This window comes from Flaviaestuariibacter amylovorans, from assembly GCF_039541815.1.
GTDB classification, from domain to species: domain Bacteria; phylum Bacteroidota; class Bacteroidia; order Chitinophagales; family Chitinophagaceae; genus Flavisolibacter; species Flavisolibacter amylovorans.
This window is the reverse complement of the sequence record NZ_BAABGY010000007.1, coordinates 574331-631474: the sequence shown is the minus strand read 5'-3', so window position 1 is coordinate 631474 and position 57144 is coordinate 574331. Positions and strand designations below refer to the sequence as shown.

Annotated in this window: 48 protein-coding genes (1 of these 48 running past the window's edge); 12 read left to right on the top strand and 36 right to left on the bottom strand. The window is 60.0% G+C overall.

What is annotated here, in order from left to right; translation table 11 throughout:
• The first annotated feature begins 94 nt into the window (after positions 1-94).
• On the top strand, positions 95-1438 hold the full coding sequence (locus tag ABD937_RS11210) for an MATE family efflux transporter (RefSeq protein WP_345255801.1): 1344 nt from the start codon (positions 95-97) through the stop codon (positions 1436-1438).
• A 587-nt stretch (positions 1439-2025) separates the two neighbouring features.
• On the opposite strand, the gene ABD937_RS11205 is transcribed toward ABD937_RS11210, so the two are convergent.
• The 8 genes from ABD937_RS11205 to ABD937_RS11170 all read right to left on the bottom strand — a co-directional run bounded on the left by ABD937_RS11205 (position 2026) and on the right by ABD937_RS11170 (position 9146).
• On the bottom strand, positions 2026-2781 hold the full coding sequence (locus ABD937_RS11205) for a tetratricopeptide repeat protein (protein WP_345255800.1): 756 nt from the start codon (positions 2779-2781) through the stop codon (positions 2026-2028).
• On the bottom strand, positions 2778-3149 hold the full coding sequence (locus tag ABD937_RS11200) for a dihydroneopterin aldolase (RefSeq protein ID WP_345255799.1): 372 nt from the start codon (positions 3147-3149) through the stop codon (positions 2778-2780). Before ABD937_RS11200 ends, ABD937_RS11205 begins: the two co-directional genes overlap by 4 nt.
• Before the next feature lie 115 nt (positions 3150-3264).
• Positions 3265-3828: a riboflavin biosynthesis intermediates N-glycosidase gene (gene ybiA / locus ABD937_RS11195; protein WP_345255798.1), complete on the bottom strand. Its 564-nt coding sequence runs from the start codon at positions 3826-3828 to the stop codon at positions 3265-3267.
• A 59-nt stretch (positions 3829-3887) separates the two neighbouring features.
• On the bottom strand, positions 3888-4835 hold the full coding sequence (trxB, locus tag ABD937_RS11190) for a thioredoxin-disulfide reductase (RefSeq protein WP_345255797.1): 948 nt from the start codon (positions 4833-4835) through the stop codon (positions 3888-3890).
• A 160-nt stretch (positions 4836-4995) separates the two neighbouring features.
• Positions 4996-5883, bottom strand: coding sequence for a DUF4249 domain-containing protein (locus tag ABD937_RS11185; protein ID WP_345255796.1), 888 nt, complete (start codon positions 5881-5883; stop codon positions 4996-4998).
• 174 nt (positions 5884-6057) lie between these two features.
• Positions 6058-6915 (bottom strand): sigma-70 family RNA polymerase sigma factor, encoded by an 858-nt coding sequence (locus ABD937_RS11180; RefSeq protein WP_131445970.1) that lies wholly within the window; start codon positions 6913-6915, stop codon positions 6058-6060.
• A 256-nt stretch (positions 6916-7171) separates the two neighbouring features.
• Positions 7172-8473: a prolipoprotein diacylglyceryl transferase gene (locus ABD937_RS11175; RefSeq protein ID WP_345255795.1), complete on the bottom strand. Its 1302-nt coding sequence runs from the start codon at positions 8471-8473 to the stop codon at positions 7172-7174.
• 256 nt (positions 8474-8729) lie between these two features.
• Positions 8730-9146: a BrxA/BrxB family bacilliredoxin gene (locus tag ABD937_RS11170; RefSeq protein ID WP_345255794.1), complete on the bottom strand. Its 417-nt coding sequence runs from the start codon at positions 9144-9146 to the stop codon at positions 8730-8732.
• 184 nt (positions 9147-9330) lie between these two features.
• Here ABD937_RS11170 and ABD937_RS11165 point away from each other — a divergent pair, with 184 nt between their 5' ends.
• Positions 9331-9774, top strand: a complete 444-nt coding sequence (locus tag ABD937_RS11165) for an Hsp20/alpha crystallin family protein (RefSeq protein ID WP_345255793.1) — start codon at positions 9331-9333, stop codon at positions 9772-9774.
• Positions 9775-9916: 142 nt separating this feature from the next.
• Complete coding sequence (locus ABD937_RS11160) at positions 9917-11200, top strand: hypothetical protein (RefSeq protein ID WP_345255792.1); 1284 nt, start codon at positions 9917-9919, stop codon at positions 11198-11200.
• Positions 11201-11377: 177 nt separating this feature from the next.
• On the opposite strand, the gene ABD937_RS11155 is transcribed toward ABD937_RS11160, so the two are convergent.
• On the bottom strand, positions 11378-11857 hold the full coding sequence (locus tag ABD937_RS11155) for a nuclear transport factor 2 family protein (RefSeq protein WP_345255791.1): 480 nt from the start codon (positions 11855-11857) through the stop codon (positions 11378-11380).
• Positions 11858-11919: 62 nt separating this feature from the next.
• On the opposite strand from ABD937_RS11155, the gene ABD937_RS11150 reads away from it, so the two are divergent.
• Complete coding sequence (locus ABD937_RS11150; protein ID WP_345255790.1) at positions 11920-12387, top strand: hypothetical protein; 468 nt, start codon at positions 11920-11922, stop codon at positions 12385-12387.
• A 170-nt stretch (positions 12388-12557) separates the two neighbouring features.
• Here ABD937_RS11150 and ABD937_RS11145 read toward each other — a convergent pair whose 3' ends face one another.
• From ABD937_RS11145 to thrS, 19 genes are all read right to left on the bottom strand, one after another.
• A complete protein-coding gene (locus ABD937_RS11145) occupies positions 12558-13955 on the bottom strand; it encodes a type III PLP-dependent enzyme domain-containing protein (protein ID WP_345255789.1) in 1398 nt (465 codons plus the stop codon).
• Between the two features lie 153 nt (positions 13956-14108).
• Entirely contained in the window at positions 14109-16337 is a 2229-nt protein-coding gene (gene katG, locus ABD937_RS11140; protein WP_345255788.1) for a catalase/peroxidase HPI, read from the bottom strand.
• A gap of 191 nt (positions 16338-16528) precedes the next feature.
• Entirely contained in the window at positions 16529-16723 is a 195-nt protein-coding gene (locus ABD937_RS11135) for a hypothetical protein (protein WP_345255787.1), read from the bottom strand.
• 587 nt (positions 16724-17310) lie between these two features.
• Complete coding sequence (locus ABD937_RS11130) at positions 17311-17505, bottom strand: hypothetical protein (RefSeq protein ID WP_345255786.1); 195 nt, start codon at positions 17503-17505, stop codon at positions 17311-17313.
• 298 nt (positions 17506-17803) lie between these two features.
• A complete protein-coding gene (locus ABD937_RS11125; RefSeq protein WP_345255785.1) occupies positions 17804-19213 on the bottom strand; it encodes a hypothetical protein in 1410 nt (469 codons plus the stop codon).
• Positions 19214-19230: 17 nt separating this feature from the next.
• Complete coding sequence (locus ABD937_RS11120) at positions 19231-20439, bottom strand: hypothetical protein (RefSeq protein ID WP_345255784.1); 1209 nt, start codon at positions 20437-20439, stop codon at positions 19231-19233.
• Positions 20436-20636: a hypothetical protein gene (locus tag ABD937_RS11115; protein ID WP_345255783.1), complete on the bottom strand. Its 201-nt coding sequence runs from the start codon at positions 20634-20636 to the stop codon at positions 20436-20438. Before ABD937_RS11115 ends, ABD937_RS11120 begins: the two co-directional genes overlap by 4 nt.
• A gap of 157 nt (positions 20637-20793) precedes the next feature.
• Positions 20794-22458: a tetratricopeptide repeat protein gene (locus ABD937_RS11110; RefSeq protein ID WP_345255782.1), complete on the bottom strand. Its 1665-nt coding sequence runs from the start codon at positions 22456-22458 to the stop codon at positions 20794-20796.
• A gap of 81 nt (positions 22459-22539) precedes the next feature.
• Positions 22540-23952 carry a hypothetical protein gene (locus ABD937_RS11105; protein WP_345255781.1) on the bottom strand — a complete coding sequence of 471 codons (1413 nt, stop codon included), beginning with the start codon at positions 23950-23952 and terminating at the stop codon, positions 22540-22542.
• Positions 23953-23979: 27 nt separating this feature from the next.
• Positions 23980-25317, bottom strand: a complete 1338-nt coding sequence (locus ABD937_RS11100) for a hypothetical protein (protein WP_345255780.1) — start codon at positions 25315-25317, stop codon at positions 23980-23982.
• Positions 25318-25344: 27 nt separating this feature from the next.
• Positions 25345-26730: a hypothetical protein gene (locus ABD937_RS11095; RefSeq protein WP_345255779.1), complete on the bottom strand. Its 1386-nt coding sequence runs from the start codon at positions 26728-26730 to the stop codon at positions 25345-25347.
• Positions 26731-26754: 24 nt separating this feature from the next.
• Positions 26755-28026: a hypothetical protein gene (locus ABD937_RS11090; RefSeq protein WP_345255778.1), complete on the bottom strand. Its 1272-nt coding sequence runs from the start codon at positions 28024-28026 to the stop codon at positions 26755-26757.
• Between the two features lie 294 nt (positions 28027-28320).
• Entirely contained in the window at positions 28321-30045 is a 1725-nt protein-coding gene (locus ABD937_RS11085) for a tetratricopeptide repeat protein (RefSeq protein ID WP_345255777.1), read from the bottom strand.
• Positions 30046-30174: 129 nt separating this feature from the next.
• Positions 30175-30519: a 50S ribosomal protein L20 gene (gene rplT / locus ABD937_RS11080; protein ID WP_345255776.1), complete on the bottom strand. Its 345-nt coding sequence runs from the start codon at positions 30517-30519 to the stop codon at positions 30175-30177.
• 53 nt (positions 30520-30572) lie between these two features.
• On the bottom strand, positions 30573-30770 hold the full coding sequence (gene rpmI, locus ABD937_RS11075; protein WP_345255775.1) for a 50S ribosomal protein L35: 198 nt from the start codon (positions 30768-30770) through the stop codon (positions 30573-30575).
• Positions 30771-30942: 172 nt separating this feature from the next.
• A complete protein-coding gene (locus tag ABD937_RS11070; RefSeq protein WP_345255774.1) occupies positions 30943-31464 on the bottom strand; it encodes a VanZ family protein in 522 nt (173 codons plus the stop codon).
• On the bottom strand, positions 31461-31808 hold the full coding sequence (locus tag ABD937_RS11065) for an MmcQ/YjbR family DNA-binding protein (RefSeq protein ID WP_345255773.1): 348 nt from the start codon (positions 31806-31808) through the stop codon (positions 31461-31463). The genes ABD937_RS11070 and ABD937_RS11065 overlap by 4 nt, the downstream gene beginning before the upstream one ends.
• A 209-nt stretch (positions 31809-32017) precedes the next feature.
• Entirely contained in the window at positions 32018-32635 is a 618-nt protein-coding gene (gene infC, locus ABD937_RS11060) for a translation initiation factor IF-3 (protein WP_345255772.1), read from the bottom strand.
• An 85-nt stretch (positions 32636-32720) separates the two neighbouring features.
• Positions 32721-34676: a threonine--tRNA ligase gene (gene thrS / locus ABD937_RS11055; RefSeq protein WP_345255770.1), complete on the bottom strand. Its 1956-nt coding sequence runs from the start codon at positions 34674-34676 to the stop codon at positions 32721-32723.
• Between the two features lie 76 nt (positions 34677-34752).
• Between thrS and ABD937_RS11050 the strand changes: the two genes are divergently transcribed.
• Both ABD937_RS11050 and ABD937_RS11045 read left to right on the top strand, forming a co-directional pair.
• Positions 34753-35889 carry a hypothetical protein gene (locus tag ABD937_RS11050; protein ID WP_345255769.1) on the top strand — a complete coding sequence of 379 codons (1137 nt, stop codon included), beginning with the start codon at positions 34753-34755 and terminating at the stop codon, positions 35887-35889.
• A gap of 53 nt (positions 35890-35942) precedes the next feature.
• The gene (locus ABD937_RS11045) at positions 35943-36737 is read left to right on the top strand and encodes a hypothetical protein (RefSeq protein WP_345255768.1); all 795 of its coding nucleotides are present in this window, start codon (positions 35943-35945) and stop codon (positions 36735-36737) included.
• Between the two features lie 416 nt (positions 36738-37153).
• Here the strand turns inward: ABD937_RS11045 and ABD937_RS11040 are convergent, their stop codons facing one another.
• Together ABD937_RS11040 and ABD937_RS11035 are read right to left on the bottom strand one after the other, a co-directional pair.
• On the bottom strand, positions 37154-39502 hold the full coding sequence (locus tag ABD937_RS11040) for a TonB-dependent receptor (RefSeq protein ID WP_345255766.1): 2349 nt from the start codon (positions 39500-39502) through the stop codon (positions 37154-37156).
• 4 nt (positions 39503-39506) lie between these two features.
• On the bottom strand, positions 39507-40133 hold the full coding sequence (locus ABD937_RS11035) for a DUF3347 domain-containing protein (RefSeq protein ID WP_345255764.1): 627 nt from the start codon (positions 40131-40133) through the stop codon (positions 39507-39509).
• 232 nt (positions 40134-40365) lie between these two features.
• Here ABD937_RS11035 and ABD937_RS11030 point away from each other — a divergent pair, with 232 nt between their 5' ends.
• The 3 genes from ABD937_RS11030 to ABD937_RS11020 all read left to right on the top strand — a co-directional run bounded on the left by ABD937_RS11030 (position 40366) and on the right by ABD937_RS11020 (position 43309).
• Complete coding sequence (locus tag ABD937_RS11030) at positions 40366-42348, top strand: ABC-F family ATP-binding cassette domain-containing protein (RefSeq protein WP_345255762.1); 1983 nt, start codon at positions 40366-40368, stop codon at positions 42346-42348.
• 185 nt (positions 42349-42533) lie between these two features.
• Positions 42534-42881 carry a BON domain-containing protein gene (locus ABD937_RS11025; protein ID WP_345255761.1) on the top strand — a complete coding sequence of 116 codons (348 nt, stop codon included), beginning with the start codon at positions 42534-42536 and terminating at the stop codon, positions 42879-42881.
• Positions 42882-42889: 8 nt separating this feature from the next.
• Positions 42890-43309 (top strand): SH3 domain-containing protein, encoded by a 420-nt coding sequence (locus tag ABD937_RS11020; RefSeq protein WP_345255760.1) that lies wholly within the window; start codon positions 42890-42892, stop codon positions 43307-43309.
• A gap of 330 nt (positions 43310-43639) precedes the next feature.
• Here ABD937_RS11020 and ABD937_RS11015 read toward each other — a convergent pair whose 3' ends face one another.
• Both ABD937_RS11015 and hutI read right to left on the bottom strand, forming a co-directional pair.
• Positions 43640-44734 (bottom strand): formimidoylglutamase, encoded by a 1095-nt coding sequence (locus ABD937_RS11015; protein ID WP_345255759.1) that lies wholly within the window; start codon positions 44732-44734, stop codon positions 43640-43642.
• Between the two features lie 171 nt (positions 44735-44905).
• A complete protein-coding gene (hutI, locus tag ABD937_RS11010; RefSeq protein WP_345255758.1) occupies positions 44906-46147 on the bottom strand; it encodes an imidazolonepropionase in 1242 nt (413 codons plus the stop codon).
• Positions 46148-46521: 374 nt separating this feature from the next.
• On the opposite strand from hutI, the gene treS reads away from it, so the two are divergent.
• On the top strand, positions 46522-49836 hold the full coding sequence (gene treS / locus ABD937_RS11005; RefSeq protein ID WP_345255757.1) for a maltose alpha-D-glucosyltransferase: 3315 nt from the start codon (positions 46522-46524) through the stop codon (positions 49834-49836).
• 131 nt (positions 49837-49967) lie between these two features.
• On the opposite strand, the gene ABD937_RS11000 is transcribed toward treS, so the two are convergent.
• Together ABD937_RS11000 and ABD937_RS10995 are read right to left on the bottom strand one after the other, a co-directional pair.
• A complete protein-coding gene (locus ABD937_RS11000) occupies positions 49968-52199 on the bottom strand; it encodes a bifunctional alpha,alpha-trehalose-phosphate synthase (UDP-forming)/trehalose-phosphatase (protein ID WP_345255756.1) in 2232 nt (743 codons plus the stop codon).
• Between the two features lie 34 nt (positions 52200-52233).
• Positions 52234-52716 (bottom strand): DUF1648 domain-containing protein, encoded by a 483-nt coding sequence (locus tag ABD937_RS10995; protein ID WP_345255755.1) that lies wholly within the window; start codon positions 52714-52716, stop codon positions 52234-52236.
• Between the two features lie 99 nt (positions 52717-52815).
• Between ABD937_RS10995 and ABD937_RS10990 the strand changes: the two genes are divergently transcribed.
• The gene (locus ABD937_RS10990; protein WP_345255754.1) at positions 52816-53517 is read left to right on the top strand and encodes a hypothetical protein; all 702 of its coding nucleotides are present in this window, start codon (positions 52816-52818) and stop codon (positions 53515-53517) included.
• Positions 53518-53547: 30 nt separating this feature from the next.
• Here ABD937_RS10990 and hutU read toward each other — a convergent pair whose 3' ends face one another.
• Positions 53548-55230: a urocanate hydratase gene (gene hutU / locus ABD937_RS10985; RefSeq protein WP_345255753.1), complete on the bottom strand. Its 1683-nt coding sequence runs from the start codon at positions 55228-55230 to the stop codon at positions 53548-53550.
• A 113-nt stretch (positions 55231-55343) separates the two neighbouring features.
• Positions 55344-56912 (bottom strand): histidine ammonia-lyase, encoded by a 1569-nt coding sequence (hutH, locus tag ABD937_RS10980; protein ID WP_345255752.1) that lies wholly within the window; start codon positions 56910-56912, stop codon positions 55344-55346.
• A 60-nt stretch (positions 56913-56972) separates the two neighbouring features.
• Between hutH and ABD937_RS10975 the strand changes: the two genes are divergently transcribed.
• Positions 56973-57144 carry the 5' portion of a hypothetical protein gene (locus ABD937_RS10975; protein ID WP_345255751.1) on the top strand. 359 nt of this gene lie beyond the right edge of the window, so only the first 172 of its 531 coding nucleotides appear in the window; it begins with the start codon at positions 56973-56975; its stop codon lies off the right edge, out of view.

Genomic DNA, 57144 nt, shown 5'->3' with positions numbered 1-57144 from the left:
CCGGGTTCCTTGAAGGGATGGCTGCTGGCTTGTTTCCGGTTCCGGCGCGCTCCTCTCCTTTCGGGCAAGGCGGCCCCTATCTTTGCGCCCTCCTATGGCTTCCCTGCAAGTAGACGTTACCAATAAGCAAATCCTGATGATCGCCCTGCCGATCTCGCTCGCGTTGCTGGTGCCGAATTTCAATTTCATCATCAACAACGTGTTCCTCGGCCACCTCAGCGAGCAGGCGCTGGCCATCGCGTCCATCACGGGCGTGTATTACCTCATCTTCTCGAGCGTCGGCTACGGGCTCAACAACGGCCTGCAGGCGCTCATCGCCCGGCGAGCCGGCCAGAACCGCCCGGAGGAGATCGGCAAGATCTTCCACCAGGGCATCCTGGTGGCGATGGTCATCGCTGTCACCGGGATCCTCCTGACGTATACGGTGGCTCCGCTGGTGCTCCGCTCCTTCGTCCGGTCGCCGGAGACCTATGCACAGGCCGTCGAATTCCTGCACATCCGTATCTGGGGCCTCCCCTTCCTGTTCATCTACCAGATGCGCAACGCGCTGCTCGTGGGCACCAACCAGAGCCGCTTCCTGGTAGCCGGCACCCTCGTGGAGGCAGTAGCCAATATCTTCTTCGACTACGCGCTCATTTTCGGCAAACTGGGCTTCCCGGCGCTGGGCTTCAACGGGGCCGCCTATGCCTCCATCATCGCCGAGTTCCTCGGTATGTTCGCGATCTTCATCCTGATCCGCGTCAAGGGCATCGACAAGCAGTTCTCGCTATTCCGCCCCGTGGGCTGGGACCCGGAGAACATCCGCAACATCCTGCAGCTTTCGGGGCCGCTCGTGTTTCAGCATGCGATCTCCATCCTGGCCTGGCTGTTCTTCTACCTGCTCATAGAGCGCAACAGCGGGCAAACGGGGCTTGCGGTGTCGAACACGATGCGCAACATCTTCGGGTTTTTCGGGGTCTTTGTCTGGGCTTTTGCCGCCACGTCCAATACGATGGTGAGCAATATCATCGGGCAGGGCCGGCGCGACGAGGTGATCGGCGTCATCAAAAAGATCATGTTCCTGTCGGCAGGGATCTCGCTGTGCGTGTTCCTGTTCCTGAACCTCTTTCCGGCGGTGTACCTCTCGATCTACGGGCTGGATAAAAGTTTCGTTGACGCAGGCGTGCCGGTGATCCGCGTGGTGGCGGCGGCACTCCTGCTGATGTCCTGCGCCACGGTGTGGCTCAACGCGGTCACGGGTACGGGCAACAGCCGCGTCACCTTCCTCATCGAGCTGGCGGCCATCATCTTCTATTGCACCTATGTCTACCTCGTACTCGAGGTGTGGCACCTGTCGTTGGTGTGGGCCTGGGTATCGGAGTTCTTGTACTGGACAATCCTGCTGACGCTGTCGTACGGGTACTTCCGGACGGGGAAGTGGCGAAAGAAGGAACTATAAGGGGCCAAGTGTTTTTTTACCGCTAAGAAAAGAAGGGGCTAAGGTTTTCGCAAAGGAGGGTGTTTATTAGCCTATAGGTCTATTTGTCTATTGGTTATTTGTAAGGGTCGCCTCTGTGGCGCATTTATTCATGTAGTTTGTGTTATCTGACGTAAGCCAGGCTTGGTCATTCTCTTCTACCTCGATATTCCAAATCATTCCTTTTTTTCTTCCAACCACGCGAACCCATGTAGCGCCGTTAACCTGACGAAATCTGAAGTATTTAACCTCAAATGGTACTAAACAAGGCCGCGCGTCAGCGCAGCCTTTTTCTAAGAGGCTGTTTAAGTTCATGTGCTTTCTGAAAACGCAGAATGGTCGGCCGCAAGCGGCCTTAGCGCGCGACAACGCAACGGCGCGACGATGAAATGCAAGGAGGAATTTTCAGCACATTGCTGCTTCGCTGCGCCGTCACTCACCGCGTCGCCGCGCGGAAAGGGCAGCTTGCGGCCTTGCTAGTCCCTCAATTAACTTAAACAGCCTCTTAGCGAATACCTTAGGCACTTAGCTTCTTAGCGGTTAGAAACACTTCTTTCCCTTCTTCTGCCTTATTCCGACCACTCCTTTAAGAGCCTTGCCCCTTCGGATTTAATGCGGGCATCATCGAGGGTTTTGTTGGGAACGGCAGGCAAGGCGCGCAGCTGCTCGAAAGCCTTTTCGTCGTTGTCGTTGCGGTGATAGGCCTTGGCCAGCTCGAGGAAGTTGAGGGCGAAGGCCGGCTCATAGACCTTGGCCCGTTCGTAAGCGGCTATGCTCTCCTTAAGCGAAGCCGGGGGCAATCCGCCATAGGCCACTTTAAGCGCCGCTTTTTCAAAGATGCCCAGGTTGCTTACCTCGTAATGCCATTTGCCGAGCACATGCCAGGCCCTCCCGTGGCGCGGGTGCAGGGCCAGCGCCTTTTCGATAAGGGTGCGGATCTCTTTTACCGACCGCACACGCTCCTTGCCGGATTGCGCCAGGGCCAGCCGGCCCATCGACACAGCCAGCACGTAATACCCGTCGGCAGCGGTGGGCGCCACCTGGATGGCGCGCTGGGCGTAGGACTTGCCGTACACGTAAAACTCCTGCTGCTGTTGTTTCGTTGCCTGCCGCTTGCCGATGCGGCTGCACAACTCGCTCAGCTTCCACAAGGCGGTATGATTCGACGGGTTGATATTAAGGGCCTTCCGGAAGTTCTCGAAGGCGCCGTGCTCGTTGAGCTCCGCTTCCTGGCGCTCGGCCAGCTGCACGAACTCCGCGTCGGACTGGGCGGCGGCGCCGAGGCAGCAGAGTGCCAGTACAAAGTGGAGAAAAAGGGTTTTCATGGTTGGGGGGTGAATGCTTTCGAATAAGATACGCCTACAGAGCCGGTAAAGTGGGCTATGGCCGGAGTTAATTTCCGGATGCGGATGTGGACGTCCAGCAACTGCGGGAAATCCTGCTGTAGCGCTACTGCGATCTTCTGGCAAAGGACTTCCAGCAGCTCTTCCCGACCGGCGAATACCCCACGCAGGCGCTCATGTACCGCCACGTAGTTGATGGTGTCCGCAAGCCCGACCGGGCCTTCCGGTTCGTCGATCCGGAGCCGGAGCGACACCTCGAACTCGTTGCCGGTGAGGGCCTCTCCGGCATAAACGCCGTGCGGCGCAAAAAAACGCAGGCCATCGAGCTCGATCGTAAAGTGCCCGTTCATAATAGCAATATAGGAAACGATGCGGTGCCCCGCGGCTTCTTTAGCAGATTCTTGTGAAAGCAGGGATGACGGACGGGGGCGCGCGCCGGCACTACTCAGGAGCGGCTTTGGCGTTTCAGGAGCGCGTGTGCGCCCGGAGCCGGTCCCGCGCCTCCATGAGCGCGAAGCCCAGTAGGTTTTGCCCCCGCCATTTTGCCGGATCCGCCGCTTCTGAACTGCCTTGCGCATGCCCGATCCCCCAAATGGCGTCGGAAGGCGAGGCTTCCACAATGACCTTGTTTCCCGTCCCGAGCAGGTACGCCATCGCAGCCGGGTGCTGACCGAACTTATGGACGTTTCCCTGCACTACCAATTCAAAGCACTGCGCGTTCCAGGTATCGGGTTCGAAGCCACGTACTTTTCTGCCAAGTGCTTTGGCTTCCTTTGGCGAAGGGGCGGCAAGAATTTGCTCCAGCATTGCGGTATCGCCAAAGAGACGGGCCTTCCCGGCCATCATCCAATGTTCGGCTGTTGCGTACCTGTTCCCCTCCCACTCAAACGGGAGCGGGTACCATTGGCTGAGCAGGAATTTTCCGGCTGCTTCGTTCTTCGGGTTGGCATGTCCCCAAAAGAACAGGTAGTCGACCACCGAGCCAAGGGCAAGCAGCGACAACAACCACTTTTTGCTGTAGTGTGGCATACGATAACGGCTTTTTGCTTTTGAAGCTGCCTATGGCCCGGCGCGCGTGCGTGGGCAGATCAATGCAGGCCCTGCTCCGACAGGTAGCGCTCTGCGTCGAGGGCGGCCATACAGCCGGAACCAGCGGCCGTAACGGCCTGGCGGTAGATCTTGTCCTGTACGTCACCGGAAGCGAAGACCCCTTCCACGTTGGTTTTTGCCGTTCCCGGGATCGTCTTGATGTAACCTGATTCGTCCATATCGAGCTGTCCCTGGAAGATACCCGAATTAGGCTGGTGGCCGATGGCGACAAAGAATCCCTTGATCGCGATCTCGGTTTTTTCGTTGGTGGCGGTATTCTGGATGCGCACGGCCTCCACGGTCTTCTCGCCGAGGATCTCGTCGGTCACGGAGTTCCAGTAGATTTTGATGTTGGGCGTGGCCTTCACTCGGTCCTGCATGATCTTGGAAGCGCGCATCTCGTCGCGGCGCACGATCATGTGCACCGTGGAGCACAGCTTGGAGAGGTAGAGTGCTTCTTCGGCTGCCGTGTCGCCAGCGCCTACGATCGCCACTTCCTTTCCGCGGAAAAAGAAGCCGTCGCACACCGCACAGGCAGATACGCCGAAGCCGTTGAGGCGCTGCTCGCTTTCGATCCCCAGCCACTTGGCGGAGGCCCCGGTGGCAATGATGATCGCGTCGGCCAGCACTTCCTTCTCCTCGTCGATCGTCACCTTGAACGGGCGCTGCGACAGGTCTACCGCCGTGGCGAGGCCGTAGCGGAGGTCGGCGCCCATGCGGGTAGCCTGCTTCTCGAAGTGGATCATGAGCTCGGGGCCCTGTACGCCATCGGGGAAGCCGGGATAGTTCTCCACTTCGGTGGTGATGGTGAGCTGGCCGCCGGGCTGGATGCCCTGGTAGAGCACGGGCTTCAGGTTGGCGCGGGAGGCGTAAATGGCGGCCGTGTAGCCGGCGGGGCCGGATCCTATTATGAGGAGCTGGATCTTTTCGGGGCTGTTGTTTTCCATACTATTCACGTTGCGGGCACAAATGTAGCGTACGGAAGGGCTGGGCAGGGAAAAGAAATGAACACAAGGGGGAAAACCGGAAGGGTTTAGGGGTTTAGGAGGTTTAGAGGGTTTAGGTGGTTGGCTGGCGCACGCAACCTTCTAAACCCGCTAAACCTTGCTACTCGGGTACGATGAGCGTCCGGTACTGCGAGGCGTAGCCGCCAAAATAGCCGAGGGCGTCGGGCTTTACGTTGCTGAGTACCTTGATAGGCGATGAGAAGGGGTTACCGACGGTGGAGTACGTGTATTCCATCGTGCGCCAGAAGTCGAAGGTGGCCTTGTCGATGTTGGCAAGCTTGAGCGTGATGGTATCGCCGCGCCGGAACACGCGCTCTTCCCAGCCCACGCGCTGGTCGCCGCGCTCCACGCCGGGGCTTACCGGGATCTCATAGGTAGTGCCGTCGACCACCAGGTCGTCGAACACCGAGTTGCGGCCGGGGCGGAATTCCTCCTCGTTCTTGCGGGTCCAGTAGCGGCCGTAGTCGCCGTATCCACGTGGGTCGGTGGTGCGGATCATGAGCTGCACCTTGCCTTCGGAGGAGTCGCGCGGGTTGGGGCGCCACCACATGGAGTCGATCCGCTTCGTGATGTTGGGGATGGTGGTCGTTGCCGTATAAATACGGCCTTCCGTCTCGATGCGGAGATTATAACTGGTGTTGAGCGTGCCGGTAATGGCGGTGGCGAGGTTCGACGAGTCCGTGCTATAATACGACAGGTTGTAGGGGCCCACCGCGAAGGTGTATTCTTTCAGCCGGTGCGTACGCGTGCCGGTGCTGATGTCGATGGCGGCGCCGTGCACAAAGTTGTTCAGCACCTGGTCGAGCGAGAGAGTGGAAAAATAGTTGAGCGACCGGGTGAGGATCACGACCGGCGCCTCGCCGTTCTCGATGGTGGCTTCCACCACCAGCTTCGGCTCCACGTTGTCGAGCTCGATGTCGATATCGCGTTCGCAACCGGCCAGAGCGAAGGCGGCAAAAGGCAGGAGCATGAAGGCGCGGTGTCTCATAGGGGCAAAGCTAGGGAGGAAACGGATCGGAAGGTTTTGGAGGTTTTAGGGGTTTTATTGGTTTTATGGGTTTGAGGAAGAACACTTCAGGAGGAATTGGAAAAGGCCGTCCGAAAACGACCCTTACTAATAAACCAATAGACAAACAAAAAAGCCGCCCGGAGGCGGCTTTTGTTATCCTAAGTAAGCTTTCAGTGCATTGCTGTAGCGGGCCTTCTGGAGGCGCTTAATGGCGCGTTCCTTGATCTGGCGGATGCGCTCCTTGGTGAGGTCGTACTTCTGTCCGATCTGCTCGATGGTAACGCCATTCTCGCCGTCGAGGCCAAAGTAGGCGTTCACGATCTCGGCTTCCCGGGGCGACAGCGACTTCAGCACGCGGCGGATCTCGGCGCGGAGGGAGTCCTTCATCACGTCGTCGTCGGTATCGTCGGAGCCTTCCAGCAGGTCGCCCATGGCCACGTCCTCGGCCTCGTGCACGGGGGCGTCGAGGGAAGTATGGCGGGTATTGCTTTGGAAGATGTTGTTGATCTCGGTCTCGCTCATCTCCAGGATGTCGGCAAGCTCCTCGGTCGAAGGCTCGCGCTCATGCTCCTGCTCGAAGGCCATATACGCCTTGTTGGCCTTGTTGTAGGTACCGATCTTGTTCTGGGGCAGGCGTACGAGACGTCCCTGCTCGGCGAGGGCCTGCAGGATCGACTGGCGGATCCACCACACGGCATAAGAGATGAATTTGAAGCCCTTCGTTTCATCGAAGCGCTGGGCAGCCTTGATCAGGCCGAGGTTGCCCTCGTTGATGAGGTCGGAAAGGGAGAGGCCCTGGTGCTGGTATTGCTTGGCTACCGAAACCACGAAACGAAGGTTGGCCTGCACGAGCTTGTCGAGCGCGCGCTGGTCCCCCATCTTGATCCGCTGAGCGAGGGTGGTCTCCTCTTCGGGCGTGATCATCGGGATCTTGGAGATCTCCTGGAGGTATTTTTCAACGGCTTGCGAATCCCGGTTAGTAATCTGGGTAGCGATTTTAAGCTGCCTCATAGTGTTTTTTCCTTGCGTTTAGGGAGGTGAACGTAATACGTATAAGATGACCGTCTTATGGTACAGATTGCTGCGAAAGAGTCGTTAAAAGGAGCATTTTTCGGCACTGTCTGCAAAAATAAGGCGGAAACGGCAAAGCGCATAACATTTTTCCGTATATTATGGCGCTGCAAAAACTGTACTACGCTCTAAATAAGCGCCGTAAGCTTCTGTTAAGCTCAGGTAGCGGCAGTTTTCCACTACGGCCGGTATTTGTTCACAATTTTGCGGGGCTGGCACTATTTTTTTTCGATAAATAAATCCAAAGGCCAGTCCCGGTGAGGATCAATCCTACCGCGATCACCTCGGCCTGCGTGGGCCGCAACCCCAGAAAATCCATACGGTTGTTTACGCGGATCAGCTCAATGGTGAAGCGTTCCAGTCCATTCACGATCAGGTAGAGGCAGAACACGGCGCCGTAGGGCTTCAGGCGCTTTCGTAATCCCCAGAGCAGGAAAAAGAGTGCTCCTCCCATGATCACCTCGTACAGCGGTGTCGGGAACACCGGCTGCGGCAGGCCCATACAGTATTTATCGTCGTTGCAGGCGCGCAGCGGCGTGCCGTCCTCGTTCACGTTGCGCGGGTAGTTGTAGGCAAAGAACCAGTCGGGCATAAAGCTCAGCGCGCCCGGTTTCGGGAAGTTTGCTTTCTGAATGGAGGCACTGTCGTCCCAGCGGCGTGCGAAATAGCCGGTGTTGGCGGCAACGGTGCGCTCGAAATCGCCCGGCTGCGCCGCCACGATCTTCTGGTTCGCATCCAGCGTGTAGGCGGTATTGTAGATGCCCCAATCGCCGTCGCCGGCCACCTGGCAGCCGATGCGGCCCACGGCGTAGGCGGCCATCAGCGCGGGTGCGATGGCGTCGGCAAGGTGACGGATGGAGATCTTATGCTTGCGGGCATACAGGATGATCGCGATGGTGGCGCAGATAAGGCCCCCGTAGAAAGTAAGCCCGGCAGGGGAAAGCAGGTAGGCCGCCGGGTGCTTTAGGAAGTCGCTCCAGTTTTCGAAGATGTCGAACAGCTTGGCGCCGAGAATACCGAAGATGAGCGCCAGCAGGGTGAACTCCCCTACCCGGTCGTAGGGCCAGATCCGCACCGCGCGCTTTTCGGGTTTCGGCAGCTGCTGCTTGCGCTTCTCCCACCACTTCCAGAAGGCGAGCAGCCCGCCGAGCAGGAGGCCGATCGGCAGGTTGCCCTCGCCCGACATCAGGTAGGCGGGCGGGTCCTGGAGTGCCTCGGAGCCCCCGACGATGATGCCCCCGAGCTTGTAGCCCAGCACAAAGCCTGCGAAAAAGTTGATGAGCAGGTCCGCGATCGAAGCCGGCCGGCCCACCTCGATCGTTTCCTCCGTATACTGCATGAGGCCCTCGCGTGTCTTGCGCTTCAGCTCCCGGCTGAGCAGGGTGGCCGCCACCAAAAAGGAGATCGCCACGAAAAAGCCGAACGTATTAACGATGCGCAGGAAGGGCAGCTCGATACCGAACAGGTCCTGGAAAGCGTAGTAAAGGTTGGGATACATATGCGGCGTGAAAGTAAGGAGGAATGGTTTATTAGTCTATTTGTCTATTAGTTTATTGGTAACAGGACCTACCAACCTTGGATTCGCCGATGCGCATTCGCTGTCCTTTTTATGGCCTCATCATAAACGCTAACGGCTTCTGTGTTCCGGTACGTCGATATCCACAAAGCAAAGAGGCCAGCTTTTTAAGCCGGCCTCCTGTGTCTTTGCGCTCTTGGCGTACTTGGCGTCCCCCCGAAGCTTCGGGGGTGTAAAATCAGTTGCAATACTGCTCAAACGCCGAGATGAGGTTGTTAGCGATCATCTGCGCGGAGCGGCCTTCGATCTGGTGGCGCTCGATGTAGTGTACGAGGGCGCCATCCTTGAAAAGGGCGATGGCAGGCGAAGACGGAGGATAAGGCAGCAAGTGCTGGCGCACGGTCTGCACGGCCTCGGTGTCGAAACCGGCGAAGGAGGTCGTCAGGAAGTCAGGCTTCTTGGAAGCGTTGTGCACGGCCATCAGCACGCCGGGGCGCGCGGTGCCGGCGGAGCAGCCGCATACCGAGTTGATCATGACTAGGGTGGTGCCCTGCTTCTGCAATTGCGCTTCTACGTCGGAGCCGCTCAGGAGTTCGGAAAAACCATTTTCCGTAAGCTCTTCCTTCATGGGTTGTACTATCTCTGCGGGATACATAATGCTGATTTTTCGCAAAGGTACGGAACTGCAAATCATGCAGGAAAATGCAGGCGCGCCGGCCATTCTGACATATTCGGTGTTCAAACAGTGACGTACTGTCCGGAAAAATGGATCGGAACGCCGTTTGACCTGCAGCTGCCCAACAAACAACGCATTAAATCACTTGAAAAAATCAATAATCATGACGCACGCAAAATTCAACCCCCGCCCCGGCTTTGCTTCTTTTAACAGCCTGTTAGATGACTTTTTCGCTCCCGGAGCGTCTATTAGTGGTACGCGCGTTCCGGCCACCGCGGCTCGGCCGGTAGTCCCGGTCAACATCCGCGAAACGGAGAGCGCCTTCCAGCTCGAGGTTGTTGCCCCCGGCTTCGCGAAGGAAGACTTTGACATTGCATTGGAAAAGAACCTGCTGACGGTATCAGTGCAAAAGAAAAGTGAAAACGAGGCAAAAGAAGACAAATTCCTGCGCCACGAATACAAATTCACATCCTTCTCGCGTTCTTTCACCGTATCTGATTCGGTAGACACGGAAGCGATTGCTGCAGAATATGTTAATGGTGTTTTGACGTTAAACCTTCCGAAGCGAACGATTGTCAAAAGTGTAAAGCAGATCGAGGTCCGCTAACGATAATAAAAGTTTAAATGTTTTTCTCATAAGCAGTTGGTTTTGGTTTAAAGCCCGGTGTTTCTACACCGGGCTTTTTCTTTTGCCTTTACCCGCCACGCAAGGGAGCAGGCGTGCGTTTTAGTTTATTTTGCAGCCGCTTATGCGTCCCTCCATTCCCTTACGACTCCTGCCTTTTTTTCTTGCGCTCTCTTTCACCGCTTCCGCGCAGGTGGCTGACACCCTGCTGCCGCGGCCGCATTCCGATACGGCGACGCTTCCGGCCGTGGGGGCCGACACGGCCCTGCGCATCATCAACCTCGCGCCGTACTTCACCCTACATGTCGATTCGTCGCTCTCGTACCAGTTCGAGATCAACAAGGCGCCGGAGCAGTACTATTGGTACCTGCGCAACGCGCCCGTGGGCATCCGCATCCAGAAAAATACCGGCGTGCTCTCGTTCCGCGCAGAGCGCTCCTATTTCCTTTCGGGCCGCCTCCGGTACGACAATCCCTACAAGGTGCAGCTGGGCATCCAGAACCTGTCTGACCCGCGGATCCGGGTGGACACTTCGTTTACGATCGTTTTTTACAATACGGAGATCATCCCCTCGCGGCTGCGCCCGGGCGTATACGGGAATGTGTACGTGAACGAGGGAGATACGCTGCGCTTCCCGGTGTTTTGCGAGGCCGGCTCCTACCCCATCGAATCCATCGTAACCCAAACCTCCCTTCCGTTGGGTGCCTTCGGGGCCGTGCAGCGCTGTGGCGATTACTTTGCGTGGTCGCCGGGCTACGACTTCGTGCAGGACAGCGATTCAGCGCAGGTGCGGGTGGTGCAGGCCCTGTTCATCGGCGCCACGCGCTTCCAGCAACAGGACTCTGCGCAGGTGCGGATCGTGGTGCGGCATGCGCTCAACTACCCGCTGGCGCAGGGTCAGTATGCGCAGCTGGTGGGTGATATGCGGGAGTATATCCTGCGCCTCAAGCTCACGTTCCTGATGCTGGACAAAACGATCAAGAAAACGAAGCGGGCACGCACGGCCTTCGACCTGACGGCGGCCGGCACTGCGCTGACGGGTACGGTGCTCTCTACCTCGAGCGATGCCGATACGAAGCGCACGGGCTCCATCATGCCCGGCGTAGGCCTCGTGCTGACGCCGATCAAGGAGGCTACGGCACCTACGCGCAGCACCGAGCAGAGCCAGGCCACGCTGGTACGCGCCTCCATCAAGCGGCTCGAGTACATCCTGCAGGACAATGCCCTGCTCGGCACCCGCGACCCCGGCATCGCCGGAAAGATCGCCAAGCTGCGCGAGGAGCTGAAGCAAAGCCAGTTGCAGCTCATCGACGTTCCGATCGAGCTCACCAACAACCTCAGCGCCGCCGAGCTCGATTCCTATTTCAACAGTCCCAAGGTCAATAAGAAATACCGCCTGCGGCGATAGATCTCAGATCTCGGATCGCGGATCTGAGAACTGCTTTGTGACGATCGTTCGTCAACGATCCGGAGCCACTTTTTCTGAACCGCAAGGAAGAGGGTAGCAAAAGGAGATTCACGGAATAGGTGAAGGCAGCTCCGGCGGGCGCAGCCAGATCCCAGATCCGCGATCACCGATCTGAGATCACTTGCAGTTGGTGCGCCGGCGGGTGTCGATGATATACTGGATCTTCCATTCGCCGCTGTAGCGAACGAGCTGGAAGGAGTTGACACCGCAGTGGCTGAATTTCTCGCCGACGTAGAACTGGTAGGGCGTCCAGGCGGTGGCCATGGGGCCATCGATCTTGATACCGTCGTACGTGATGCGCTCGTCGTATACGTCGGTGTGGGGCTTGGCGATGCCAACGAGCACCGAGTCGACCGGGTCGGTCGTCACGCGGGTTTCGCCGGTCTTCGTCATCCGGATCGTCTGCAGCACCGCGTTCGGGGCGAGCGAGGACCGGATCATGGCGGTATCGGAGCGGCGCATGCCGTCGAAAAAGCGCTGGATGGGAATTTTTACACTGTCTTCGGCGCTGCGGGAAGCCTCATTGGGAATCGCGGACGGGGCCTGTGCGGCCGCGGTGCCGCAACAAAGTGTTAAGACTAAGGGGAGAAACCTCATGTAGGAAAAACTTAAGAATAAGGGGATCTAAAATTGCGTCAGGAAGGTAAATGCATTGCCCTATGAAAAACAGCTTTTTTCGACTAACGGTGGCAGGGGCCTTGCTGGCGGCGGTGGCATTCACCTCGTGCTCGCCGGTACAAGGCACCACGTCGGGCGACTATTACGATCCCAACGACCCCTATAACAATCAAACCTCGATGGCGCCGCAGCGCATCTGGGTCGAAGATCCTTATCGCCCGGGCGCCACGATGCTCGTGGAGCGCGACCCCTTCACCGGCCGCTACTACCCGGTTGCCGGCGGCGGCTACGGTGCCGGTGCTTACCGCGGTGGCATCTACACCACGCCTGCGCCCTACGGCTACCCGCGTGGCCGCAACCGCGGCTACCGCAATGGCGGCGGCCGCTACCAGACGGCTCCCCCGCAGCGCCCCTCACCCGCGCAGCAGGCCCAACAGGAAGAGCAGCGCAAGGTCAACGAGCAACGCCGCGAGGAGACCCGCGACCGGGTCTTCGGACAAAAACAATAAAGAAAACCCCGCTCAGGCGGGGTTTTCTTTTATCTCAGATCTCGGATGTCAGATCTCAGATCTGCTTTAGGTCAAACATTTCTTACAGCTTGCAGGGAGCTCGTAGATCGCAGAGAAGGTTTTGGCAGAGGCAGCCACAGATCTGAGATCCTACATCTGCGATCTGAGATCTATTTGATGTATCCCAGGATCTTCAGCATGCTCTGCGCGCTTTGCTCCTTCGCATAGAGCCAATCCACGAGCTTGCCGTTCTTGTCGCGCTCGATGATGACGTGCTTGGGTGAGGGGATCAGGCAGTGCTTGATGCCGCCGTAGCCCGAGATCTGGTCCTGGTAGGCGCCGGTGTGGAAGAAGCCCACGTAGAGCGGCTCCTCGCCGTTGGTCTTGGGCAGGAACACCTCGTTGATGTGCTCCTCGGAATCGTAATAGTCGTGCGAGTCGCAGGTGATGCCCCCGAGCACCACGCGTTGCGGCTCCTGCTCCCACTTGTTGATCGGGAGCATCAGGAACTTCTCGCCGATGCCCCAGGTATCAGGCAGGGTGGTAATGAACGACGAGTCGATCATGTACCAGGTCTCCCGGTCGTTTTGGGCCTTTTCGCCGATGACGCTGTAGATGTGCGCCATGCTCTCTCCTACCGTGTAAGAGCCGAACTCGGTGAAGATGTTGGGCATCGGCACCTTGTTGCGCTTGCAGGCCGCCTTGATGTTGCCCACGATCTCGGTGATCATGAACTGGTAGTCGTATTCGAAGCCGAGGGAGTGCTTGATGGGGAAGCCGCCGCCGATGTTGATGGAGTCGAGCTCGGGGCAGATCTTCTTGAGCTGGCAATAGAGGTTGATGATCTTATTGAGCTCCGACCAGTAGTAGATATCGTCCTTGATGCCCTTGTTCAGGAAGATGTGGAGCATCTTGAGCTGGAACTTGCTCTCGTAGCCCTCGATCTGGTCGACGTAGAATTCGAGGATGTCCTTGGCCCGGATGCCGAGGCGCGAGGTATAGAAGGGGAAGGTCGGCTCCTCTTCGGCGGCTACGCGGATGCCGATCTTGAAGACTCCTTTCACCGACTTGTAGGCATTGAGCTCCTCCTTGTTGTCGAGCACGGGGATCACGTTGCGGAAGCCCGAGTTGAGCAGGCCCACGATGCGGCGGGTATAGGCCTTTTGCTTGTACCCGTTGCAGATGATGTACATGTCCTTGGTGATCTTCTTTTTCTCCGCGAGCTTCTTGATGATCTCGATATCGTAGGCATACGAGGTCTCGAGGTGGATCCCGTGCTTCAGCGCCTCTTCCACCACGAAGGAGAAGTGCGAGCTCTTGGTGCAGTAGCAGTAGTGGTACTGTCCCTCGTACTTGTGCTTCTTGATGGCCTTCTCGAACATGTCCTTGGCCCGGTTGATCTGCGATCCGATCTTGGGCAGGTAGGAAACCTTCAGGGGCGTTCCGTACTTGTCGATCAGCGCTTTGATGTCGAGGCCGTTAAAATGGAGGTAGCCGTCCTTTACTTCGAGTCCTTCCTGGGGGAAATTGAATGTCTGTTCAACGAGACCGAGGTATGAATTCGTCATTTACCGGGTAGAGGGGGTTGTGTCGGTGACCGAAAAGTTTCCGTAAAGGTAATAGATATGCAAAAACAAAACCGCGCGGCTCCGGCCGGGGTCGCGGGTGATGTAAAAAGGGCGGCCACCGGGGCCGCCCTTTTTGCCTCTGTCCCAACAGGATCAGGCCCCGTCGAAGCGGTCGAGGTTCATGACCTTGGTCCAGGCGGCCACGAAGTCGGCCACGAACTTCCCACGGGCGTCGGCGCAGGCATAGACCTCCGCCAGGGCCCGGAGCTCGGAGTTGGAGCCGAAGATGAGGTCGGCGCGGGTGCCCGTCCATTTTACGGCGCCGCTGCGGCGGTCGCGGGCTTCGAAGGTCTCCTGGGCGTCGTCGGTGGCCGACCAGGTGATGCCGAAGTCGAGGAGGTTGGTGAAAAAGTCGTTCGAGAGCGTCTCGTGCTCCCGGGTAAATACACCGTGTGCGGAGCGGTCCCAGTTGGCGTTGAGTACGCGAAGCCCGCCCACCAGCACGGTCATCTCCGGAGCCGTGAGCGTGAGCAGCTGCGCCTTGTCTACGAGCAGCTCTTCGGCGGATACCGCGATCCCGGCCTTCTTGTAGTTGCGGAAGCCGTCGGCCACCGGCTCGAGGGCGGCAAAGGACTCCACATCGGTTTCTGCTGCCGACGCGTCGGTACGACCCGGCGTAAAGGGTACCGTAACGGGCGTGCCGCCCCGGGCAGCCGCCTTCTCGATGGCGGCACTGCCGCCCAGCACGATGAGGTCGGCCAGCGACACGCGCTTGTTGCCGGTCTGTGCGCCGTTGAAGGCGGTCTGGATCGACTCGAGGGCCTCGAGCACGGTGGCGAGCTGCACCGGGCTGTTCACCTCCCAGTCTTTTTGCGGGGCAAGCCGGATGCGGGCACCGTTGGCGCCCCCGCGCTTGTCGGACCCGCGGAAGGTGGACGCCGAGGCCCAGGCCGTGGACACGAGCTGCGTCACCGTGAGGCCGGAGGCCAGGATCTGCGCTTTCAGGGCCACGATGTCGGCCTCGTCGATGAGGTCATAGGTACGTGCGGGGATTGGGTCCTGCCAGATCAGTATCTCTTCGGGTACCTCGGGGCCGAGGTAACGGGCGCGCGGACCGAGGTCGCGGTGGGTGAGCTTGAACCAGGCGCGGGCAAAGGCGTCGGCAAACTGGTCGGGATGCTCGAAGAATCTCCGGGAGATCTTTTCGTATTCGGGGTCGAAACGGAGCGCAAGGTCGGTCGTAAGCATCATCGGCGCATGCTTCTTCGACGGGTCATGGGCGTCGGGTACAAGCCCGGCTCCTGCGCCATTCACGGGGCGCCACTGGTGGGCGCCTGCGGGGCTTTTCGTCAGCTCCCACTCGTAGCCGAACAGGTTTTCGAAGAAGTTGTGGCTCCACTGCGCCGGCGTCGTGGTCCACGCGCCTTCGAGGCCGCTGGTGATGGTGTCGGCGCCGTTACCGGTGCCGAAGGTGTTCTTCCAGCCGAAACCCTGTTCGTCGATGCCGGCAGCGGCCGGCTCGCGGCCTATGTATTTCGACGGATCGGCGGCGCCATGGGTCTTACCAAAGGTGTGGCCGCCGGCGATGAGGGCCACGGTTTCCTCGTCGTTCATGGCCATGCGGCCGAAGGTCTCGCGGATGTCGCGGGCCGCAGCAATGGGGTCGGGGTTACCGTTGGGTCCTTCGGGGTTCACGTAGATAAGGCCCATCTGCACGGCCGCGAGCGGGCGCTCGAGCTCCCGGTCGCCGCTGTAGCGCTTGTCGCCGAGCCACTCTTTTTCAGAGCCCCAGTACACGTCTTCCTGGGCCTCCCAGACGTCGGCACGTCCACCGCCAAATCCGAAGGTCCGGAACCCCATCGACTCCAGTGCGCAGTTGCCGGCGAGGATCATGAGGTCGGCCCAGGAAAGCTTGCGGCCGTATTTCTGCTTCACCGGCCAGAGGAGCAGGCGGGCCTTATCGAGGTTGGCGTTGTCGGGCCAGCTGTTGAGAGGGGCGAAGCGTTGCTGCCCCGCGCCCGCGCCGCCGCGGCCGTCGTGGATGCGGTAGGTGCCCGCGCTATGCCAGGCCATGCGGATGAAGAAGGGGCCGTAATGACCATAGTCGGCCGGCCACCAGTCCTGCGATTCGGTCATGAGCGCATAGATGTCTTTCTTGACCGCGGCGAGATCGAGGGTCTTGAATTCCGTGGCATAGTCGAAGTCGGGTCCCATCGGGTCGGAGAGCGACGAATGCTGGCGCAGGATGTTCAGGGGAAGCGCGTTGGGCCACCAGTCGCGGTTGCGGGCGCCGGTGCCGGCAGCCTGTTTGAGCGCGCCGGAAAAAAAGGGGCATTTGCTGATCGAGGACGCGGATTCGGTCAATGGCAGGTTCGTTTCCATTTCGGTTGTTGATTGTGGTGAGTGATGGCCGGCAGGCGGTGCCGGAAGAACCCTCCAAAAATAACCGCGCAGCCGATAGGAAGAAATGATTTTAATCGATAGCCCCATAGACGGAATAGATCAAAAGAAGACCGCGCCCATGGGGCGCGGTCGGGATTCATATCGGTCGCTCGGGGAAGTTCGCCGGGGCCTTAAGCCATTTCGGATGCGGCATCACTTCCTTTCTTCACCAGCTTTTCGTATTCTTCGCGGATGATGTCGCCGGCGTTCGCCAGTACATCGCCGGAGCGCTTCAGGGCCGTGGCCACGGGCTCTTTTTCACGAAGCAGGTAAACAATGCCGGCAGCGGCACCCACAACGGCCAGGATAGTCAGTGTCGTTTTCATATCACTTGTTTTGAGGAAGAGTTGCGAAGATTGTACCAACTGTGACGGGCCCCCTAAAAAATCGGTTCGGGAATGAGTTTGCACGGACGCTCCTCCCCCTTTCGGACTTGCCCACATCCCTATGCTCCCAGCGCGGGATCCGCTTGGGAGGGGTGCCGGAAAGGCTTTTAAAAGCAGGCGGAACGATTCGCTATTCTTTAATAGCTCCTACTGTATTTATACAGCGTAGGCGCGATGCAGTGTTACAATGTCCCTTGGTATTTGCCGAAGCGATCAAAGGAGCCGGGAGAAACGTGCCGGAGCGCATCGCCGGGGGTATTTGAAGCGACTTCGGAACGTCGTTGCGGTACTACCGGGACGCGCACCTGCCCGGGTGCCTGCCGGCGCCCCCATTGCTCTGTTTGCAACTGCTCAGCTCGTCCCGGTATCCACCATCCTTTCCCAGGCGGGATGCCGGCAGCAATTTCGGATCGGGTTTAGCCCCGCCGTGGCCATGGATGAGCCGCCTGGTTAAATGGACACCCAGCGCAAAAAAAGACCGCAGCCCCGGAGGGTGCGGTCGCGTAATGAGGTCTTCCGCGGATCGCTTATGCCATTTCCGAAACGCCGTTGCTGGCCTGCTTCGTCAGCTTGCCGTATTGGTCCTTGATGAGGTCGCCGGCACCGGAAAGCAGGTCGCCGGAACGCTTCAGGGCATCGGCCACAGGCTCTTTATCACGCAGCAAGTACACGATACCGGCGGCGGCGCCTACGATGGCCAGAATGGTCAGTGTTGTTTTCATATGCTTTTTCTATACCACTATCCACGATCGTACCACGGTTTCTTTCAGAAAGACCGCCCCGGAAAGCGGGGCGGTCTTTGTACAAAAAGATGCCACCTGAGGCGCTCGGTAGCGACGTTGGAAGTGGATCAATCCGGCCGGGACCTCGGTATTCGGCCGCTGAGGTGGCAGCGAAGGCGCCCACCCGTTGTGCCCGGCACGCACCGTCTGTGCGAGGGCCCACACCCGGCGCCCGTTGACGACGAAGACGCCCCAATCCACCTGCAAGGCACCCGGCGGCACCCGCAAAGCTCCGGCATCAACGCTGCAGCTTCAGATGGAACCTTTGCCCTCCCGGGCACGCCACCTGGAGGAAATAGCTGCCGCGAGGAAGGCCCTCGAGGCCCGTCACCGGAATCTCGGTCTGCCCGGCGGCAAGCCTGGCTTCGCTCCGCAACAAGATCTTCCCGGCAGCGTCGGTGAAAGCGAGGGCGACCTTGGTGGTTCCGGCAAAGGGGGCGGCGAAGCGCAGCGTGAGCCGGTCGGCAAAAGGATTGGGATAGGCGCTGAAGGTCAGTTTGCCGGCATCGCTTCCGCGTGCGATGCGGACGATAGCGGAATAGGAGAAGCGTCCGTCGGCATCGACCTGCTTTAACCGGTAGAAGTGAGTGCCTTCGCTGATTGTGTCAGTATAGCGGTAGCTGCGCTCAGTCGTGCTGTTGCCCGCCGCCCCTACCCTGCCGATGCTTTGGAAACGGCTTCCGTCGGCGGAGCGCTCCACCTCGAAGTGGCTCGTGTTCGATTCATTGGCGGTGGTCCACTGCAGCAGGTTGCCGGTGGTATTTGCGGTACCCGCGAACAAGAGCCAGGTAAGGGGCAGCGGCGTAGCCGAGGAGCCGAGGGTGAGCTGCCCGAAGGAGTTGAGCCCGGTCATCGTGAGGGTGTTGGTGGCGGCATCGCGGGCTACCTGCCCCAGGTAGGTCCAGCTTGAGCCGCCGTCGGTGGAGCGGAACAGCACGAGGCTCGCTTCGGAGAGCGAGTTGAGCTCGCCGTCTCTGTAGGCGAACACTACTTCTGCGTTGAGGGCATTGTTGTTGGCGGGCGTCACCTCGTACACCCTGGCGATGCCCAGGTTGCCCTGTCCGGTCTGCACGGCAGTGGTGCCGGTGCCGCGGTTGACGGTAGTGCTGCCGGGTGCCGATCCGTTGGCGGTGAAGGTGATGCCGAGCCCGCCGAAGCTGTTGCCCACGCCCTGTGCCACCGTGCGCGTCGTACGGATCCACCCGTCGAGGTAGGCAGCGGCTGTTTCACTGATCGTAGCGGAAGACCCGAGTTCCAGGGTATCGCTGTTGGTGGTGGTGTTGAGTACACCGGTGCCGGAAAAGGAAAGGCTGTTGCTGATGGTGCTGGCGCCGGAAGTGGTCTTGGTGCCGGAGCCGGATACAAGCAGGTTGGAGAGCGTAGTGCCGGTGAGGGCCTGCGCCCCGCTGCCGTTGAGCTCCAGGGTGCCGGTGCCGGAATAGAGCAGGGTTCCGTCGTGGGTCCAGTCGCCGGTGGTCTGTAGCGTGCCGTTGTTGGAAATCGCCCCGTTGCTGCTTGTAGCAATACTGCCCACCACGGTCACCGTGTTGCCCGGAGGGATCGTGATGAGGCTGCCCTTGTTCGTGAGCTGCTGGGCCGATGCACCGAGCCCGGCCAGGAATGCAAGAAGGAAAAATGTTTTTTTCATTACGTCCTTTTCAGGTATTATTTGACCTGGTACCAGTTCGTACCATCCGAAACAAGCAGCAGTGAGGTGCCGCCAACGATATTAGTGCTGCTGCCGCCGCCGCCGAGCGGTATATAGGCGCTGATGGCCCGGTCTTCACCGATGTTGTTTACGATGGTATAAATACGGTTCGGGCAGGTGTTTGCCGCGGGCAGTGTGATGGTGCCGCTGCCCGACCCGTAGATCCAGATCGTGGCGGTGGCATCCGGGTGGTTGCTGCCGGCCGCCTGCCCCGCCTTCACCCTTGTGCCCATCGACCCGTTGACCTCGAAAGTGCTCACCGGGCTGCTTTTCCCGATGCCGGTAAAACCGCTTTTGAGCACCGTCAGCGCATCGGCGCGCGCGCTGCTAGTGCCGATGCCGATATTGAAGATCCGGTCGCTGCTGTTGGAGGCCGAGGCGTTCGCAACCGTATAGGTGGTACCATACGTGCCGATCGCTGTTTCGGCATAAGAGCCCGCGGTGTTTCCGCGCCCTGCGGCGAGGGAAGCGTCCCCGGATGCCGTATTGTTAATACCCATCCCAAGGCTGGAAGAACCGGATGCCGTATTCCCCGTTCCGATTCCAGTGCTACCAGTGCCAGAGGCGGTGTTGGTGACGCCGAACGATACGGAACCTTCGCCGGAGGCCGTTGTACTCAGCCCCGCGGCAAACGAGTATGCTCCGGTCTTGGCATTGTCCCATTGATCGCTACCGACGAAACCTGCACGAAAAGCGGCCTTGTTCGGACTAAAGAACATGCGGGTGCCGATTCCACTTACTTCGATCGCCGGTCCGGAGCCGGTAGTACCGGTGACCAGGAGATTGCCGTCGGCCAGGTGCAGCTTGCTTGAAGGACTCGTCGTTCCAATGCCCACCTTGCCACTGTTGTTGCTGTAGATATGGCTGCCCGATGCGCTCCAGTGGTTGGCCGTCGATACCAGTACCTTCAGCCAGGCGCTACCCGTATACACACAATAGGTGCTGCTGTCGCTGTTGAATACGAGCAGCCCGGCGGCAGGAGCTGAAATAGCGGTCATCTGCGCCGTGTTCATCCGCGGGGCCAGGAATCCGCGGGTGCTGCTGGTCACATCCAGTTCGGCCGAGGCGTCGGGGCTGCCATTATTGATGCCCACCTGCGCACGCGGCAGGAGCGGCGATAGAACGGGCGGCAGCAGGAATAAGAGCAAGCGAAGTGTCCGGGTCATGATTTGTGCGTTTGATTTGATGAAGGATTGGTGGCCGAAACGCGGAGCGCCTCGTGAATCGATCGATCGCGCTCGAGCCGCTGCGCCTGCACGGCGTACCAGCGCCAGACGGCGCAACAGGAAGCCGCGGCCAGGAGCAGCACGAGCAGCATCCAGCGGTAGTGCGGGGCCATGCGGAACGGGCGTCGGGCGATCATGGATCAAATATGGCCGCGGCCGGAAGGCTTTTCCAAGGAATCGCTGTTACAAACTTGTTTCAATCATAACCCGTTGTGGATCAATAGCGTTACAACTTGTAACATCCCAAAAAAAGCGCCCGGAGGGGCGCCTGTCGTTCCGGGAAACAGGTCGGGGTCAGATCTCGCGGATGACGTCCTCGATGCTGACGTCCTCGGCGAGCCCGAGCTTTTTGCGGAGGCGGCTGCGGGTGACGCGCACGGCCACGAGCCCGATGCCGAGCATGGCGGCGATTTCCTTGTTGGAGAACTGCAACTTGCTGAGGGTGATGAAGCGGATGTCGGCCGGCGTCAGCTCGGGAAGCTTCCGGTTGAGGCGCAGCAGGAACCCGCCGTGCACCTTTTCGAACAGCCGGCGAAACTGCTCCCACTCTGCCTCCGTGAGAATGGTGAGGCTGCGCAGCTGGGTAAGCGTTTCCTCGGAGTCGCCCGGGAGCTGCCGCGCCTCCTGCAGCTCCTCGTTGAAGCGCTCGATAAGGCGGTTCTTTTCTTGCAGCACCTGGGTAAAGGCCGCCAGCTGGGTCTCGGCCGCACGCAGCTCGGCCTCCGCCTGCTGTTGCCGGAAGCGGAAGCGCACGCGCTGGAAATTGATGAAGAGCAGCGCGAGCGCCGTCAGCAGCAGGATGCCCCCGATGAGCCCGTTGCGGGTATAGCGCTGCAGGCGCTGCTCCTGCGCGAACGATCTCCGCTCGGCGGCATGCCGCTCGGCCTCGAGGCGGAATTTGACGCCCAGCACCTTCAGCGCGTTGAGCCGCACGAAGAGGCTGTCCTTGGTGGTGGCGGCGAGCCCGAGCCAGCGCGCGGCCGAAGCCTGGTCGCCGCGGGCCAGGGCGGCGCGCGCCAGCCTCGGGTAGAGCTCGTTCATGAGGGGATAATTTTCCTGCAGGCGGCGCTCCTGTGCGAGCGCGTAGGCCGATGCGAGCAGCGCCTGTGCCTCCCCGCCCCGACCCGTTTCGAAGAGCAGCTCTGCGAGGATGGCCATGCTCTTGACGCGGTTGTCGAACACCTTGTGCTCCCGTACCGACAGGTCGATGTCGGCGCGCAGCAGGGGCTCCGCCAGTGCGTAGCGCTTCTGGTAATGGTAGGTGATGCCGAGGTTGCCTTGGATGATGCCCGTCCACACCTTTTGACGCACCGTGTCTACGAGCGGCCCGGCGCTTTCGAAATAATGAGCGGCCGAATCGTATTGCTCCAGGTTGCGGTAGCAGAGGCCCACCGTATTCATTACGTTGAAGGGCGACGGCACCTGCACGGGGCTCCCGGAGTGGAGCGCCTCGAGCAGGTACTGCCGCGCGGAAGCGAAGTCGCGGTAATGGTAGAATTTGGAGGCGAGCTCGTACAGGAGGTTCCACTTCGGCGGAAAGGACTTGCCGTCGAGCGCAGCGCAGCGCTCGTAGGTGCGCAGGCCCCATTCGAAAGCCCGCTCGTGGTCGCCGCTGTTCCAATGATACTGCGAGAGATAGGCCATCGCCTGTACCGCGGGACCTTCTTCCTGTCGTTCGTTAAATGTGGTATACTGGCGCAGTAGTTCGGTCTCGAGGGCCGGCTTCGGTCCCGTGAGGCGCAACGCCGCATAGCGCAGCCGGTAAAGCGCGGCCAGGCGGTTGAGCATACCCCCTTCCTCCTTTCGGGCCAGGGCTTCGAGGCGCTCGAGCCCCGGCGCGCCCTGCTGGTCCATCACCGAGTCGAGCAAGGCCACCTGCGCGGGGTATTCTTTAGGAAGCCCCTGGGCGGCGGCTGCCATCGAAAGCAGCAAAAGGAGCAGAAGGGCCGGGATGCGCATGTCGGTGTTGGTGTATGGCGGCAAAAATAGAAAAGCCGCTCCATGTGGAGCGGCTCTGATCCCGACAAATACTAAATCGGTTTAATGGGCCAACTTCAGCAGGAAGTGCTCGCCGCCGGCGGCGGTGCCCTGCAGGTAATAACTACCCTTGGGAAGAGCGCCGAGTCCGGAGAGCGGCAGGTCGACCTGGCCCGCGCCCATCGTGGCTTCCTTGCGCAGCACCGTTTTTCCGGTGGCGTCCATGAGGCTCAGGATAAGCTTTGTATTCCCGCTAAAGGCTTTGCTGAGGCGCAGCGTGAGCTTGTCCTGGAACGGAACGGGGTAGGCCGATGCCGTCATCGCGCGCGCATCTTCGCCCCGGGCGAGCCGTACTACGGAGGAATACGAATAGCGGCCGTCGTTGTCCACCTGCTTCAGCCGGTAGTAGTACGTTCCCCCCGTCACCCCATCGGTGAAGCTGTAGCGTCGATCGGTGCTGCTGTTTCCTGCGGCCCCTACCCTGCCGATGCCTTGGAAGCTGCTTCCGTCGGCGGAGCGTTCCACCTCGAAGTGGCTTGTATTCGATTCATTGGCGGTGGTCCACTGCAGCAGGTTGCCGGTGGTATTTGCGATACCCGTGAACGAGAGCCAGGTGAGCGGCAGCGGTGTGGCCGAGGAGCCGAGGGTGAGCTGCCCGAAGGAGTTGAGGCCCGACATCGTGAGGGTATTGGCAGAAGCGTCGCGGGCTACCTGCCCCAGGTAGGTCCAACTTGAGCCGCCGTCGGTGGAGCGGAACAGCACGAGGCTCGCCTCGGAGAGCGAGTTGAGCTCGCCGTCCCGATAGGCGAACACGACATCTGCGTTGAGGCCGTTGTTGGTGGCGGGCGTCACGTTAAAGACACGCGCAATCCCTAGGTTACCCGACCCGGTTTGCACGGCGGTGATGCCGGTGCCGCGCTTGGCGGTGGTGACCCCCGGGGCCGATCCGTTGGCGGTGAGGGTGATGCCGAGCCCGCCGAAGCTGTTGCTCACGCCTTGGCTTAGGGTGCGCGTCGTGCGGATCCAGCCGTCGAGGTAGGCGGCCGCCGTTTCACTGATCGTAGCGGAAGACCCGAGTTCCAGCGTATCGCTGTTGGTGGTGGTGTTCAGGATGCCGGTGCCGGAGAAGAGGAGGCTGTTGCTGACGGTGCTGGTGCCGGAAGTGGTCTTGGTGCCGGAGCCGGATACAAGCAGGTTGTAGAGCGTAGTGCCGGTAAGAGTTTGCGCGCCGCTGCCGTTGAGCTCCAGGGTACCGGTGCCGGAATAGAGCAGCGTGCCGTCGTGGGACCAGTCGCCCGTGGTTTGCAGGTTGCCGTTGTTGGAAATCGCCCCGTTGCTGCTTGTAGAAATACTACCCACCACGGTCACCGTGTTGCCCGAAGGGATCGTGATGAGGCTGCCCTTGTTCGTCAGCTGCTGGGCGCTCGTAGTAAGCATTACGGAAAGCCCCAGAACGGAAAGTAGGATTCGTTTCATACGTTGTCAATTTGTTCGCGTGAAGATTTATTTGACCTGGTACCAGTTGGTACCGTCTGAGATCAATTGTACCGATGTTGCGTTGGCAATGGTCGTTGTGCTGCTTCCGCCAAGCGCCACATAGCTGCTGCTGGTGCGGTTTCCGCCCGTATTATTGACGATGGTGTACGTGCGGTTGCTGCAGGAGGAGGCCGAAGGCAACGTAATGGTGCCAGTGCCGGAACCATAGATCCATACAGAAGCAGTCCCGTCCGGATGATGGGTACCCGCTACCTGTGCGGCCTTAACCTTCATACCGATCGACCCGTTCACGTCAAGGGTACTTGCCGGATTATTGTTGCCGATACCCGTAGCGCCGCTTTTAAGTATCGTAAAGGCGTCCGATCGGGACGATACCGAAGTGCCATTCCCCACGTTGAACAAGCGGTCGGTCGTTTGAAAGGTGCTCGTTCCGGCAGCGGCATAGGTAGTGGAAAAGGATCCGACGCATAGCTCACCATAGGAGGCGGCTGTATTGGAGATCCCTAGTGCGGCTGCATAGGAGCCGGACACCGTATTACTCGAGTTAGCCGCGAACGAGCGGTCGCCTGAGGCGGTGTTGGTTTGCCCGAGCGCTACCGCACGTGACCCCGTGGCAAGATTGCCCTGACCGAGCGCTACAGAAATAAAGCCTGAGGCCTCCGAGCCGAATCCGCCTGCGATGGACGCCGTTCCCGTTGCCCTTGAAGAAAGCCCAAATGCAACAGCGCTCGTTCCGGAGGCGGTACAAAAATCGCCCATAGCAACAGCGGCGGCCCCGGAAGCCGTGTTATTTGTACCCAGCCCCACGGAATACTCACCGATTTGGGCCGGGTCCCATTGACTATCCTGCACGTAACCCGCACGAAGCGCGCTCTTTAAGGGATTGAAGAACAGGCGGCTTCCCGCGCCGGTGACCTCAATAGCATTGCCGCTTCCGTGCACCGCGGAAACCAGGAAATTTCCGCTCTGTACGTGGACCTTACTTTGCGGAGCTGTCGTGCCGATGCCCACGTTTCCGCTGTTGTTGCTGTAAATGTCATTACCCGTGACCGACCAGTTTCCTGATGTCGACAACAGGACTTTCAGCCAGGCCGATCCTGAATAAATGCAATACGATGCGCTATCGGTGTTATAAACGGCCAGCCCTGCAGCGGGCATTCCGATCGCTGTCATTTGCGCACCCGTCATGCGCGGGGCAAGAAAGCCGCGGGTCGTGCTTTTGACGTCAAGCTCGGCCGAGGCATCCGGGCTGCTGTTGTTGATGCCTACCTGGGCGGCTGCCGGCGTAGCCGTCATCAGCGCGGCCGCCAACAAGATGGGGTAAATGCGGGATAGCTTATTCATTCAGGATTGATTTGAAAAGACAAGGAATTATTTGATTTGCTGCCAGTTCGTGCCGTCGCTCACGATCCAGAGCGCGGTGCTGGCGGCAAGCGTAGACTGGACGGAGCCCGAAAGGTCTTTGTACGAGCTGATGCTGCGCACGGCGCCGGTCTGGTTAAGGATCGTATAAATACGGTTCTTGCTGGCGCTTGCCGAGGGCAGGGAAATACTGCCGCTGCCGGAGGTGCAGATCCATACCGACCCGGTGGCGTCTACGCTGTTACTACCCGCTACCTGCGCGTTCTTGGTTGCCAGTCCCACCGTGCCCGAAACGTCGAGCGTGCTGACTGCCGTTGCCGTGCCGATGCCCACATAGCCTGCGTCCGTCACGCGAATTCCTTCGTTGCCTCCGTCGTTACTGAGGTAGTAGCCATTGAGCCGCACATTCCGGCCCGCCGTGTGGCTACCGAGGTTGTCGCCGAAGGGATTGGACTCGCAGATGGCCAGGCTCCAGCCGGTGATGCAGGCGCTTGCCGCTCCGTTGCCCCCCGTCATATATCGGAGATTCAGCTTCCAGTTTCCGTTCATCGGGCTGCCGTACAGTGTGGAGATGGCTGGGCCGGTAGGACCTATAATGTTATAGCTTCCGGTAAAAGGCACTGTCAGACTGAATATTCCCGGGGCTGCGGTTGTTCCAGCCGTCGAAAAGGTCGCGCCCGATACGTTGGGGTAGCCAACCGCCATCTCGATCGTTTGCCCCGAAGGGCTCGTGAGCTCGAAGTAATAGTAGCCATTCTCGCTGGCAACGGTTGACGAGGAAGTTGCGCTCACGGTTACAGCGAGGTAGGTGTCTTCCGAGAAGGTGCCGTTGCCGGTGGTATAGTTAATGATCGAGTAGGGGCTCTCGAAGTTCGCGGCACATGCCTGCGTGCTGCTGCTCTTCGTGTTCGTGTCTTTAATAATATTGTTAATCGAAGTCCAGGTAGCGTTGCCGCTGTCGTCGCTCTGGAGAAGGTAGGAATTGGCAGCACCGTTGGTGAGCTGCAGGTTGCTGGTCTTCGTACGCCCGTTCACGTCGAGCGCCTCCGTTGGCGTAGCGGTGCCGATGCCCACCTTGCCACCGTTCTGGTTGTACATCGCTGTACCATCGCGCATCCATTCCTTGCTGGAAGAGGGAAGCAGGCGTAGCCACGATGTACCCGTGTAGATACAATAGGTGCTGCTGTCGGTATTGTAAACCGCGAGGCCTGCGGCGGGTACCGTGATCGCATTCATCTGCGCCGTGTTCATCCGCGGCGCCAGGAAGCCGCGGTTCGTACTCGTTACGTCGAGCTCGGCGGAGGCGTCTGGGCTGGGGTTGTTGATGCCTACCTGCGCACGGGTGCCCAGGGCACAGCAGAGGCCGAAGCGCACGAGGAGTTGTTTACGGATCATAAAACAGTTGTTGGTGTTGAGGGGTTACTGGTACTGCAGCCAGTTGCTGCCGTCGAACACGAGGGAAATGGAGGCGCCGTTGGCAACGGTCGTTTGCGTGGTGCCCGAAAGATCTTTATACGAGGTGATCGTGCGACTGCCGCCGGTCTGGTTCACGATGGTGTACATCCGATTAGTACAAGACGTTGTCGGTAGCGTGATGCTCCCGGTGCCCGACGAGTAGAACCAAAAGGAGCCGGTCCCGTCGGGATGATTCGTTCCCGCTACCTGACCGGTTTTCACTTTCGCGCCCATGGAGCCGTTCACGTCGAGCGTACTCAGCGGGGTGGCGTTGCCCAGACCGGTGTAGCCGCTTTTCAAAACGGTCAGTCCGTCGGCGCGGGCTGTTGCGTTGCTGCCTACTCCTACATTGAAGGCGCGGTCGGCGGCGTTGTGGCCAGACTGACTCAAAGCGGTATAGGTGGAGCCATAAATGCCGACAGCGAACTCACTATAGGAAGCGGCCGTGTTCTGCCTGCCAAACGCGGCGCTGAACGGGCCCGAGGCGGTACTGAAGTTGCCGGCGAAGGAAAAGAGTGCGGCGGCTGTAGCGGCATTGGTGGCCACACTGTTGGCGCCGCTGGCCGTGCCCCCCAGCGCGATGCTGCTGCTGGAGCTGGCGGTACCGTTCGATATCGCGAAACTGTTTTCTCCCGACGCTACGCTGAATTGACCGAAAGCCGTCGAAGACTTGCCGGAGGCGATGGTGTTGTACCCACCGGCAAACGAGTATTCCCCATTGTTGGCAGGATCCCAGCTTTCATTTTCGACATGCCCTGCCCGGAACGCACCTTTCGTGGGTGCAAAGTACAAACGTGTGCCAGCTCCGGTTTTTTCAATCTCGGGGCCGCCGCCGATCGTTCCCGTAACGAGAAAGTTGCCTCCGGAAACGCTCAGCCGGGAATCGGGGCTCGTAGTGCCCACGCCAACGTTCCCGGCGTTGTTGCTGTAGATGTTCGATCCGGAAGCCGTCCAGCTATTCGCATTCGACAGCTGAACTTTCAACCAGGCGCTCCCGTTGTAAAGGCAATACGAGGCACTATCGGTATTGTACACGGCAAGGCCCGCGGCCGGCGATGCGATCGCCGTCATCTGGGCACCCGTCATCCGCGGCGCCAGGAAGCCGCGGGTAGTGCTCTTCACGTCGAGCTCGGCCGACGCGTCGGGGCTTGCGCTATTGATACCGACCTGGGCGCGCAGGCCGGCCGAAATAAAGAACAGGGCGCACAGGGCCCCGGTGCGAAGCAAATGGCTCATAAGCGTTGTTTGACGGATGTTGGGAATACAAGTGGCCCCCGGCACGCTCTTCCAGCTGCCGCAACCGGCCGCGGTGCCAGATCCACACGCAGATGCAGGCGCCGATGGCAGCCAGGAGCACCACGAGGGTCCAGAGCAGGTAGCGGGTCAGGAAGTGGGGGCGAACGGGTGCCATGACCCAAAAGTGCGGCGCCCGGCAGGCGAATGCAAGGATTTGCCGTTACACTTGTGCATCAAATGCAAAGTGTTGAAATGCGGCAATTTAAGCGGTATGATGCGCCTGGATGATGCGTTTTAGATGCGCGCGATGAGGCCTTCGAGGTCGCCTTCCTCGGCGAGCCCGAGCTTTTTGCGGAGCCGGCTCCGCGTGGTGCGCACCGCCCCGGCGGAGATACCGAGCACGGCCGCGATCTCCTTGTTGGAGAAGTGAAGCTTTGCCAGGGTCATGAACCGCACCTCGGCGGGGTTGAGGTCGGGTAATTTTTGCCGGAGCCGGAACAGGAAGCCGGTATGCACCTTTTCAAACAGCGCCTGGAACTCCTCCCAGGCCTCCTCGGTAAGGATGGTGAGGTCGCGCAGCCGCGACACGGTCTGCTGGGCCTCAGGCCCGAAGGCTTCTTCCTCGGCGGCCCGCTCCTCCCACTCGTGCTGCAGCTGCTCGATGAGGCGGTTCTTTTCGTGCATTGCCTGGGTGATCTGCCCGAGCCGTGCGGTGGCGCTTTGCAGTTCGGCTTCCGCCCGCTCTTTTCCGGAGGCAGCCTGTTGCTCGCGGAGCAGGTGGCGCACGCGCTGGTGGCGGATGACGAGAAGCGCCATGCCGGCAAGTAGCACGATGCCGCCGATCAGCATGTTCCGCATCAGCAGCTGGTTGCGGCGCTGCTGCCCGAAGTAAGCCGTCTCGGCCGCGTATTTTTCGGAGAACACGCGCAGCTGCGCGCCGGCGAGCACGAGGGCGCTTTGCCGTCGCACGAGGGTATCGCGCGAGCGGGCCGCCGCCTCCAGCAGGCCGGTGGCCCGCTCGAAGTCGCCCTGCCCCGCGTAGTGGCGGGCGAGCCTTGGAAAGAGCTCCGTCACGAGGTCGTGCTCCTGCTCGAAGCGGCGCTCCCGGAAAAGTGCCTGCGCTTTTTCCAGCGTCGCCGCGCTTTCCGCCCGGCGACCGAGCCGGGCGTAGCATTCGCCCAGGATGGCGAGGCTCTTCACCCGGTTGCGGAAGGTATTGTTGGTAGCCTCCGATTCATGGATGTCTTCGGCGATGAGCGGGATGGCCTCCGCATAACTTCCCTGCGCGTAGTAGGCGATGCCGAGGTTGCCTTTGACAATACCCACCCAAACCGGCCGGCTGGCGGCTCCTGCCTCGGCCAGGGCTTTCTGGAAGTAGGCTACTGCCGAATCCGTTTGCCCCGTCGCACGGAGACAGAGGCCGATCGTGTTGAGCACGATGTGCGGCTCGGGAAGCTCAACGGCTCCTTTCGTGGCCAGCGCCTCGCCGGCGATACGGCGCGCGGTGGCAAAATCGAGGTAATGGTAAAAGCGGAGGCTCAGCTGAGTGAGCGCATGGTACTTGAGCGGAAATTCGGTGCCGCTCCAGACGGTGTAGCGGCCATAGGCCTTCAGTGCGTATTCGAGTGCCCGGGCCTGATCGCCCCTGCGCCAGCAGGCTTCCGAAAGCAGGAACAGGGCATGCGCGCCGGCAGCCTCGCTGCCCGATCGCTGGAGGGCCGGCAGGAGGCGCAGCAGGCGCTGCTCAGCCTGCCCCACCTGCGGCGTGCGGTTCACCAGGTAATGAAGGCGGCAAAGCTCGATGAGTTGCTGCGCCGCCGCGTCGCCGGCGGCCCTAGCCCGCAGCTCCGCTTTGATGAAGCGGTCGGCCGTATCGGCAGGGAGGATAGCGAGCGGCAGGCCCTGCAGCACTTGCGTATAGTCACGGAGCGAGGTTTGCGCCGCCATGCGCAGGGGGGCGGAAAGAATGGTGGCGAGGGAAAGAAAAAGAAGAAGCAGTGTGCGTTTTGGAGCCGGCATCAAACTAAAATTAGCAAAAAGGGACGGAGTGCGCCGCAATTAGACGGTATCCGCGAGGGCTTCCTGCGGGCAGGGCATAAAAAAACCGCCCGGGAGAGGGCGGCTTTTTCTATTACGATCGGGTGGCGGTTACTTCACCTGGGCTACGAGGGCCTTGAAGCTCTCAGAGTTATTCATGGCGAGGTCGGCCAGGACCTTGCGGTCGAGGGTGATGCCTTTTACGTTGAGGAGGTTGATGAACTGCGAGTAGGTCAGGCCCTCTTCACGCACGGCGGCGTTGATACGGGCGATCCACAGGCGGCGGTATTCGCGCTTCTTCAGCTTGCGGCCTACGTAGGCGTAGGTCATACCTTTTTCTACAACGTTCTTGGCAACGGTGTATACATTTTTACGCTTGCCATAGAAGCCTTTGGCTTGCTTGAGGATTCTTTTGCGGCGTGCGCGGGAGGCAACGGCATTTTTGGAACGAGGCATTACGATTCAGTTTGAATGTTTTGAAATGAGGTTCTTACTGCTGCACCGAAGGCTTACTTCAGGCGCAGGAGGCGCTTCACGAAATCCACATGGGAGGGAGCTACTACGCCGTCAACACGTAATGCGCGCTTGCGCTTCTTGGACTTCTTGGTCAGGATGTGACGCTTGAAGGATTTCTGGTGCGTGATCTTGCCGGTGCCGGTCACCTTGAAGCGCTTCTTGGCGCTCGAGTTCGTTTTTACTTTAGGCATGGTACCTAGTCGTTTGAGAGTTTAGCCCTGGAGGCGGCCCGCACAGGCGGAGCACTTAGGGAGCCTCTTCAAGCAATACCGTCCCGGCGGGGAGCCAAAACGGAGCGCAAAGGTAGGGAAAAAGGCGCACATCTGCGCAAGGACGCGCCCTTTATTGCCACCAAGATACATTTTAACGGAACGATGCCGCGCGGTACGGCGCCCGCTCCCTTCGGGCGGACAGCCACTCGAGCGCAAAAAAGCCCAGCACGGCACCGGCGCTGTTGAGCAGGAGGTCGTCTACATCGAAGGAACCCACCCCCGTGAGCAGCTGAAACACCTCGAAGGTGGCGCTCAGGAGCATGGCGGCACGGGCGAGCCGGCCCGCGTGGCGGTAGCGGTCGTTCAGCAGCGGAAGCAGGAAGCCGAAAGGTAGGAAGCCAAAGAGGTTGGCCCCCACATTACGTACGCCGGTCCCGAAATTTTCCTGCAGGGTACCATAGTAGGCAAGCGTCCGTCCGGGTATGTAGTTGGCGTAACGGGTATACTGTCCCAGCTGGTCCCAGTTCAGCTCCGAGCATTGCTGCAGGAAGAAGGCCGGATCCTTGATCACGAACAGGCCGGTGAGCGCGCCGAGGTAGGCGCCGAACAGGAGGGCGATGAGGGCGCGCGTACGGAGGCGCCACCGGACGTTCAGGGGCAGGCTCCGGATCATACAATACCGATTTCGCCTTTGACCTTTTTGGTAAGCTTCGCCGACACGAGCCGGTAGCTGCCCCGTACGAGCTCGAGCTGCTGGCTTCCTTTCCAGGAGCAGGCTTCGGTGAGGAGCACCCAGCGCGCCCGCGCGAGGTAGGGCGCCGGCTCGATTCCGGGCACGCGGCAAAGCTCTTCAAACTGGTCGTCGGGGACTTTACAGGAAAAAGTAAGGGGGCCGTCGGTGCCGGCGACGCAGAACATTTTAGTGCCCACGGTGTAAACGAGGTCGGCGCCCCATTTCACCTCTTCCTGCACCGCAGGTAAAGCCAGGCAGGCCTGACGGAGGGTTTCGAGTTCCATAGTGTAGATCGGATATTGGAATTCGAATATCCGGCATTCAGCCGACAAAAAAAAGATGCCAGCCGGTTTTTTTTTCAGCGCCGGCGGGCGGGGCGCGGTTTTGTACGCGCTACGCCCCAGCCGGAACCCTCCTGCTGGGCTGGCACAAAAAAAGAGACGCCGCACGGCGTCTCTCTTCTCGATATTCAATATTCGATATTCGTTATTTCCTAGGGCTTCGGCTCGGAATTCTTCCCCTCGCCCTTCGGCTTCTTGGAGGTCTTCGGCGAGATGATGGCGAGCATCCGCTTGCCTTCGAGCTTCGGCATCGATTCGAGCTGGCCCACCTCGGCGAGGCGCTCGGCGAACTTCAGCAGCAGGAGCTCACCCCGGTCCTTGAACTGGATGGCGCGGCCCTTGAACTGCACGTAGGCCTTCACCTTGTTGCCTTCCTTGAGGAAGTTCTCGGCGTGCTTGCTCTTGAAGTCGAAGTCGTGGTCGTCGGTGTTGGGCGTAAACCGGATCTCTTTCATCTCGGTGGTCTTCGCCTTGGCCTTCATCTCCTTTTCCTTCTTCTTCTTGTCGTACAGGAACTTGTTGTAGTCGATGATGCGGCAAACCGGGGGATCGGCCTGCGGAGAGATCTCCACGAGGTCAAGGGCCTGATCCTGGGCCATTTTAAGCGCTTCCTGGGTCGGATACACGCCCATGGCCACATTGTCACCTACGAGGCGCACCTGGGGTACGCGGATGTGGTGGTTGATGCGATGTTCTGCTTCTTTACGGGGGATGAATCTTCCGCGGAAGCCCCCGCCCGGGCGGAATCCGCCTTTACTCGGTAATGCCATAATGTTCAGCCCGTTCTCCACTGTCGACAGTCAGCGAAGAAACGTGGCCTGGGTTGTTTGATGGTTAATGCGCTGTCGAATCGTATTATGCAGGGAGGCTTTCCCCTCTCCTTTCTTTGATCTCTTCTGCCACCGCCGCGCTGAATTCCGCGATGCTCTGGGTGCCGGTATCGCCTTTGCCTTGTCGGCGGATCGATACTTTGCCCTCGTTCATCTCCTTCTCACCCACCACGAGCATATAGGGCACTTTCTGCAATTCCGTATCCCGGATCTTCTTGCCGATCTTCTCGTTGCGGTCGTCGATGGCTACACGAATATCTGCTTTTTTCAGTTCAGCAGCCACTTCTTTTGCATAATCCAGGAACTTGTCGGAAATCGGCAGCACCTTCACCTGCACCGGGGCCAGCCATACCGGGAGCTTGCCGGCATAGTGCTCGAGCAGGAAGCCGATGAAGCGCTCATGGGTACCCAGCGGGGCGCGGTGGATGATCAGCGGCGTCTCCACCTTGTTTTCCTCCGTGGTATAATGCAGCTTGAAGGAGCGGCCCTGGGAGAAGTCCACCTGGTTCGTGGCGAGGGTAAACTCGCGGCCGATGACGCTGTAGATCTGCACGTCGATCTTGGGACCGTAGAAGGCCGCTTCGTCCTGCACCTCGATAAAGGGAATGCCGGATTCGATGAGTACGTTGCGCACCATCTCCTCGGTTTCCTTCCAGAGCTCCGGCTCGTTCACATACTTGATGCCCAGCTTCTCGGGCGAGTGCAGCGAGAGGCGCATCACGTATTTCTCTACCCCGAAGATCTTGAAGTACTTCAGGTACATCTCGTTCACGGCGCGGAACTCGTCGCCGAACTGCTCCTTGGTGCAATAGATGTGCGCGTCGTTCATGTGCAGGCAGCGCACGCGCATGAGCCCGAACAGCTCGCCGCTCTGCTCGTAGCGGTACACGGTGCCATACTCGGCGATGCGGTACGGAAGATCGCGGTAGCTTTTGGGCAGCGCGTCGAAGATCTTGTGGTGGTGCGGGCAGTTCATCGACCGCAGGTAGTACTTCTCCCCTTCCATCTCCATGGGCGGGTACATGCTGTCGGCGTAGTACGGCAGGTGCCCCGAGGTCTTGTACATGTTCTCCTTGGCGATGTGCGGCGTCACCACGCGCTTGTAGCCGGCTTCGTTCTCGGTCTCCTTCGCGAGCTTCTCGAGCTCCTCGATGATAACGGTTCCGTTGGGCAGCCACATGATGAGGCCGGGGCCGACATCGTCGTCCATGGTGTAGATCTCGAGTTCCTTACCGAGCTTGCGGTGGTCGCGCTTCTTCGCTTCCTCCAGCAGGGCAAGGTATTCGTCGAGCTGCTCTTTCTTGGGGAAGGTGACGCCGTATACACGGGTGAGCATCTTGTTCTGCTCCGACCCTTTCCAGTAGGCGCCGGCGATATTGGTCAGCTTGATTGCCTTGATGAAACCGGTGTTCGGGATATGCGGGCCGCGGCACAGGTCGGTGAAGCCACCTTGCGTGTAGAAGGTGATCTCTCCGTCGGGCAGGTTCTCGAGCAGGTCGAGCTTGTATTCGTCGCCTTTCTCCGTGAAGTACTGAACAGCGTCGGCCTTGGAGATCGGCTTGCGTACGTAGGGGTTCGACTGCTTCGCCAGTTCCGCCATCTTCTTTTCGATCGCGGCGAGGTCCTCCTCGTTCATCTTGCGGTCGCCGAGGTCGATGTCGTAGTAGAAACCATTGTCGACCGGGGGGCCGACCCAGAACTTGACGCCGGGGAACTGAGCCTCGATGGCTTCGGCCATCAGGTGGGCGGAGGAGTGCCAGAAGGTGTTCTTGCCGCCGGCATCGTCGAAGGTGAGCAGCTTGAACGCCGCGTCATCGTCGATGGGACGGGTCAGGTCCCACACCTCGCCATTGACTTCGGCCGCCAGCACCTTTCGGGCCAGGCCCTCTGAGATCGACTTGGCAATCTCCAAGCCCGTCGTGCCTTTCGGGTAGTTCCTGACGGCACCGTCAGGAAGCGTAATATTGATCTGATCGTTCATAAAGGTGGGCAAAATTAACAAACTCTTGCTAGAGTCCGCTTTAACGTCCGCGGAAGTTATGTCTAAATTCGCTTCGATGAAACCGTCCGGCTCTCTCCTGTTGCTCCTGCTTGCGCTTTTTCTTTCCGGCAATGCGTCGGCGCAGGGCGCCGCTGCCAAGACAAAGCCGGCCTCCACCAAAGACCTTACGGGTATCTGGCATGGGTACTTCGTCACCGATGGCGGCGAGCAATACAAGCTCGAATTCCAGATCGCCCAGAAGAAAGCCGCCGTCACCGGCGTTTCCTACTCCTACCTCGACCAGCGGTTCTACGGCAAGGCTACGATGACGGGCAATTTCCAGAGCACTGGCGGCCGCTTCAACATCCAGGAGCTGCGCACCACCGAGGTGCGCAATATGGGCGGCGGTGGTACCTGCCTTATGAATTACAAGTTCGATGTCATCGTGTCCGGCCGCGAGATCTTTCTGGAAGGCACCTATGTGGGCAAATCGGAAGACCGCGCCAACCCGAAGAACAACGGCAAGTGGGGCGACTGCGGCGGCGGCAAGGTGATGCTGCGCCGGGTTGAAGAATCGGATTTCTACGTGGAGCCCTTCCTGAAGAACCGTCCGAAGCCGGGCTCCGACGTGGCCCGCACCCCTGCGAAGCCCGCTCCGAAAACAAACACCCCGGCCGCCCGCGTACCCGCAAAACCGCCTGTGCGCAACACCACCACGGCCCGCGTGCCTGCGAAGCAGCCCGCCGCACCCGCAACCGGCGCTCCCGCTACCGCAACGCCGAACGTTCCGAAAGAAACCACGGTGGCGCCCGCTCCGAAAAAAATCGAAGTGCGCCCGGTGCCTGTTCCCGTAGAAACCCGGAACCGCCAGAACGAGACCGCGCGCGTGCTGACGGTTGGCTCCGATGAGGTGCTGGTGAAGCTGTACGACAACGGCGAGGTCGACAACGACACGGTCTCGATCTATCTTGATAACAAGTTGGTGCTGTCGCACAAGCGCCTCAGTGCGGCCCCGATCGAGCTCACGGTGAAGCTGAGCGAAGAAACGCCCGAGCACGTGCTGGTGATGGTGGCCGAGAATATGGGCCGCATCCCGCCGAATACCTCCCTGATGCTTGTTTATGACGGCGATAAGCGCCACGAAGTTCAGATCACCTCTACCGAGCAGAAGAACGCCATGGTGCGCTTCCGGTACCAGAAGTCCGGCCAATGACCGCTCATCGAAAACTTCGCGGGTCCGCTCCTGTTTGCGTTTATTTTACACCAGTGAAGAAAAGTCTCCTGTACCTGTTGTTGCTGCTCCCCGTGTTTGGCCTTGCCCAAACTCCCAATCTCAATGGGATCTGGAAAGGCACCCTGACGCAAAATGCAGGTGGCTGTTTCCCGAAATACTTCATCGAGCTGCAGATACAGACGCGCGGCGATTCGATTATGGGGGCCTCCTATCACTACTCCGACATCACCAACTACGTCAAGAAGAAATTCAATGGGATGTACTTTTCCACGGTGGAAAAGCTGCACCTCAACGAGGGCGGCGTACAGACCTTCCGGATCCCGCCCGATTGCGTACCCTGCATCAAGAACTACGTGCTGCGCTACTACCGCGTCGGCAACGAGGAAACGCTGCGGGGCGAGTGGAACGGCAAGGTGATGAACACCGACGCGCCCTGCCAGCCCGGCAACCTGATCCTGACCCGCGTGGCCGAATCCGCCTTCCGCGAGATCCCCGAGATCGAAGTGGATACCGGCCGCATCCGCCTCGACTTCTACGACAATGCCGAGGTCGACGGCGACAGCATCTCCGTGCTCGTGAACAGTAAGGTGCTGCTCTCCCACCAGAAGCTCAATCACCAACCCCTCACCACCTGGATCCAGGTGGACCTGCAGAACAAGTTCCAGGAAGTGGAGATGCAGGCCGACAACCTGGGCCGCATTCCGCCCAACACGGCGCTGCTGGTAGTTACGGCCGGTGCCAAAAGCTACCGCCTCCTCCTTACCGCTACCGATTCCAAAAGCGCCAAGGTCCGGTTTATCTACGATGCTGGCGCAGCCGCGCGGTAATAAGACCCACCCCCAGCCCCTCACATAGGGAGGGGAGTCGTATCCAGATTACCTGATCGTTCATCTCAGATTCCGTAATCGCAAGTAATGCTTTTCCTGACGCCTGCAACCCGACACCGGCATCCCGGAGGGATGCGCGCTCGAAAGCCCGGCATGAAATGCCGGGCAAGAGGTAGATAATTACGAACGAGGTCAACATCCCGGAGGGATGCGCGTTACCGAAAAAGTCTGAGGTTGTGCGAAGTTCAGCCAGAGAAGAAAGGTGCATGTTTTGGCCGGTCGGAAAAATGACGTGAACGGGCAATCTAATGTTCACCCTTCCGCTGTTCGAGTAACGAGCACCCTACGGGGTGCGGTGTCCTGATAAAACCAATGCTTTTTCTACAAAGCGCGCAGCCCTACCGGGTGCAACGTCGCTAGAACTTGAAATTCCACGTCACCGCGGGTATGATCGGGAACAGCGACACCTGCTTCGCCTGCACCTTCAGGTCATTGGTAAGCGGGCTGCCCTGCTGGTCGAAATAAATGAAATACGGGTTGAGGCGGCTGTACACGTTGTAAATGCTGAACACCCAATGGCTTTTGTACCGGCCCGTTTTAAACGGCTTTGGCGTCCAGGTGGCGGAAAGGTCCATGCGGTGGTAGGGCTTCAGGCGGTACTGATTCACCTTGCTGTATTCCTGCGTCAGCACGCCGTTGATGATGTAAAAGCGCTCGGGCAGCGAGGTGGTGTTGCCGGTGCCGAATACGAACACGCCGCCGAACTTCCACTTCGGGCTCAGCTCGTAGGTGGCCACCACCGACAGGTCGTGGCGCCGGTCGTATTTCGCCGGGAAGCGCTCGCCGCCGTTGAGGTCGGGAAACTTGCGCCAGGTCCAGGAGAGGGTATAGCCGATCCATCCGGTGAGGCGACCGCGCACCTTGTTCACGAAGAACTCGGCGCCGTAGCTGGAGCCGGAGCCGAACACGAAGTGCTCCTCCGGATCGCCGACATTCGGTTGGTAGCCTTCTTCGAACTCGATCTGCTGCTTCATGTCCTTGTAGTACACTTCGACCGAGGTTTCCCAGGTGTTGTCGTTGTAGTTGCGGAAGTAGCCGGCCGAATATTGCCACAACACCTGCGGCTTCGTGCGGTACGAGCTCGGGAGCCACAGGTCGGTGGGCAGCGTGGTGCCGGAATTACTCACGAGGTGGATGTACTGCAGGTTGCGCGTCACCGAAGCCTTGATCGAGGTGCTGGCATTGACCTGATAGCGGGCCGTGAGGCGTGGCTCGAAGCCATGGTAGGCCTTCACGATCTCGTTGCGTCCGTATACGGTGCTATCGAGCTTGTTGCCGTCGGCATCGCGCTCAAACTTTTTATAGGGGCCCAGCTGCGAGAACTGCGTCCAGCGCAGGCCGGCGTTGATCTTCACCTTGTCGCTGATGTCCCAGTCGTCCTGGAAGTAGAGCGCGTTTTCGAGCGCGTATTTCAGCTCCGCGTTGGAGGGAGAGAACCGGGTCGAGTCCTGGCTCCCCGACACCAGGTTGGGAATGAACTTGTGATACGTGCTCTGCGCCCCGAACTTAAGCTTGTGCTGCGGCGCGGGATAGTAATCGAAGTCCACCTTGAGGTTGCCGTCGCGGATGCCCGAGTAGAGGCCCACCCGGAAGTCGTTCTGCGTGGCGCCGAACTCGAAATGGTAGTCGTTATAAACGAGCGTTGTGTTCGAGAACAGCTTCGGGCCGAACACGTGGTTCCAGCGGAGGGTGGCCGTGGAGTTGCCCCAGGGGATGTCGGCGCTGAACGAACGGCCGGTGTTGACGAAGCGGAACACGTCGCGCCCGAAATAGCCACTGAGGTAGAGCCGGTCCTTCGGCGAGAAGCGCCAGTTCACCTTCGCGTTGAGGTCGTAGAAATAATAGCCCGAGCCCCTTGCGGTGGACGTCTTAGAAACAAAGGGCTTCGTGAGTACGTCCACGTAGGTGCGGCGACCGGATACCATGAAGGACGCTTTGTCTTTCACGATCGGGCCCTGCAGCGAGAGGCGCGAGGCAATGAGGCCGATGCCGCCCTCGCCGGTGAACTGCTGCGAGTTGCCGTCCTTCATGGCCACGTCGAGCACCGACGAAAGCCGGCCGCCGTATTGCGCGGGCATGCCCCCCTTGATGAGCGACACGTTCTTGATGGCGTCGGAGTTGAAGATCGAAAAGAACCCGAACAGGTGGCCCGTGTTGTACACCACGGCATCGTCGAGCAGGATGAGGTTCTGGTCGGGGCCGCCGCCGCGGACGTAAAAGCCGGCATTGCCCTCACCCGCGTTGCGTACGCCCGGCAGGAGCTGGATCGTTTTCAGGATGTCGACCTCGCCAAGAAAGGCGGGTACGCTCTTGATCTGCGCGATCGACAGGTCCACCTTGCCCATTTGCGCATTGCGCACGTTGGCGTCGCGGCGCTTGCTGTACACAATGACCTCGTTCATGGCGGCCGACTTCGACTTCAGGTCGATGTTGAGCGGCGTCGGGCCCGTGAGGCGGATGCTGCGGCTGTCGGTGAAAAAGGAAACATGCGATACCGAAAGCGTATAGGTGCCGGCTTCGAGTGTCAGGGAATAGTAGCCATACTGGTTGCTGCTGACGCTGCGCCCCTCCCCCGCCGACACCGAGGCGCCGATGACGGTCTCGCCCGTGGCGGAGTCGCGCACGAAGCCGGAGATGGTGTATTTCGACTGGGCGTCGGCCCAGAGGCTGCCGGCAATCGCCAGCAGGGTCAGCAGGATACGCATAGGTTTATTTCGTTGTCGCGAGCTTCAGGCTGTCTTTTACCAGCCCGCAGCTCAGCATGGTGTTCCGGTGCTCCGGGTGATGAAGGCCCAGGTACGGGTTGCGGATACGGGTGCTGTTGGCGAGCCAGACCGCCGGCTCCGTATCGTTGAAGGCCATCGGGCACTCCTGCATGTAGATCGGGGCGGCATCGTAGCGCACAACGCGCAGCACGTCGTAAAAGTTCTGCGACAGCGAATGGAAGGCGCGGCGGCGCTCCGTGAGGTCGGAGGCGGATTGCATGGTCTGCAGGTCGCCGTTGAACATGTCCTTATACGAAACGGCCGTCATGTAGATCGCCGTGTCCTTTTTCAGCTCGTCCCAGGTAATGGCGCCCAGCGAGGCCTGAAGAGTGCCGGCCTGCGCGCGAACGGCGCCGCTGTCCCACTTAACCAGCGACTCGCTGAGGGTATAATAATCGTTCAGTGCCTTGTCGATGGACGCGTTGAAGGCGGCGCTGTGCTTGCTCTGTGCCAGGGGTTGTTGCTTCGGCGCCTCCGGCGTTTTGACGGCGGGCTCGCTCTCGTGAAATACAGCGAAGTAGACGCCGATAGCGCCGGCAACGAGGGCCAGGATCCATATCTTTCTGTTCATCAATGTCGGATTTGCGGGCAAAGGTAAATCAATGTGCGGATGGGCAGCAGAGATTAGGTTCAGGAGGGTTCAGGGGGTTCAGGAAGGTTGGGTGGCCCGTCCCCTCGATGCTTTTCTCATAACCTTTCTAAACCCTTCTGAACCTCTCTGAACCTTTCTAAATCCTCCAAAACCCTTAAAACACCCAAAACCTTCCCCCGGCCGGTTTATCTTTGCGGCCTCATTCTACTTTATGCTGGCAGGTTTTCAAAATGTGACATTCGAGTTCGGGGCGCGCACCATCGTGAAGGACGCGACCTGGCATATCCACCCGCAGGAGCGCATCGGCCTCGTGGGCTACAACGGAACGGGCAAATCCACGCTCCTGAAAGTGATCGTGGGCGAGTACCAGCCGTCCAACGGCACCGTGGAGCGTGGCCGCAACACCTCTATCGGGTACCTCCACCAGGACCTCCTCTCCTTCGATACCAACGAATCCATCCTCCAGGTGGCGATGCATGCCTTCGACAGGGCCATGGCCATCGGAAAGGAGCTCGAAGTGCTCACGAAGCGCCTCGAGACCGAAGAGACGGAGGAACTGCTGCACGAATACTCCGACAAGCTGCACCAGTTTGAGGAGGCCGGCGGCTACGAGATCGAGTATAAAACAGGCGAAGTACTCCAGGGCCTCGGCTTCTCCAACGCCGACCTGCAGCGCCCCTACCGCGAGTTCTCCGGTGGCTGGCGGATGCGCGTGCTGCTGGCCCGTATGATCCTGCAGGCACCCGACCTCCTCCTGCTCGACGAACCGACCAACCACCTTGACCTGCCTTCCATCGAATGGCTGGAGAAATACCTGCAGCACTACAAGGGCGCCGTGGTGATCGTATCACACGACCGCTTCTTCCTCAACCGCATGGTGAAGAAGGTGGTGGAGCTCTACCAGCGCGAGCTGCATTTCTACAACGGTAACTACGAATACTACGAGGCCGAGAAGGAGCTGCGCATCGAGCAGCAGCAGCGCGCCTACGAGAACCAGCAGGACTATATCCGCCAGAACGAGCGCCTCGTGGAGCGCTTCCGCGCCAAGGCCTCGAAAGCAGCCATGGCCCAGAGCATCATCAAGAAGCTCGACCGGCTCGACCGCATCGAGGACGTGGCCATCGAACGCCCCGACCTGCGCATCAACTTCGCCATCGACAAAGTGCCGGGTAAAGTGCTGTGCGAGCTGAAGAACGTCACCAAGCGCTTCCCTTCGCTCACCATTCTGGAGGGCGCCACCGCCGAGATTGAGCGCGGCGACAAGATCGCCCTCATTGGCGCCAACGGCAAGGGTAAATCGACCCTGCTGCGCGTCATTGCCGGCCAGGAGCCCATCGAGGGAGAGCGCAAATGGGGACATAATGTAGACGAAGCCTTTTATGCGCAGCACCAGCTGGAGGCCTTGAATCTGAATAACACCATCATCGACGAATTGAAAGAGGCCGGCTCCCAGAAAACGGAGCTTGAGCTGCGCACGCTGCTTGGCTGCTTCCTTTTCAGCGGCGACGATGCCGACAAGAAGATCAAGGTGTTGAGCGGGGGCGAGAAAGCCCGCGTGGCGCTCGCCAAGACGATCATCTCGAAGGCCAACTTCCTGCTGCTCGACGAACCGACGAACCACCTCGACATCCACTCCACACAGCTGCTGGTGGATTCGCTGAACCGCTATCAGGGCTCCTTTGTGCTCGTGAGCCACGACCGCTATTTCATCTCCAAGACCGCCAACAAGATCTGGGAGATCGTGGACGGCGAAATCAAGGAGTTCAAGGGCGGATACGACGAGTGGGTGGAATGGAAGGAGCGGATGGAGAAGAACCGGCAGCAGCTGGAGCGGGAACAGAAGAACAGGGAACAGGGAACAGGGAACAAGGAAGTGAAGCAGAAAAAGGAAGAGCCGAAGAAGGTGGAGTTCGTAGCGCCTCCAGAAGCCAAGAAGCCGATCAACAAGGAATTGCAGAAAGAGCTGCAAAAATACCAGCGCCAGTTTGCGCAGGTGGAAAAGCAGATCGCGGAGAACAATGAGCTCAAGGCAAGGCTCGAAGCAGCCCTCGCCGCCCCGGAAACCTATGCCGACGCCGTGAAGTTCAAAAAGACAGAGACCGATTATGCAGCCGCCCAGCAGCAGGCAAAAACGCTGGAGAAGCAATATGAAGAGCTCTTCGAGAAGATCATGGAGCTCGAGGGTCAGTTGTAGGACGTTTGATGTTTTTCGGGAAAACCCGGATGGTATAGAGCCGCCTTTACGGGCGGCTTTTCTTTTGCGGAATCAGGATTTGCCTGCTGGGCTGGTACAGCAGAACTTCAAACAAGAATCACCAAACGTCCAACTTCTCTGGTATGCGTATTGCAGCCGTTCCCCGTTTAAACAAAACCTTGTCTATGAAACGCATAATGCTCCCGCTGAGCCTTGCTTTCTGTCTTTTTGCCGGAACGGCCCTGCCTTCCTGCAAGGGAAAGGAAAAGAAGGCGGAAACAACCACAACGACGACCACTACGGCACCACAGACGGACCAGACCTACCAGAGCCCGGTACAGGTGTCGGGCGACCAGCAGATAACGGAGAGCCTGCGCACGGCAACCAAGGATTTTCCTGGCGTGACCGCTACCGCCAACAATGGCGAGGTAACGCTAACGGGCACGGTTGAGCGCGACCGCCTCACCACGCTCATGCAGGCCGTACAGGCGGCACATCCAGGGAAGGTCAACAATCAGCTCACCATTAAATAGGACCCGCTATGGCATTACAGGATAAATACAGTGCGCTGGTGCAGGCCGCGCAACAGGCAGGCGTGCGCAACCTGCAGGTACGGGAGCAAAATAGCGTCTTGTACATCGACGGCGAGGCGCCTACCGGCCAGGTAAAGGACCAGCTGTGGAGCGTGTACAACTCGATCGATCCGGATTACCGCTCCGGCGACCTCATTCTCAACGTAAACGTGGGCGCCGATGCAGCCGGTAAGCGGGCCCGGGTGACCACCCAGGAGTCGAATCTCAACGTCCGCAAGGGCCCCGGTACCGACCAGGAGATCATCGGCAAGGCCGCTCATGAAGATTATGTTACCTTGATCTCCAAGGCCAACGAACAGTGGTGGCTGGTGCGTACGAGCTCGGGCGTCGAAGGCTACGCAGCCGCTCAGTACCTCTCTGCGGAGTGACCCATCCCCCGGCAGCGCTCTCGCGCGCAACCTTCGCCTTCGGTCGGTTGTCCCAAAGGAAAGGCGAGCTGGACACCCCATATTTAAATGCCCCTCGTCGACCGGGGGGCATTAATATTTGGGTGCATTTGATCGTTGCGTTGCAAGCAGCCCACGGCTTTAGCCGTGGGTATTCGAAAGATACCAGCCCATGGTTTCAGCCGTGGGGGAAAATAAGGCCCGGTTCATTCCTGACCTCTTAAAAGATTTGGTCGAACAGAGGATTAAATCAAAAGAGGGAAAGCGCGTCGCTTTCCCTCTTTTATTGTTTTGTATCCTACTCCTTTTTTGCTACGCGCTCGCCTCCATCACTTTCGCCGGCTGCTCGGTCTTATCGGCGCCGTGCATTTTTACAAAGTCGGACACCAGGTACGAGATCAGCTTGCCCGTGGCATCGTCGGTCTTGCCATTGTGAAGGCGGGTGGCGCCCTCGCAGATGTGCAGGTAGGCGCAACGGGCATTGCCAGCGGCGAGGTTCACGTACTGGCGCGCATGCAGGGGCATCACCCCCGACGGGGTGGCGGCACTGCTCAGCACGCCTTCTACCGAATCCAGGTCAAGCTCGATGCCGGTATAGTTGTCGTCGGTGAACGAAATGGCATGGGCCACCGCCTGCAGGAACGAGCGCTTCTCGTGCAGGAAGATGTCTTCATACGTGATGCAGTCGAAGAAGGGATTGTTGACGATGTCGACCCAGACGTTCTGCTGCAGGTAGTTCTCGTGGAGGCCGACCACGCAATACTTCTGGAGAAAGCCGTCGTCTTCGGCATAGCGGAAGCCGTTACCGCTGTGGCGGCCTTCGGCGGGCCGGTAGTCGGTATGCGCGTCGAGGTTGATGGCGTTGATCTGCGCGATCTCGATCTGCCCGTCCTGCTGCAGCCCTTTTGCCGCTCCCTTGATGATCGGATAGGCGTTGTTGTGCCCGCCGCCGATCACCACCGGGATCTTCCCGGCGGCGGCGATGGCCTTCACGAGCTTCTCCACTTCCTCGTCGATCGCGTTCACGGCGTGGCGGAAGGCCAGTAGCTGCTCGTCGGGATTCTGCGCATTGGCCTCGATGAGGCCCTGCATGTCGGAGAAGTCAAAATGCCCGATCACGGCGATGTCGTCGCCCGTCAGGAAATCGTTGCTCTGCGTATTGAGGAAGGCTTGCAGGAAGGCGACCCAGGCCGTGGAGGCACCGCCGGTGCCTTCGTTTGCCTGCACGCCGATGTCTTCGGGCACCCCGAATACGATGTAGCGCGCATCGATGTTCTGGAAAATGCCGGCGCTGTGGTCGTCCGGAAGCACCTGCACCCGCTCGCCCAGCTTGGTCTCGAAGCGGCGGATCTTTGTGATGCCGAGCAGGTCGGATTTCTTATAGAAGCGGAAATGCGGGATGTGCATGGAAGGAGTTTTTAGTTTGTATTTTGAAGCTGGCTGCGGGTGCGGCCGGCTCACTTCAGGGCAATCGTTTTCGTTTACGGGCAAGATACAATAGAACACAGTTCAAAACCCTGATCCCCGGTACCGCATTCCCGATTCCCGATTGCCGACTGCCGATTCCCGATTGCCGATTCACGTCAACCATTCCCCGTTCACCAGCACCCGCTCGATCAGGTTGGAGCCGAAGGCATAGGGAAGATAGGCCAGGGAGGGGATCGGCCGCGTCAGGATCAGGTTCGCCTTTTTGCCGACGGCGATCGTACCCACTTCGTGCTGCAGGTCCATGGCGCAGGCCCCGTTGAAAGTAGCCGCCTGCACCGCCTCCTCGGGCAGCATCCGCATCGCAATACAGCTCATCGACAGCACCGCGTTCATGTTGCCCGACGGCGAAGAGCCCGGGTTGAAGTCCGACGCCAGCGCGATCGCGCAACCGGCGTCGATAAGCCGTCTCGCCGGCTGGAAGGGCATCCGAAGAAAATACGCCGCCGTCGGCAGCAGCGTCCCGATCGTGTCCGAGACCGCAAGAGCTTCCAGCGCCGCATCGTCCATGCTTTCGAGGTGGTCCACCGACAGCGCGCCCACGGCGATACCGGCTTGCACGCCCCCCGATACGGCGAGCTGGTTGGCGTGGATCTTGGCTTTCAGTCCATAGCCCGCTCCCGCGTTGCAGATGCGCACCGTTTCCTCCGGGGTGTAAAACCCTTCCTCGCAGAAAACGTCGATATAATCGGCCAGCCCCTCCCCTGCGATGCGGGGCAGCATGTCGTCGATGATGAGCCGGATATAGCCTTCCCGGTCTTCTTTATACTCCGGGGGTATGGAGTGGGCGCCGAGGAAGGTGGCTTTTATTGGTACCGGCGCCTGCCCGCGGAGGCGCCGGATGACGCGCAGCATTTTCAGCTCGCCGGCTACCGTAAGCCCGTAGCCGCTTTTGATCTCGAGGGCGCCGGTGCCGAGGCGCAACACCTCCTGCAGGCGCGCCCAGCTCTGGCGGAAGAGCTCGTCCTCGGAGGTTTCGTTGAGCCGGCGTGTCGAGTTGAGGATGCCGCCGCCCCGCGCGGCAATGTCGGCATAGCTGAGGCCGCGGATCTTATCCACGAATTCACTTTCCCGCGAGCCGGCAAAGACAAGGTGGGTATGCGAATCGCACCACGACGGCAGCACGAGCCCACCCCCGGCATCCACCTCCGCACCCGCTTTCCGGTACGCCTCCGGGAGTTCCGACATCGGTCCGAAGGCGGCGATCCGGTCGCCTTCCACGAGCAGCCAGGCGTTCTCGGTCACCGGCAGGTCGGCAAGGGCCGCGCCGCGCCGGGGCACCGTTTCGTTGTGCGTGTTGATGAGCTGCCGGATGTTGGTGATCAGGAGGGCCATAGGGCGACTAATGTACGGCCTTTCGGGTAGCGGCCCTTCGACACGGTCAGGGTAACAAAAAATTGCGTGTGTAATCGTGAAGGGGCAATCGTGGATGGGCAGGGTCAGTTCCAGGCCCAGGGGATAATCGTTGTTCACTCCATACCGGAGCGGTGCTTGCGTTAAGGGCGAGGCTGGACGTTCGTCCTGGTTCGCAACCGCAAGGCAAGAAAAGCGAGAACGTACGTAACGTATTCCGTAGTGCCGTGGTGCCGTTGTGCCGTCGGGTAACAGGCCGCTGCGGCCCACCCAATCCGTACAGGTTGCTCACGCCCCTCCTTCCTGCGGTATGATATTTTCTGCACAGCCCATATTGTTCAGAATTGATCCCGACTATGGTAAGAAAAGATGCTACAGAAGGACTGCTCTGGTATAAGGATGCGGTCATCTACGAACTCCACATCAAGGCCTTCCGCGACTCCAACGGCGACGGGATCGGCGACTTTGGGGGCCTGCTCGAAAAGCTCGACTACCTCGAGGAACTCGGCGTAACGGCCATCTGGGTGCTCCCCTTCTATCCGTCGCCCCTGCGCGACGACGGGTACGACATCGCCGACTACTACAGTATCAACCCGCGCTACGGCGACCTCGAGCAGTTCCAGGCCTTCCTGAAGGAAGCGCACCGCCGGGGACTCAAGGTGATCACCGAGCTCGTCATCAACCACACCTCCGACCAGCACCCCTGGTTCCAGCGGGCCCGCACGGCGCCGAAGGGCTCTCCGGAGCGCGACTTCTACGTGTGGACCGACGACCCGACCCAATGGAAGGACGTGCGCATCATCTTCCAGGACTACGAAGCGTCCAACTGGACCTGGGATCCCGTGGCGCAGCAATACTACTGGCACCGCTTTTTCCACCACCAGCCTGACCTCAACTACGACAGCCCGCAGGTGCAGGAAGAGATCTTCAAGATCATCGATTACTGGTGCGCGATGGGCGTGGATGGCTTCCGCCTCGACGCCGTTCCGTATTTATACGAGCGGGAGGGCACCAACGGCGAGAACCTGCCCGAAACACATGCCTTCCTCAAGAAGCTCCGTGCGCACGTCGACGAGAAGTTCCCCGGAACGCTCTTTCTTGCCGAGGCCAATATGTGGCCCGAAGACGCGGCGGCCTACTTCGGCGACGGCGACGAGTGCCACATGAACTACCACTTCCCCGTGATGCCGCGGATGTTCATGGCCCTGCAGCGTGAGGACCGCTACCCGATCACAGACATCTTCGACCAAACACCCGATATTCCCGAGAACTGCCAGTGGGCCACCTTCCTGCGCAACCACGACGAGCTCACCCTCGAGATGGTGACCGACGAGGAGCGCGACTTCATGTACAAGGTGTACGCAAAAGACCCGAAGGCACGCATCAACCTGGGCATCAGGCACCGCCTGGCGCCGCTGATGGACAACAACCGGCGCAAGATCGAGCTGATGAACTCCCTCCTCTTCGCGCTGCCCGGCACCCCGGTGCTGTATTACGGCGACGAGATCGGGATGGGCGACAACTTCTACCTCGGCGACCGCGACGGCGTGCGCACACCCATGCAATGGAGCGCCGACCGCAATGCCGGCTTCTCGGAGGCTAACCCGCATCGCCTCTACCTGCCCGTGATCCTCGACCCCGAGTACCACTACGAATCGGTGAACGTCGAGATGCAGCGCCGCAATACGTCGTCGCTGTTCTGGTTCATGAAGCGCCTCATCTCCCTGCGCCTTAGCTTCAAGGCCTTCAGCCGCGGCGATATGAAATTCATCAACGTCGAGAACCCGAAGGTGCTCGCCTTTACCCGCACCTTCGAGGACGAGACGCTGCTGGTGGTGGTGAACCTCTCCAAGTATGCGCAGCCCGCCGAGGTGGACCTGCGCGGCTTCAAGGGCTACCAGCCCGTGGAGCTGTTCAGCCGCAACCGCTTCCCAGCCGTGCGCGAAGACAGTCCGTATTTCTTTACGATGGGGCCCCACTCCTTCCAATGGTTCCAGCTGCAGAAGGTGCGCTCCGCCGCCGAGGAAGAGCGCAGTATCCCGACGCTCGAGGCGCGCGGCGAAGAGGACCTCATGTCGCCCTTCGTGCGTACCCAGTTGGAGCAGGACATCCTGCCCGCGTATATCTACAGCCGCCCCTGGTTTGCCGGGAAGCAGCGCACCGTGTACAGCCTCTCCATTAGCGGCCATTACCGCTTCGGCGAAGACGACCGGCAGGCCTGGTGGATGTTGCTGGAGGTCGCCTACGAAAGCGGGCTTCCCGAATGGTACCAGCTGGCCGTGAGCGTGATCCCCGAGGAGCAGGCCGCACAGCTCGCGCACACCTGCCCGGAGGCCATTATCGCCCACGTGCACGGCCCGAACGGCGCCGGCGTACTCTGCGACGCCTTTTACCTGAAGGGACTGCAGCGCTCCCTGCTCCGCCGCCTCGTGCAGCGCGAGCACCTGCAAATGCCCGATGGCCGCGTGCACTTCGACACGAGCGAGGAGCTGGCGCAGTACTCCTGGGAGAACTCAGTGCCGCGCGTGTTCCAGCAAAACCGCTTCAATACATCGATCGTTTACGACAACCGCCTGTTCCTGAAATGGTACCGCAAGGTGGAGTTCTTCACCAACCCGGACGTGGAGCTGAACCGCTACCTCTCCGTAGATGCGTCCTTTTCCTTCACACCGAAATACCTGGGCAGCGTGGAATGGCAGTCGCCGAACGGGCGCATGGTGCTGGCCATCATGCAGGAGCTCGTCGACAATCACGGCGACCTGCTCGGTTACATGCAGGAGCGGGTGGCGAACTTCATCGAGCGGGTGATCGCACGTCCCGATGCGCACCGGCTGCTCGAATTACAACCCGGCACCTGGTCGAACCCGATCGGCCTGGAAGCGCTCTCCGACGAGCTGCAGGACCTGGTGGGTGGTCGCGGCGCCGAGCTGATGCGCACCCTCGGCGAACGCACGGCACAGATGCACCGCGCATTCGCCCGCAATACGCTGGATAAGGATTTTGCGCCGGAAGAATTTTCGCTTCACTACCAGCGCTCCCTCTTTGCGTCGATGCAGTCGCAGGTGCGCGAAGCTTACCACCGCCTCGAGCGCAGCTCCGATCTTCCGGAAACCGTGGCGGCGAAAGCGCAGGACGTTCTGGCCCGCCGCGAAGAGGTGGTGCAGCTGCTGAAGCGGGTATACGATCACAAGCTCGACGTGATGAAGGTGCGCTCGCACGGCTCCTACGACCTGCAGAAGGTACTGCTTACCGGCAAAGACCTGGCGCTGTACGACTTCGGCGGTAATGTGCAACGGAGCTACAGCGAGCGCCGCATCAAGCGCTCGCCGCTCCGCGACGTGGCGCAGATGATCGCCTCGATCTACCAGACCACCTTCGAAGGCTTCCGCCATAGCGCCCACCTGCCTGCGGATAACAGCGCCTACCTTGCTTATGCGGAGCGCTGGGCGTACCTGATGAGCGGTTTCTTCGCCAAGGCCTATTTTGAAGCAGTACAGGACACGCCCTTTGTTCCTGCCGATCCTGCCGACCGGGAAATGCTGCTCCAGACCTTCCTGATCGAGCGGGCGCTTCGCCACATCAACGAGGACCTGCAGACAGACCCCGGCCGCGCCGGCGCTCCCCTTAGCCTGCTGCGTTCCGTATATCTACAGGCCATGCAGGAAGCGTAGCCGGAATTCATAAAAACAGGAAAGCGTTATGGTGCCCGCCATAACGCTTTTTTTGTGGGTGCAATCATATCGGGCCAACGAAAAAGGAGCGCTGAGAAGCGCTCCTGCATTAGGTAATCAGTTCCTTTGCGCTAGCTGCGATCGGTGACAGGGCTGTTCCTGGCCTGCAGAAAGCGCCGCAGGAAGGGCAACACCTGCGTTTGCGCCCAGAGGTTATAGCGTGCGGCGGTTTTGGCGTGGCCTACGCGGATCGTTACTGCGCGGTCGCGGAGTACCCGGAACATATCTTCGTCGGTGGTGTCGTCGCCGATGCACAGCATGAAGTCAGGCGAGAAGCGGTCGAGCACGCGCTGTGCCGAGGTGCCCTTGTCGATGCCGATCTGCCGTACCTCCAGCACCTTGTTGCCGTCGATCACCTGCAGCGCGGTGTTGGCGGTGAGCTGCAGCAGGCTGTTGCGTAATTCCCGCGAGCGGGTGAAGCCCAGGTCGGGGTGGGTATTGCGGTAGTGCCACGCGAGTGTGCTCGCTTTCTCTTCAATGAAGGAGCCCACGCAGCGGGTCACGAAGAGCTCCATCAGCGGGCGGATCTGGTCTTTCCACTCGGGCGCCAGGGTGTTCTGCGTTTGCCATTCCTCGCCCTGGTACCGGATAAAGGCCCCGTGCTCGGCCACCATGTGCACGGGCAGTTCACCCAGCCAATCTCCGAGCGTGGCGGCGTCGCGCCCGCTGATGATCACCACCTCGGTATGCGGTTGGGCCGCCAGGTCCCGCAGCAACTGCAATACTTCCTTTCCGGGCACTGCCAGCGAAGGGAGCTTTTGATAGGGCGCGAGCGTCCCGTCGTAATCCAGCAGGATACAGCGCTTTTCGGCGTTGGCGAAGGCTTCCACCACCTGGGTGGTCGTAGGCCCGTCGAGGATATTGGCCTGCTCTTTTTCCTGCACCGTTTTAAGCGTGCCCAGGCTCTCGAGAAAGTCGTTGATCCAGTGATGCACGTCGTAATGCGCGAGGCGCCGCTGCATGAGGCTGAGGCGGTTGCGCTGCTCGGTAAGCGGCATGGTGAGCGCCGTATGGATGGCTTCCGCTACTTCCTCCGCGTCGGTCGGATTTACGAGCACGGCCTCGCCCATCTCGGAGGCGGCACCGGTAAGCTCGCTCAGGATCAGCACTCCCTTGTCGAGGCAGGAGGCCACGTACTCCTTGGCCACGAGGTTCATGCCATCGCGCAGCGGAGTGATGAGGGCAGCGTCGGCCGACTGGTACAGGGCACAGAGCTCTTCGAAGTCGAGGTGGTTGTAGCGGTAGATGAGTGGCTGCCAGTGTAGCGACGAGAACTTACCGTTGATCTTGCTGACCTGCTGCTCGATCCGGTGGCGCATATCTGCATAGCTACGTATCTCGGCGCGCGACGGCACAATGTTGAAGATGAACACCACCTTCTCGCGCCATTGCGGGTATTTCTCGAGAAAGGCCTGGAAGCCTTCGAGCCGGTAGCTGAGGCCTTTGGTATAGTCGAGCCGGTCAACCGAAAAGATGATCTTCTGGCCCATGAACTTCTGCTCGAGACTGGTGCTGATGCGCGCCGCGAGGTCGTTGAGCAGCGCGTCGCGGAACTTCTGGTAATCGATGCCGATGGGGAACAGGTCGGTGCGGATCATGCGCGATTCATACTGGATGTTGTTGAACTGCGTTTCCACTTTGAGGATCATCTTGGCCGATTGCAGGAAGTGCTGCACATAGTCGTAGGTGTGAAAGCCCAGCAGGTCGGCGCCCAGCAGGCCCCGGAGCAGTGCGCCTTTCCAGGGCGTGGGCAGCAGCCGGAACAGCTCGTAGGAAGGAAACGGGATGTGCAGGAAAAAGCCGATGCTGGCATCGGGCAGGTGCTCGCGCAGCATCTGCGGCAGGAGCATCAGCTGGTAGTCGTGCACCCAGATCACGTCGCCGGGCTGGTAGAGCTCGAGGATGCGCTCCGCGAAGAGCGCGTTCACCTTTTCGTAGGCGGTGAAATGCTCCTTGCGGAATTGCGTGATCGAAGGAAAGTAATGAAACAGCGGCCAGATGGTGCCGTTGGCGAAGCCGTTGTAGTATTGATCGTACGTCTCCCGGTCAGGGAACACCGGCTCGATCACCGTGTCGGCAGGAAGGGCCCCGCGCTCCACGGCCTCCTGCCAGTCTTCGCGCGACGTGTCGACACTGCCGACCCAGATCTTTTGCTCGAACTGCGGACCCCCCGCCCCGGGTTTTTCGAAATAGCTTTTCACCGCCGAAACAAGGCCGCCGGAGCTTTGCCGCACCGTAATATCGGCACCGTTCCGCTCCACCGCGTAAGGCAGGCGGTTCGATACCACCATCAGTCTGCTCATGCGCACAAGTGCGCAAAAGTTGCGCCATGGGGCTTCAGGCGGGCGTCCGCCGCTGCCGGAGCACGGTCCAGAGCAACCAGGCCGTGGGCAGCAGCAGGATGCCGATGTTGACAGGCAGGAGCCAGGGCCGTTGCCGGGTGGCGTTGCCCATGACCGCCGGGAATAACAGCGCAATATCGATGGCGAACACGAGGAGGATCGACAGCTTCAGCCATTGGAAGAAAAGGCGAAGGGTACGGTATTCGGCCTCGGTGGCAGGCCCTTCCCCCGACTTCCGGGGAAAGCGGTGCACATGCCGCCCGATCGCGCTGAGCAGCAGGAAAATGCCGGTGAGCAGTCCCAGGAGGAGCCACACCGTAAAGCGCGGCCCGAAGCCGTCCGCCTCGCCAAGGGCATTGAAATGGATCGGAATGGTCCGCGGAAGCCGTTCGTAGCTGATGGCCACCAGGATCCACAGGGTCAGCAACCCGCCCCGGCTTATCGTGGCGGCGACCCGTTCCGCACTTGTTGGTTCCATCGGTCAAAGGTAGGCCGGTACCACGCCACGTTTACCGGACCCGGCGCACCCTGGTAGGGCTAACGCAAGGTGCCTTATTTTGCAACCTCATCTTCCTTTATGAAAGCACTTTTACCGCTTGCAGGTAGCCTGCTTACCGCGCCTGCCCTGGCACAAACCGGTTTTTCGATCGGCGCCGAGGTTGCGGCCGCTACCGACCGGGTGGTCGTGGAGGATCCCGGTGGCCGCCTGGTGGAGCCGGAGCTGCCGAGTGTATATGTGGGCGTAGCCGGTCGCTACCGCTTCCACAAATATGGATTTGCGGAGCTTGGCGTTGCGGTAAAGCGCTACGACATCGGAATTGCCTTCTCCGAATTGAGCGGCACGTCCACCGGTACCGTCTCGGTACAGGTGCCCCTGCGGCTGGGTGGGCGCATCGCGCTCCTGCGCAACCGGCTATCCATAGAACCTTTTATCGGCCATTCGCTCGTCTGGCAACGGCAGGTGGAAGGCTACCGTACCTCGGCCGTGGACTATCCCGTTGGCAACGACGCCATCACGTTTACCGCCATCACGAATTACCCGGTATCGATCTACTCACTGCTCGAGGCCGGGCTCAACCTCGACTACCGGTTGGGCAGAAGTGTGCACGTGGGCCTGCGCGGACACCTGTTCCGCGGGTTCGGCAAACCCATGGTCGACGACATCCGCTATTCGGTCAATGGCGGCGCCGAGGTCATCGCGCGTCAGTACGGCCAGGGTTCTTTCTCTGCCATCGGAGTCGGCATAAGGGTCGACCTGGTGACTACCGCCCTGAAATAGAAAATCCCCGCGGCTGCGGGGATTTTCTATTTATTGCTTCAATCGTTTTGAAAGATCCAGGTCGTGCCCGGCTGCCGTTTGCCGTGCGATGTCGTAGCCCGCATCGGCATGACGGATAACACCCATGCCCGGGTCGTTGCGAAGCACGCGCTTCAGGCGCTGCGCGGCGTCGTCAGTGCCGTCGGCCACGATCACCATACCCGAATGGATGCTGTAGCCCATGCCGACGCCGCCGCCGTGGTGAAGGCTCACCCAGGAGGCGCCGCCGGCCGTATTTACCAATGCATTCAGGATCGGCCAGTCGGCAACGGCGTCGGAGCCGTCCAGCATTGCTTCGGTTTCGCGGTTGGGCGAGGCTACGGAGCCGGTATCGAGGTGGTCGCGGCCGATCACGATGGGTGCCTTCACTTTTCCGGTGCGCACGAGCTCGTTGAAGGCAAGGCCTGCTTTCTCGCGCTCGCCCTGACCGAGCCAGCAGATCCGCGCCGGCAGTCCCTGTAACGCAATGCGCTCCTGCGCCAGCTTCAGCCAGCGCTGCAGCGACGCATTTTCGGGAAACATGCCCGCGATCAGCTCGTCGGTCACCGCAATGTCGGCGGGGTCGCCGCTAAGCGCCGCCCAGCGGAAGGGACCTTTGCCCTCGCAGAAGAGCGGGCGGATATAGGCCGGCACGAAGCCGGGGAAGTCGAATGCGTTGGTAAGCCCCCGTTCCTTGGCACGCGCCCGGATGTTGTTGCCGTAATCGAACGTGATGGCGCCGCGGGCCTGCAGCTCCAGCATCAGCTCCACATGTCGGTACATCGAATCGTAGGCGTATTCCAGGTATTGCTCCGGGTTCTCGGTACGGAGTACACGGGCCCCTTCTTCGGAAACGGTATGCGGCCAGTAGCCGATGAGCGGGTCGTGGGCCGAGGTCTGGTCGGTTAGGGTATCGGGAACGATGTTGCGGGCGATGAGGCGCTCCAGTAGTTCTACGGCATTGCAATGAACGCCGATGGACAGGGCTTCGCCTTTCTGCTTGGCTTCGAGCGCCCGGTCGATGGCCTCGTCCACGTTGGCGATCATCACATCGAGGTAGCGGGTCTCGAGGCGCTTCTCGATGCGCCACTGCTCCACCTCGGCTACGAGCGCCACGCCTTCGTTCATGGTGATGGCCAGGGGCTGGGCGCCCCCCATACCGCCGAGGCCGGCGGTAACGTTCAGCGTACCCTTCAGCGTACCACCAAAATGCTTGTCGGCGGCCGCGGCATAGGTTTCATAAGTGCCCTGCACGATGCCCTGCGAGCCGATGTAGATCCAGGAGCCGGCGGTCATCTGCCCGTACATCATCAGCCCCTTGCGCTCCAGCTCCTCGAAGTGCTTCCAGTTGGCCCAGTTAGGCACGAGCTGGGAGTTCGACAGCAGCACGCGCGGCGCGTCGGTATGTGTTTTCAGAATGCCTACCGGCTTGCCGCTTTGTATGAGCAGGCTCTCGTCATTTTCCAGGTCCTTGAGCGAGGCGATGATGTTGTCGAGCGCCTCGAAGTTGCGCGCGGCCTTGCCGCGGCCCCCGTACACGATCAAGTCGTCGGGACGCTCCGCTACGGCGGGGTCGAGGTTGTTGAGCAGCATGCGGAGCGCCGCTTCCTGCACCCAGCCTTTACAGGTGAGCGTACTGCCTGTGGGCGTCTTGTACTTTACCGGGTCGTATTGGGTTTGCTTCGTTGTGGCCATGAGCAATCGTTTAAAACAGGTTTAGGAAGGTCTTGATGGGTTTTGGAAGGTTTCGACGGGTTTTGCGAGGTTTTAAATGGTTGTATTTGCCCATTACAACCTTGCCCATACGTTTATTGCAGGACAAAAGTTTCGAACCCTTCGTTTAACACGATGCCACTTTTCGCGGCGCAGTCGTTCACTTGCGCAACGAAGGAGAAGTCAGAGATGATGCGCTGCGCCGCATTGATGTCGGCCGCGAAGATGCGGTCTTCGGCGGCAAAGCCTACGAACTGCCGCAGGTAGCCATGCGCACACTCGATGAGCGGACTGCTCTTCAACGGGCGGCGGAACTCGAGGGCCTGTGCGGCGCTCAGGAGCTCGATGGCCAGGATGCTTTCGAGGTTGTCGAGCACCTGGTTCACCTTGCGGCCGCTGATGGAGCCCATGCTCACATGATCTTCCTGCCCGAGCGAGGTCGGTATCGAATCGGCCGAGGCCGGGAAGCAAAGCGTCTTGTTCTCCGTTACGAGCGCCGCGGTGGTATACTGCGGGATCATGAAGCCGCTGTTGAGCCCCACGTCCTTCATCAGCAGCAGCGGCAGGCCCCACTTGCCTTCGAGGAGGAGGTAGCAGCGCCGGTCGGAGATATTACCGATCTCGGCCGCGGCGAAGCAGGCGTAGTCGAGCGGGAGGGCCAGCGGCTGGCCGTGGAAGTTGCCCCCCGAGATGGTATTGTCCTTATCGAGCACGATGGGGTTGTCGGTAACCGAGTTGGCCTCGATGGCCACAAGGTCGGCAAGATGCTGCCAGGCATTGCGGGAGGCACCGTGGACCTGCGGCATACAGCGCAGCGAATAAGGATCCTGTACGCGGCCGCAGTCGACATGGCTCTGCATGATCTCGGAACCTTCGAGCAGGCCGCGCAGGCGCTGGGCCACGAGGCGGTTGCCGGCATAGGGACGTAATTGATGCAACCGGTCATCGAAGGGCGCGCGGGTTCCGGTGAGTGCTTCGAGGCTCATGGCCCCGATGATGTCGGCGGCCTCGAGGCAGTTGTGCATCCGCTGCACCGCCTTGATGGCGAAGGCCAGGATGAACTGGGTGCCGTTGATCAGCGCCAGCCCTTCTTTGGGACCCAGGCTGATGGGCCCGAGCCCGCTTTCGCGGAGCACTTCCGCTGCCGGGCGCCGGGCGCCTTTATACATCACCTCGCCGAGCCCGATAAGGGGCAGGAACAGGTGGGCCAGGGGCGCAAGATCTCCCGAAGCGCCCACGGAGCCTTTCTCCGGAACAACCGGGATGACGTCGTTTTCGATATGCCAGATGATGCGCTCGAGGGTTTCCAGCTGCACGCCGGAGTAGCCCTGCACTAGCGCCTGCACCTTGGTGATCAGCATGAGCTTGGCGATCTCGGCGGGGATGGGGGCGCCCACGCCTACGCTGTGGCTCTGCAGGATTTTGTGCTGCAGGAGGCGGGTGTCGCCTTCGGAGATCGGCGTATCCGCGAGGATGCCAAAACCGGTGTTGATGCCGTACACCGTGCGGCCTTCGTCCACGATGGCCTGCACCGCTTCCTGGCTCTGCCGTACCCTACGCGTCGCTGCTTCGTCAAGGGTACCCCGAAGATGGCCTGCGGCCAGCAAAAGAGCGGTTTGAACGGTCAATTGCTGGGTTCCGTAGAAAAATGATTTGCTTAACATGGAGGTAGCGAAAATAGCGCTTAACTTAGAGCTACAAGCTATTCACCCCAATTCGTCCTTATGGAGAACCTATTACAGCGACTTACTTCGGCCCTTTTCGGCGCTTTCCAAAGCCCTTCCGCAGCGCCCCGCACCTTTGCCGCCTGCACGCGCGGAAGCCGCATTTCCTTCAACCGCTCTCCGTTCGTGCACCACTTCTATAATGAAGAAGGCGACGAGGTGTACACCGGGC

What these genes read in the sequence shown, in the direction of transcription:
- ABD937_RS11210 (WP_345255801.1), top strand. Translation starts at nt 95, where the DNA reads ATGGCTTCCCTGCAAGTAGACGTTACCAATAAGCAAATCCTGATGATC.
- ABD937_RS11205 (WP_345255800.1), bottom strand. Translation starts at nt 2,781, where the DNA reads ATGAAAACCCTTTTTCTCCACTTTGTACTGGCACTCTGCTGCCTCGGC.
- ABD937_RS11200 (WP_345255799.1), bottom strand. Translation starts at nt 3,149, where the DNA reads ATGAACGGGCACTTTACGATCGAGCTCGATGGCCTGCGTTTTTTTGCG.
- ybiA (WP_345255798.1), bottom strand. Translation starts at nt 3,828, where the DNA reads ATGCCACACTACAGCAAAAAGTGGTTGTTGTCGCTGCTTGCCCTTGGC.
- trxB (WP_345255797.1), bottom strand. Translation starts at nt 4,835, where the DNA reads ATGGAAAACAACAGCCCCGAAAAGATCCAGCTCCTCATAATAGGATCC.
- ABD937_RS11185 (WP_345255796.1), bottom strand. Translation starts at nt 5,883, where the DNA reads ATGAGACACCGCGCCTTCATGCTCCTGCCTTTTGCCGCCTTCGCTCTG.
- ABD937_RS11180 (WP_131445970.1), bottom strand. Translation starts at nt 6,915, where the DNA reads ATGAGGCAGCTTAAAATCGCTACCCAGATTACTAACCGGGATTCGCAA.
- ABD937_RS11175 (WP_345255795.1), bottom strand. Translation starts at nt 8,473, where the DNA reads ATGTATCCCAACCTTTACTACGCTTTCCAGGACCTGTTCGGTATCGAG.
- ABD937_RS11170 (WP_345255794.1), bottom strand. Translation starts at nt 9,146, where the DNA reads ATGTATCCCGCAGAGATAGTACAACCCATGAAGGAAGAGCTTACGGAA.
- ABD937_RS11165 (WP_345255793.1), top strand. Translation starts at nt 9,331, where the DNA reads ATGACGCACGCAAAATTCAACCCCCGCCCCGGCTTTGCTTCTTTTAAC.
- ABD937_RS11160 (WP_345255792.1), top strand. Translation starts at nt 9,917, where the DNA reads ATGCGTCCCTCCATTCCCTTACGACTCCTGCCTTTTTTTCTTGCGCTC.
- ABD937_RS11155 (WP_345255791.1), bottom strand. Translation starts at nt 11,857, where the DNA reads ATGAGGTTTCTCCCCTTAGTCTTAACACTTTGTTGCGGCACCGCGGCC.
- ABD937_RS11150 (WP_345255790.1), top strand. Translation starts at nt 11,920, where the DNA reads ATGAAAAACAGCTTTTTTCGACTAACGGTGGCAGGGGCCTTGCTGGCG.
- ABD937_RS11145 (WP_345255789.1), bottom strand. Translation starts at nt 13,955, where the DNA reads ATGACGAATTCATACCTCGGTCTCGTTGAACAGACATTCAATTTCCCC.
- katG (WP_345255788.1), bottom strand. Translation starts at nt 16,337, where the DNA reads ATGGAAACGAACCTGCCATTGACCGAATCCGCGTCCTCGATCAGCAAA.
- ABD937_RS11135 (WP_345255787.1), bottom strand. Translation starts at nt 16,723, where the DNA reads ATGAAAACGACACTGACTATCCTGGCCGTTGTGGGTGCCGCTGCCGGC.
- ABD937_RS11130 (WP_345255786.1), bottom strand. Translation starts at nt 17,505, where the DNA reads ATGAAAACAACACTGACCATTCTGGCCATCGTAGGCGCCGCCGCCGGT.
- ABD937_RS11125 (WP_345255785.1), bottom strand. Translation starts at nt 19,213, where the DNA reads ATGAAAAAAACATTTTTCCTTCTTGCATTCCTGGCCGGGCTCGGTGCA.
- ABD937_RS11120 (WP_345255784.1), bottom strand. Translation starts at nt 20,439, where the DNA reads ATGACCCGGACACTTCGCTTGCTCTTATTCCTGCTGCCGCCCGTTCTA.
- ABD937_RS11115 (WP_345255783.1), bottom strand. Translation starts at nt 20,636, where the DNA reads ATGATCGCCCGACGCCCGTTCCGCATGGCCCCGCACTACCGCTGGATG.
- ABD937_RS11110 (WP_345255782.1), bottom strand. Translation starts at nt 22,458, where the DNA reads ATGCGCATCCCGGCCCTTCTGCTCCTTTTGCTGCTTTCGATGGCAGCC.
- ABD937_RS11105 (WP_345255781.1), bottom strand. Translation starts at nt 23,952, where the DNA reads ATGAAACGAATCCTACTTTCCGTTCTGGGGCTTTCCGTAATGCTTACT.
- ABD937_RS11100 (WP_345255780.1), bottom strand. Translation starts at nt 25,317, where the DNA reads ATGAATAAGCTATCCCGCATTTACCCCATCTTGTTGGCGGCCGCGCTG.
- ABD937_RS11095 (WP_345255779.1), bottom strand. Translation starts at nt 26,730, where the DNA reads ATGATCCGTAAACAACTCCTCGTGCGCTTCGGCCTCTGCTGTGCCCTG.
- ABD937_RS11090 (WP_345255778.1), bottom strand. Translation starts at nt 28,026, where the DNA reads ATGAGCCATTTGCTTCGCACCGGGGCCCTGTGCGCCCTGTTCTTTATT.
- ABD937_RS11085 (WP_345255777.1), bottom strand. Translation starts at nt 30,045, where the DNA reads ATGCCGGCTCCAAAACGCACACTGCTTCTTCTTTTTCTTTCCCTCGCC.
- rplT (WP_345255776.1), bottom strand. Translation starts at nt 30,519, where the DNA reads ATGCCTCGTTCCAAAAATGCCGTTGCCTCCCGCGCACGCCGCAAAAGA.
- rpmI (WP_345255775.1), bottom strand. Translation starts at nt 30,770, where the DNA reads ATGCCTAAAGTAAAAACGAACTCGAGCGCCAAGAAGCGCTTCAAGGTG.
- ABD937_RS11070 (WP_345255774.1), bottom strand. Translation starts at nt 31,464, where the DNA reads ATGATCCGGAGCCTGCCCCTGAACGTCCGGTGGCGCCTCCGTACGCGC.
- ABD937_RS11065 (WP_345255773.1), bottom strand. Translation starts at nt 31,808, where the DNA reads ATGGAACTCGAAACCCTCCGTCAGGCCTGCCTGGCTTTACCTGCGGTG.
- infC (WP_345255772.1), bottom strand. Translation starts at nt 32,635, where the DNA reads ATGGCATTACCGAGTAAAGGCGGATTCCGCCCGGGCGGGGGCTTCCGC.
- thrS (WP_345255770.1), bottom strand. Translation starts at nt 34,676, where the DNA reads ATGAACGATCAGATCAATATTACGCTTCCTGACGGTGCCGTCAGGAAC.
- ABD937_RS11050 (WP_345255769.1), top strand. Translation starts at nt 34,753, where the DNA reads ATGAAACCGTCCGGCTCTCTCCTGTTGCTCCTGCTTGCGCTTTTTCTT.
- ABD937_RS11040 (WP_345255766.1), bottom strand. Translation starts at nt 39,502, where the DNA reads ATGCGTATCCTGCTGACCCTGCTGGCGATTGCCGGCAGCCTCTGGGCC.
- ABD937_RS11035 (WP_345255764.1), bottom strand. Translation starts at nt 40,133, where the DNA reads ATGAACAGAAAGATATGGATCCTGGCCCTCGTTGCCGGCGCTATCGGC.
- ABD937_RS11030 (WP_345255762.1), top strand. Translation starts at nt 40,366, where the DNA reads ATGCTGGCAGGTTTTCAAAATGTGACATTCGAGTTCGGGGCGCGCACC.
- ABD937_RS11025 (WP_345255761.1), top strand. Translation starts at nt 42,534, where the DNA reads ATGAAACGCATAATGCTCCCGCTGAGCCTTGCTTTCTGTCTTTTTGCC.
- ABD937_RS11020 (WP_345255760.1), top strand. Translation starts at nt 42,890, where the DNA reads ATGGCATTACAGGATAAATACAGTGCGCTGGTGCAGGCCGCGCAACAG.
- ABD937_RS11015 (WP_345255759.1), bottom strand. Translation starts at nt 44,734, where the DNA reads ATGCACATCCCGCATTTCCGCTTCTATAAGAAATCCGACCTGCTCGGC.
- hutI (WP_345255758.1), bottom strand. Translation starts at nt 46,147, where the DNA reads ATGGCCCTCCTGATCACCAACATCCGGCAGCTCATCAACACGCACAAC.
- treS (WP_345255757.1), top strand. Translation starts at nt 46,522, where the DNA reads ATGGTAAGAAAAGATGCTACAGAAGGACTGCTCTGGTATAAGGATGCG.
- ABD937_RS11000 (WP_345255756.1), bottom strand. Translation starts at nt 52,199, where the DNA reads ATGAGCAGACTGATGGTGGTATCGAACCGCCTGCCTTACGCGGTGGAG.
- ABD937_RS10995 (WP_345255755.1), bottom strand. Translation starts at nt 52,716, where the DNA reads ATGGAACCAACAAGTGCGGAACGGGTCGCCGCCACGATAAGCCGGGGC.
- ABD937_RS10990 (WP_345255754.1), top strand. Translation starts at nt 52,816, where the DNA reads ATGAAAGCACTTTTACCGCTTGCAGGTAGCCTGCTTACCGCGCCTGCC.
- hutU (WP_345255753.1), bottom strand. Translation starts at nt 55,230, where the DNA reads ATGGCCACAACGAAGCAAACCCAATACGACCCGGTAAAGTACAAGACG.
- hutH (WP_345255752.1), bottom strand. Translation starts at nt 56,912, where the DNA reads ATGTTAAGCAAATCATTTTTCTACGGAACCCAGCAATTGACCGTTCAA.